Annotated in this window: 51 protein-coding genes and 1 pseudogene (2 of these 52 only partly in view); 24 read left to right on the plus strand and 28 right to left on the minus strand. The window is 74.2% G+C overall.

Annotated elements, in window-relative coordinates:
- A protein-coding gene (locus GA0074704_RS22895) for a Crp/Fnr family transcriptional regulator (protein ID WP_088972405.1) crosses the window boundary here: on the plus strand, positions 1–7 show its 3' end. 686 nt of this gene lie to the left of the window's left edge; only the last 7 of its 693 coding nucleotides appear in the window; its start codon lies beyond the left edge, outside the window; its stop codon occupies positions 5–7.
- A 63-nt stretch (positions 8–70) separates the two neighbouring features.
- Here GA0074704_RS22895 and GA0074704_RS22900 read toward each other — a convergent pair whose 3' ends face one another.
- Positions 71–253: a hypothetical protein gene (locus GA0074704_RS22900; RefSeq protein WP_088972406.1), complete on the minus strand. Its 183-nt coding sequence runs from the start codon at positions 251–253 to the stop codon at positions 71–73.
- A 185-nt stretch (positions 254–438) separates the two neighbouring features.
- Here GA0074704_RS22900 and GA0074704_RS22905 point away from each other — a divergent pair, with 185 nt between their 5' ends.
- On the plus strand, positions 439–4,011 hold the full coding sequence (locus GA0074704_RS22905; RefSeq protein WP_231926947.1) for an ATP-binding protein: 3,573 nt from the start codon (positions 439–441) through the stop codon (positions 4,009–4,011).
- A gap of 22 nt (positions 4,012–4,033) precedes the next feature.
- Here GA0074704_RS22905 and GA0074704_RS22910 read toward each other — a convergent pair whose 3' ends face one another.
- Positions 4,034–4,735 carry a lysophospholipid acyltransferase family protein gene (locus tag GA0074704_RS22910; protein ID WP_088972408.1) on the minus strand — a complete coding sequence of 234 codons (702 nt, stop codon included), beginning with the start codon at positions 4,733–4,735 and terminating at the stop codon, positions 4,034–4,036.
- A 251-nt stretch (positions 4,736–4,986) separates the two neighbouring features.
- On the opposite strand from GA0074704_RS22910, the gene GA0074704_RS22915 reads away from it, so the two are divergent.
- Positions 4,987–5,835 (plus strand): DUF308 domain-containing protein, encoded by an 849-nt coding sequence (locus GA0074704_RS22915; protein ID WP_088972409.1) that lies wholly within the window; start codon positions 4,987–4,989, stop codon positions 5,833–5,835.
- Positions 5,836–5,995: 160 nt separating this feature from the next.
- A complete protein-coding gene (locus tag GA0074704_RS22920) occupies positions 5,996–7,411 on the plus strand; it encodes an alpha,alpha-trehalose-phosphate synthase (UDP-forming) (protein WP_088973901.1) in 1,416 nt (471 codons plus the stop codon).
- Positions 7,412–7,468: 57 nt separating this feature from the next.
- Here the strand turns inward: GA0074704_RS22920 and GA0074704_RS22925 are convergent, their stop codons facing one another.
- The 6 genes from GA0074704_RS22925 to GA0074704_RS22950 form a co-directional block, all read right to left on the minus strand.
- Positions 7,469–8,293: an alpha/beta hydrolase gene (locus tag GA0074704_RS22925; RefSeq protein WP_088972410.1), complete on the minus strand. Its 825-nt coding sequence runs from the start codon at positions 8,291–8,293 to the stop codon at positions 7,469–7,471.
- Positions 8,290–9,696, minus strand: a complete 1,407-nt coding sequence (locus GA0074704_RS22930) for a flavin-containing monooxygenase (protein WP_088972411.1) — start codon at positions 9,694–9,696, stop codon at positions 8,290–8,292. The genes GA0074704_RS22925 and GA0074704_RS22930 overlap by 4 nt, the downstream gene beginning before the upstream one ends.
- 432 nt (positions 9,697–10,128) lie before the next feature.
- Positions 10,129–10,833, minus strand: a complete 705-nt coding sequence (locus GA0074704_RS22935) for an endonuclease/exonuclease/phosphatase family protein (protein WP_088972412.1) — start codon at positions 10,831–10,833, stop codon at positions 10,129–10,131.
- A gap of 10 nt (positions 10,834–10,843) precedes the next feature.
- Positions 10,844–11,791, minus strand: a complete 948-nt coding sequence (locus GA0074704_RS22940; RefSeq protein ID WP_088972413.1) for an ROK family glucokinase — start codon at positions 11,789–11,791, stop codon at positions 10,844–10,846.
- A 73-nt stretch (positions 11,792–11,864) separates the two neighbouring features.
- Positions 11,865–12,626: a hypothetical protein gene (locus tag GA0074704_RS22945; protein ID WP_088973902.1), complete on the minus strand. Its 762-nt coding sequence runs from the start codon at positions 12,624–12,626 to the stop codon at positions 11,865–11,867.
- A gap of 43 nt (positions 12,627–12,669) precedes the next feature.
- Positions 12,670–13,125: an SRPBCC family protein gene (locus GA0074704_RS22950; RefSeq protein WP_088972414.1), complete on the minus strand. Its 456-nt coding sequence runs from the start codon at positions 13,123–13,125 to the stop codon at positions 12,670–12,672.
- A gap of 173 nt (positions 13,126–13,298) precedes the next feature.
- Here GA0074704_RS22950 and GA0074704_RS22955 point away from each other — a divergent pair, with 173 nt between their 5' ends.
- The 5 genes from GA0074704_RS22955 to GA0074704_RS22975 all read left to right on the plus strand — a co-directional run bounded on the left by GA0074704_RS22955 (position 13,299) and on the right by GA0074704_RS22975 (position 20,262).
- Complete coding sequence (locus GA0074704_RS22955) at positions 13,299–15,107, plus strand: AMP-dependent synthetase/ligase (protein WP_088973903.1); 1,809 nt, start codon at positions 13,299–13,301, stop codon at positions 15,105–15,107.
- A gap of 14 nt (positions 15,108–15,121) precedes the next feature.
- Complete coding sequence (locus tag GA0074704_RS22960; RefSeq protein ID WP_088972415.1) at positions 15,122–16,816, plus strand: sensor histidine kinase; 1,695 nt, start codon at positions 15,122–15,124, stop codon at positions 16,814–16,816.
- Positions 16,817–16,823: 7 nt separating this feature from the next.
- Positions 16,824–17,492 carry a response regulator transcription factor gene (locus GA0074704_RS22965; RefSeq protein WP_088972416.1) on the plus strand — a complete coding sequence of 223 codons (669 nt, stop codon included), beginning with the start codon at positions 16,824–16,826 and terminating at the stop codon, positions 17,490–17,492.
- 203 nt (positions 17,493–17,695) lie between these two features.
- Positions 17,696–18,505 carry an SAM-dependent methyltransferase gene (locus GA0074704_RS22970; protein WP_088972417.1) on the plus strand — a complete coding sequence of 270 codons (810 nt, stop codon included), beginning with the start codon at positions 17,696–17,698 and terminating at the stop codon, positions 18,503–18,505.
- Between the two features lie 86 nt (positions 18,506–18,591).
- Complete coding sequence (locus GA0074704_RS22975; protein WP_088973904.1) at positions 18,592–20,262, plus strand: putative bifunctional diguanylate cyclase/phosphodiesterase; 1,671 nt, start codon at positions 18,592–18,594, stop codon at positions 20,260–20,262.
- A gap of 9 nt (positions 20,263–20,271) precedes the next feature.
- On the opposite strand, the pseudogene GA0074704_RS22980 reads toward GA0074704_RS22975, so the two are convergent.
- From GA0074704_RS22980 to GA0074704_RS23000, 5 genes and pseudogenes are all read right to left on the minus strand, one after another.
- A pseudogene (locus GA0074704_RS22980) lies at positions 20,272–20,487 on the minus strand (response regulator transcription factor); the annotation flags it as partial.
- Positions 20,488–20,628: 141 nt separating this feature from the next.
- On the minus strand, positions 20,629–21,753 hold the full coding sequence (locus GA0074704_RS22985; protein ID WP_088972418.1) for a glycosyltransferase family 4 protein: 1,125 nt from the start codon (positions 21,751–21,753) through the stop codon (positions 20,629–20,631).
- Entirely contained in the window at positions 21,750–23,009 is a 1,260-nt protein-coding gene (locus tag GA0074704_RS22990) for a M48 family metallopeptidase (RefSeq protein WP_088972419.1), read from the minus strand. Before GA0074704_RS22990 ends, GA0074704_RS22985 begins: the two co-directional genes overlap by 4 nt.
- 114 nt (positions 23,010–23,123) lie before the next feature.
- A complete protein-coding gene (locus tag GA0074704_RS22995) occupies positions 23,124–23,348 on the minus strand; it encodes a hypothetical protein (protein ID WP_377470679.1) in 225 nt (74 codons plus the stop codon).
- Between the two features lie 191 nt (positions 23,349–23,539).
- Positions 23,540–24,985 carry an NYN domain-containing protein gene (locus GA0074704_RS23000; protein WP_088972420.1) on the minus strand — a complete coding sequence of 482 codons (1,446 nt, stop codon included), beginning with the start codon at positions 24,983–24,985 and terminating at the stop codon, positions 23,540–23,542.
- Positions 24,986–25,112: 127 nt separating this feature from the next.
- Here GA0074704_RS23000 and GA0074704_RS23005 point away from each other — a divergent pair, with 127 nt between their 5' ends.
- The 5 genes from GA0074704_RS23005 to GA0074704_RS23025 all read left to right on the plus strand — a co-directional run bounded on the left by GA0074704_RS23005 (position 25,113) and on the right by GA0074704_RS23025 (position 30,674).
- Positions 25,113–26,867: a DEDD exonuclease domain-containing protein gene (locus GA0074704_RS23005; protein ID WP_088972421.1), complete on the plus strand. Its 1,755-nt coding sequence runs from the start codon at positions 25,113–25,115 to the stop codon at positions 26,865–26,867.
- 129 nt (positions 26,868–26,996) lie between these two features.
- On the plus strand, positions 26,997–28,787 hold the full coding sequence (locus GA0074704_RS23010; RefSeq protein WP_088973907.1) for a RelA/SpoT family protein: 1,791 nt from the start codon (positions 26,997–26,999) through the stop codon (positions 28,785–28,787).
- Positions 28,788–28,840: 53 nt separating this feature from the next.
- The gene (locus GA0074704_RS23015) at positions 28,841–29,380 is read left to right on the plus strand and encodes an NUDIX hydrolase (protein ID WP_088972422.1); all 540 of its coding nucleotides are present in this window, start codon (positions 28,841–28,843) and stop codon (positions 29,378–29,380) included.
- 110 nt (positions 29,381–29,490) lie between these two features.
- Entirely contained in the window at positions 29,491–30,390 is a 900-nt protein-coding gene (locus GA0074704_RS23020) for a sugar phosphate nucleotidyltransferase (protein ID WP_088973908.1), read from the plus strand.
- Positions 30,387–30,674, plus strand: coding sequence for an Lrp/AsnC family transcriptional regulator (locus GA0074704_RS23025; protein ID WP_088972423.1), 288 nt, complete (start codon positions 30,387–30,389; stop codon positions 30,672–30,674). The genes GA0074704_RS23020 and GA0074704_RS23025 overlap by 4 nt, the downstream gene beginning before the upstream one ends.
- A 69-nt stretch (positions 30,675–30,743) precedes the next feature.
- Here the strand turns inward: GA0074704_RS23025 and GA0074704_RS23030 are convergent, their stop codons facing one another.
- The 6 genes from GA0074704_RS23030 to ctaE all read right to left on the minus strand — a co-directional run bounded on the left by GA0074704_RS23030 (position 30,744) and on the right by ctaE (position 36,733).
- Positions 30,744–31,415, minus strand: coding sequence for a DUF4142 domain-containing protein (locus tag GA0074704_RS23030; RefSeq protein ID WP_088972424.1), 672 nt, complete (start codon positions 31,413–31,415; stop codon positions 30,744–30,746).
- A 77-nt stretch (positions 31,416–31,492) separates the two neighbouring features.
- A complete protein-coding gene (locus tag GA0074704_RS23035; protein WP_088972425.1) occupies positions 31,493–32,317 on the minus strand; it encodes a MerR family transcriptional regulator in 825 nt (274 codons plus the stop codon).
- Between the two features lie 131 nt (positions 32,318–32,448).
- The gene (qcrB, locus tag GA0074704_RS23040; RefSeq protein ID WP_088972426.1) at positions 32,449–34,071 is read right to left on the minus strand and encodes a cytochrome bc1 complex cytochrome b subunit; all 1,623 of its coding nucleotides are present in this window, start codon (positions 34,069–34,071) and stop codon (positions 32,449–32,451) included.
- Entirely contained in the window at positions 34,068–35,156 is a 1,089-nt protein-coding gene (gene qcrA, locus GA0074704_RS23045) for a cytochrome bc1 complex Rieske iron-sulfur subunit (protein WP_088972427.1), read from the minus strand. Before qcrA ends, qcrB begins: the two co-directional genes overlap by 4 nt.
- A gap of 67 nt (positions 35,157–35,223) precedes the next feature.
- Positions 35,224–36,060 (minus strand): cytochrome bc1 complex diheme cytochrome c subunit, encoded by an 837-nt coding sequence (gene qcrC, locus GA0074704_RS23050; protein ID WP_088972428.1) that lies wholly within the window; start codon positions 36,058–36,060, stop codon positions 35,224–35,226.
- Between the two features lie 73 nt (positions 36,061–36,133).
- Complete coding sequence (gene ctaE, locus GA0074704_RS23055) at positions 36,134–36,733, minus strand: aa3-type cytochrome oxidase subunit III (protein WP_088972429.1); 600 nt, start codon at positions 36,731–36,733, stop codon at positions 36,134–36,136.
- A gap of 108 nt (positions 36,734–36,841) precedes the next feature.
- Between ctaE and GA0074704_RS23060 the strand changes: the two genes are divergently transcribed.
- The 4 genes from GA0074704_RS23060 (at position 36,842) to GA0074704_RS23075 (ending at position 39,828) form a co-directional block, all read left to right on the plus strand.
- Complete coding sequence (locus tag GA0074704_RS23060; protein ID WP_088972430.1) at positions 36,842–37,804, plus strand: cytochrome c oxidase assembly protein; 963 nt, start codon at positions 36,842–36,844, stop codon at positions 37,802–37,804.
- A gap of 73 nt (positions 37,805–37,877) precedes the next feature.
- Positions 37,878–38,273, plus strand: coding sequence for a response regulator (locus tag GA0074704_RS23065; protein ID WP_088972431.1), 396 nt, complete (start codon positions 37,878–37,880; stop codon positions 38,271–38,273).
- Between the two features lie 103 nt (positions 38,274–38,376).
- Positions 38,377–39,423 (plus strand): anthranilate phosphoribosyltransferase, encoded by a 1,047-nt coding sequence (gene trpD, locus GA0074704_RS23070; protein WP_088972432.1) that lies wholly within the window; start codon positions 38,377–38,379, stop codon positions 39,421–39,423.
- A 192-nt stretch (positions 39,424–39,615) separates the two neighbouring features.
- On the plus strand, positions 39,616–39,828 hold the full coding sequence (locus GA0074704_RS23075; protein ID WP_088972433.1) for a hypothetical protein: 213 nt from the start codon (positions 39,616–39,618) through the stop codon (positions 39,826–39,828).
- Positions 39,829–40,616: 788 nt separating this feature from the next.
- Here the strand turns inward: GA0074704_RS23075 and GA0074704_RS23080 are convergent.
- A complete protein-coding gene (locus GA0074704_RS23080; protein ID WP_088972434.1) occupies positions 40,617–41,042 on the minus strand; it encodes a cytochrome c oxidase subunit 4 in 426 nt (141 codons plus the stop codon).
- Positions 41,043–41,052: 10 nt separating this feature from the next.
- On the minus strand, positions 41,053–42,006 hold the full coding sequence (gene ctaC / locus GA0074704_RS23085; RefSeq protein WP_088972435.1) for an aa3-type cytochrome oxidase subunit II: 954 nt from the start codon (positions 42,004–42,006) through the stop codon (positions 41,053–41,055).
- Between the two features lie 231 nt (positions 42,007–42,237).
- Between ctaC and GA0074704_RS23090 the strand changes: the two genes are divergently transcribed.
- Both GA0074704_RS23090 and GA0074704_RS23095 read left to right on the plus strand, forming a co-directional pair.
- Positions 42,238–43,389 carry a cysteine desulfurase family protein gene (locus GA0074704_RS23090; protein WP_088972436.1) on the plus strand — a complete coding sequence of 384 codons (1,152 nt, stop codon included), beginning with the start codon at positions 42,238–42,240 and terminating at the stop codon, positions 43,387–43,389.
- 173 nt (positions 43,390–43,562) lie between these two features.
- Positions 43,563–43,784: a sulfurtransferase TusA family protein gene (locus GA0074704_RS23095; RefSeq protein ID WP_088972437.1), complete on the plus strand. Its 222-nt coding sequence runs from the start codon at positions 43,563–43,565 to the stop codon at positions 43,782–43,784.
- A gap of 145 nt (positions 43,785–43,929) precedes the next feature.
- Here the strand turns inward: GA0074704_RS23095 and GA0074704_RS23100 are convergent, their stop codons facing one another.
- From GA0074704_RS23100 to GA0074704_RS23115, 4 genes are all read right to left on the minus strand, one after another.
- Positions 43,930–44,469: an AAA family ATPase gene (locus GA0074704_RS23100; RefSeq protein ID WP_088972438.1), complete on the minus strand. Its 540-nt coding sequence runs from the start codon at positions 44,467–44,469 to the stop codon at positions 43,930–43,932.
- Positions 44,466–45,443, minus strand: a complete 978-nt coding sequence (locus GA0074704_RS23105; RefSeq protein ID WP_088972439.1) for a carbohydrate kinase family protein — start codon at positions 45,441–45,443, stop codon at positions 44,466–44,468. Before GA0074704_RS23105 ends, GA0074704_RS23100 begins: the two co-directional genes overlap by 4 nt.
- Positions 45,444–45,665: 222 nt before the next feature.
- Positions 45,666–46,034: an iron-sulfur cluster insertion protein ErpA gene (gene erpA, locus GA0074704_RS23110; RefSeq protein ID WP_088972440.1), complete on the minus strand. Its 369-nt coding sequence runs from the start codon at positions 46,032–46,034 to the stop codon at positions 45,666–45,668.
- A 139-nt stretch (positions 46,035–46,173) separates the two neighbouring features.
- A complete protein-coding gene (locus GA0074704_RS23115; RefSeq protein ID WP_088972441.1) occupies positions 46,174–47,310 on the minus strand; it encodes a glycerate kinase family protein in 1,137 nt (378 codons plus the stop codon).
- A 67-nt stretch (positions 47,311–47,377) separates the two neighbouring features.
- On the opposite strand from GA0074704_RS23115, the gene nadA reads away from it, so the two are divergent.
- From nadA to GA0074704_RS23130, 3 genes are all read left to right on the plus strand, one after another.
- Complete coding sequence (gene nadA, locus GA0074704_RS23120; RefSeq protein WP_088972442.1) at positions 47,378–48,577, plus strand: quinolinate synthase NadA; 1,200 nt, start codon at positions 47,378–47,380, stop codon at positions 48,575–48,577.
- A gap of 213 nt (positions 48,578–48,790) precedes the next feature.
- A complete protein-coding gene (gene murA / locus GA0074704_RS23125; RefSeq protein WP_088972443.1) occupies positions 48,791–50,146 on the plus strand; it encodes a UDP-N-acetylglucosamine 1-carboxyvinyltransferase in 1,356 nt (451 codons plus the stop codon).
- A gap of 33 nt (positions 50,147–50,179) precedes the next feature.
- Entirely contained in the window at positions 50,180–50,815 is a 636-nt protein-coding gene (locus GA0074704_RS23130; protein WP_088972444.1) for a DUF3043 domain-containing protein, read from the plus strand.
- Between the two features lie 60 nt (positions 50,816–50,875).
- On the opposite strand, the gene GA0074704_RS23135 is transcribed toward GA0074704_RS23130, so the two are convergent.
- Genes GA0074704_RS23135 through GA0074704_RS23145 form a run of 3 tightly spaced genes read right to left on the minus strand, consistent with a single transcriptional unit; the run spans position 50,876 to position 53,542 of the window.
- The gene (locus GA0074704_RS23135; RefSeq protein WP_088972445.1) at positions 50,876–51,856 is read right to left on the minus strand and encodes an ABC transporter ATP-binding protein; all 981 of its coding nucleotides are present in this window, start codon (positions 51,854–51,856) and stop codon (positions 50,876–50,878) included.
- Positions 51,853–52,698, minus strand: coding sequence for an ABC transporter permease (locus GA0074704_RS23140; protein ID WP_377470689.1), 846 nt, complete (start codon positions 52,696–52,698; stop codon positions 51,853–51,855). The genes GA0074704_RS23135 and GA0074704_RS23140 overlap by 4 nt, the downstream gene beginning before the upstream one ends.
- Positions 52,691–53,542 (minus strand): ABC transporter permease, encoded by an 852-nt coding sequence (locus GA0074704_RS23145; protein ID WP_088973910.1) that lies wholly within the window; start codon positions 53,540–53,542, stop codon positions 52,691–52,693. The genes GA0074704_RS23140 and GA0074704_RS23145 overlap by 8 nt, the downstream gene beginning before the upstream one ends.
- A gap of 186 nt (positions 53,543–53,728) precedes the next feature.
- Here GA0074704_RS23145 and GA0074704_RS29540 point away from each other — a divergent pair, with 186 nt between their 5' ends.
- Positions 53,729–57,318 carry the 5' portion of a WG repeat-containing protein gene (locus GA0074704_RS29540; protein WP_269458907.1) on the plus strand. It continues 1,768 nt past the right edge of the window, so only the first 3,590 of its 5,358 coding nucleotides appear in the window; it begins with the start codon at positions 53,729–53,731; the stop codon falls past the right edge of the window.

Genomic DNA, 57,318 nt, shown 5'->3' on the forward strand with positions numbered 1-57,318 from the left:
CCGCTGAACGACGGACGCGGCCGGGCGCCCCTGCGCTCCGGCCGCGTCGCGGCGTGTCCCGACCCCCGAGTCAGGGGGTCGTGCTGGTCGGCCCGACCCAGTCGGTGCCGTCCTTGCCGCCGCCGCCCTCGCTGACGAGCCCCTCGGCCTGCAGCTCGGCGAGCGTCGCGGCGTCCACGTCCACCGACTCGCCGGCGGAGTGCGTGACCCCGCTCGAGTCGGTCCAGTCGCCCTCCAGCTTGACGTACACCATGCCAGTCCCCCTCGTGTCCGATGATCGCGTTCCGGCCGACTGAATGTAACGCCCACAGCCGGTCGGGGGACTGTCCACAAGCCAACAGCCCGGTACCTGACAGCAGCGTGGACGGCGATACTCGCGGGGGACGCCGACCAGCGGCGTACCGACCGGAGCCGGACCGACCGGGTGGGAGGGGTGTCATCGCCGCGCAGTGTGACCGGTGTGGACGCGCCGCCGCCGAGGGTGACCGCTTCTGCGGTGGCTGCGGCGCGGAGCTGGGCTCGGTGTGCCCGCACTGCCTGCGACCGCTCGCCACGGACGTCGCGTTCTGCACCTCGTGCGGGGCGGCGCGGGCGGGCGCGCAGCAGGCCACCCCGACGCCGCAGGAGGACCGCCGCCGGGTCAGTGTGCTCTTCGTCGACCTGATCGACTTCACGCCGTACGTCGAGCGGACCGACCCCGAGCAGGTCCGCGGCATGCAGACCGGCTTCTTCGCCGCCGCGCGCCGGGTGGTCGGCCAGTACGGCGGCGTGGTGGAGAAGTACATCGGCGACGCGGTGATGGCGCTCTTCGGCGCCCCGGTGGCCACCGAGACCGACGCGCTGCGCTGCGTACGGGCCGGGTTGGAGCTGCAACGGGTGCTCACCCGGTTCGCCCCCACCGGCGCCGACGAGCTGCGCTTCCGGGTCGGCGTGGCGACCGGTGAGGCGCTGGTCGACGTGGCCGCCGCCCGCGACGGCGGGCAGGCCATCGTGGCCGGCGACGTGGTCAACACCGCCTCCCGGATGCAGTCGGTGGCCCCGCCCGGCGGGGTGCTGGTCTGCGGCGCCACCCACGCGCTGACCAAGGACGCCATCCGGTACGCCGAACAACCACCGGTCACCCTGCGCGGGCGCTCCACGCCCACCGAGGTGTGGCTGGCGCTCTCCCCGGTACGCCGGCAGCCCACCGACCGGGAACCCGACGTCACGCCGCTGATCGACCGCGAGCACGAGCTGGGCATGCTGGTCAACGCCCTGCACCGCTCGCTGCGGGACCGCCGCCCGCAGGTGGTGACCGTGTTCGGGCGGGCCGGCATCGGCAAGAGCCGACTGGTACGCGAGCTGTACCGGCACGCCGGACGGCTGGTCGACGAGCCGCTGACCTGGCGTACCGGGCGCTGCCCGCCGTTCGGTGAGAACGTCACGTTCGCCGCGCTGGCCGACGTGGTGAAGACCGAGGCGGGCATCCTCGACACCGACCCGGCGTCCACCGCGGCGCAGCGGCTCGCCGCGGCGGTCGGTGAGCTGGTCGGCCCCGCCGAGCGGGACCGGGTGGTGGCCGCGCTGCGTCCGCTGGTCGGGCTCCCCGGCACGGCGCTGCCGGCCGAGGAGACCGAGTCCGCGTGGCGGCGGTTCCTGTTGGCGCTGGCCGCCCGCCGCCCCACCGTGCTGGTCTTCGAGGACCTGCACTGGGCCGACGAGGCGATGCTGCGCTTCGTCGAGCTGCTCGGCGCGGCCGCCCGGGACGTGCCGCTGATGCTGCTGTGCACCGCCCGTCCCGAGCTGGTGGACCGGGACCCGAGCTGGGCCGGCACGATCACCGGGTCGGTCACCATCACCCTGCCGCCGCTGCGCGACACCGGCATCGCCTCGCTGTACGCGCACATGTTCGGCCAGGCGGCGTTCTCGGCCGACATGCTCAACCCGCTGATCGAGGTGGCCGGCGGCAACCCGCTCTACGCCCACGAGTACGTCCGGATGCTGATCGAGCAGGGCACGCTGCGCCAGTCCGGCCGGGGCTGGTCGCTGGAGAAGCACCTCGAACTGCCGATGCCGGAGAGCGTGCACGCGGTCATCGCCAACCGGGTGGACCTGCTCGACGCCAAGGACCGGGCGGTGCTGCTGGCCGCCGCCGTGGTCGGCGTGCAGTTCTGGCCGGGCGCGGTGGCCGCCGCCCTCGGGCAGCCGGTCGAGTCGGTGGAGCGGGCGCTGCGCCGGCTGGAGCAACGGGACTTCGTGCACGAGCAGGCGGCCTCCACGATGGCCGGGCAGCCCGAGTACCGGTTCCGGCACGTGCTGGTCCGCGACGTCTGCTACCAGCGCCTGCCGCGTACCGAGCGGGTGGCCCGGCACGAACGCACGGCGGACTGGCTCGACGCGCTGTCGGCCAGCCGGGACACCGACCTGGCCGAGGTCCTCGCGCACCACCGCTGGGCGGCGCACGAGATCGCCCGTACCCTCGGCATGCCCACCGGCCGGTACGCCGCGCCGGCCCGTCGCGCGCTGCACCGGGCGGCCCGCCGGGCGTACGCGCTGCACGGGCTGGACGCCGCTGCCGCGCACGCCGGTCGCGCGCTCGGCCTGGTCGACGACAGCGACCCGGTGGACCGGCTCCAGCTGGAGCTGCTGGCCACGGAGATCTCGTTCTACCGCGACGGCAACGCCTTCCTCTCCGGCGGCGGCCCGGACCAGCTGCACGCGCTGGCCGACCGGCTGCTGGCCCACGGTGACGACGCCTGCGCGGCCCGGGCCTGGACGCTGCTCGGCCAGGCCGCCTGGCTGCGGGCCGACCGGGGCGCGGCGGTGGCCTGCCTGGACCGGGCGGTGGCCCTGTTCGAGCCGTTGCCGGACAGCGCCCAGAAGGCGGACGCCTACGCCGAGCTGGGCCGGCTGCACATGCTCAACTACGAACGGGACGCGGCGGTCGCCGCGGCGGAGACGGCGGCCGAGATCGGTGACCGGCTGGGCCTGATCGAGACCCACGTCAACGCCCGGATCACCGCCGCCACGGCCCGCTACCAGGCGGGCGACCGGGCCGGCCTGGACGAGTTGCACGCGCTGGCGGAGCTGAGCCGGGGCCAGCAGCTGCTGGCGCTGCCCCGGGCGGTGCAGAACCTCGCCTTCGCCGTCTGCGAGGACGGCGACTGGTTGCGGCAGGAGGCGCTGCTGTCGGACTCGTCGGAGGCGGGCGGCGCCGGGCAGACCCTGGCCACCAGCTACTCGTGGGAGGCGGTCCGGGCGTACTTCGACGGTGACTTCGGGCGGCTGCTGAGCGCCGCGGACGCCTTCGTGGACACCCCGACCGGCGGATGGGACATGCAGGTACGCGGCCTGCGGGCGGCGCTGCGGGTGCTGCGCGGGCAGCCCGTCCCGCCCGAGCACCGGCCGGCGGGCCAGGAGCCGCGTACCGACCCGGTGCCGGTCGACGTCGCCCACCGCGACGACGTGGCGGCGGCGCTGGACGCGGCCCGGCGCAGCGGCTTCCACCGGCCGTACTGGACCATGCTGGGAATGGCCGCGTTGTGCCGGTCGTTGCAGGGCCGGCGGGACGAGGCCGCCGCGCTGGTGGACGAGCTGGCCCGGGCCTGGCTGGCCGTGCCGGCGCTGGCCAGCGGCGAGTGGGTCGGTCCGGCGGCGTACGCGGCCGCGCTGGCCGGCCGGGACGCCGCCGTGGTGGTCCGCTCGATGCTGGACCGGCCCGGCCACCGGACGCCGTGGTCGGAGGCGGCGCTGCGGACGGTGACCGGCGCGCTGGCGGCGGCGGACGGCGACCACCGGCGGGCCGGCGAGCTGTACCTGGCCGGCGCGGAGATCTACGCGGGGATCCCGGACGTCACCAGCCGGATGCTGTCGCTGGCGCTGGCGGTGGCCGAGTTGGAGCTGGCCGGTGATCCGGCCGCCCGGGGCCTGCTGGCGGAGGTGCGGGCGTTCGCGGCCCGCAACGAGGCGCCCGGGCTGCTCGCCCTGGCCGGGCGGCCGGCGACCCCGGCCGGCGGGGCGCTGGCCTGCTGACCGGGGCCGGCGCGCGGGGCGGTCAGGCGGCGACGGGCTGCCGGGGCACCGGCGGGGCGCTCTTCACCTTCTGCGCGTAGACGTCGACGTACTCGCGGCCGGAGAGCTCCATCAGCTCGTACATGATCTCGTCGGTGACCGCGCGCTCGACGAACCGGTCGCCGGACAACCCGGCGTAGCGGGAGAAGTCCAGCGGCGCGCCGAACCGGATCCGGATCCGGCCGAGGTTGGGGATGATCTGCCCGGTCGGCTGGATCTCGTCGGAGTTGAGCATGACCATCGGCACCACCGGAGCGCCGCTCTCCAGCGCCAGCCGGGCCACCCCGGTCTTGCCCCGGTAGAGCCGCCCGTCCGGGGAGCGGGTGCCCTCCGGGTAGATCCCGGCGATGCCGCCGGCGCGCAGCACCCGCAGCTGGGTCTCCAGGGCGGCCCGGGCGGCCCGCCCGCCGGAACGGTCCACCGGGATGGTCCCCGAGCCGACGAAGAACATCTTGGTGAGCCAGCCCTTGAGGCCCTTGCCGAGGAAGTATTCCGCTTTGGCGATGAAAGTGACTTTTCGCTTCACGATCAGCGGCGTGAAGATCGAGTCCGAGAACGACAGGTGGTTGCTGGCCAGGATGACCGGGCCGGTGGCCGAGATGTGCTCCAGGCCCTCGACCTGCGGGCGGAAGATCAGCCTCAGCACCGGGCCGAGAATGATGTACTTCAGCAGCCAGTACAGCACCGGGGTCCTTCCAGACGGGGGTGGCGACGGCACCGCTGCCGGGGTCGGCGGTGGGGCCGGCCGGGCACGCCCGGTGACCCGTCCGGGGCGCCGTCGGCGAGCGGAACTGTCCCCGAGAGCCTACGAACCGGGAGCGGCACGCCACAACGCACTCCCGGAACCGGCCTCCGACGTGTCACGATTCAGGGCACGGCGTACGGGCGCCGGGGCGCGAGCGGACGCACCGCCAGGTGCGATGAGGAGGGTGTCCGGTGTCAGCGGGTGGGCCCCGCCGGGGACGGCGGGACAACGGCCTCGACGCGAGCGAGTACGCCGTCGCGGGCGACGTGGATCCGCGCGTCGGTGAGCACCTGCTCGACGTGCTGGCCGCCGGCGGCATCGCCGCGTACCTGCAACCCTCGGCCGACCTGAACCCGGTGACCCGCACCACCACCGTCCCCGCCCGGCCGGTCGACCGGCTCTACGTCGACCGTTCGCACCTGACCACCGCCCGGGACTACCTCACCCAGCTCGCCGACGAGGCGGAGCCGCCGGCCCGCGACGACGAGCCGGACATCGAGGCCGAGTGGGCCCGGATCGTGGCCGGTTTCCACGCCGCGCCGAGCGCCGGCGAGCACCCCTGGCCAGCCGCGGAGGACGTCGACGACGACGACCCCAGCGAGCCGACCGGCCCGACGGCCGGGCCGACCGGGCGCACCACCGGCGACGAGGGCGCCGGCCCGACCGCCACCGACGTGCGCCGGCTGCCGTACGCGGCGGACGTCTCCGGGGTCTCGGTGAGCCGGGGCCGGACCGACGAGCCGTCGCTCCTGGACGGCCTGGACACCTTCGGCGCCGACCTGCCCGGTGACGAGGAGGAGGGATACACCCCTCCCCCACCGCCCCCGCTGCCCCGGGTGTCGAAGTACGCCGTGGCCGGCGTGCTCTGCATCCTGGTCGGGTTCGTGCTCCTCCTCCAGCCGGGGCTGCTCCCGGCCGACCGCTCGGTGGTCACCCTGGTCGGTTTCGCCGGGATCGTCGGCGGCTTCGTCACCCTGGTCTGGCGGTTGCGTCCCGGCGGCGACGACGACCACGACCCGGACGACGGCGCGGTGGTCTGAGCCCGGCCCGCATTCCGGGACGCCCCGCCACCCCGACCGAGGCGTAACAGTGGTGTAACTTACGGTCAGTAGGAATACGGCTGTACGTCACTTCCCCCACTGACTGCCCGGTTGTTCCTCGCTCGCGGTGGTCAGCCCTCAGCTGATCGGAATGCCCGAGATGCGACAGAGTTCCCTCGTGGTGGTGGCCAACCGCCTCCCCATCGACGACAGTGTGGCGCCCGACGGCGCCTGCGAGTGGCGCCGCAGCCCCGGTGGGCTGGTCAGCGCGCTGCACCCGCTGCTGCGGCACACCCCGGCCACCTGGGTCGGCTGGGCCGGCCGGACCGGCCCGGCACCGAGCCTGCCGGACGTGGACGGGGTCCGGATGCAGAGCGTCCCGCTCAGCGCCGAGGACTTCCGGGACCACTACGAGGGCTTCGCCAACGCGACCCTCTGGCCGCTCTACCACGACGCCGTCGAGCAACCGGAATACCATCGCCGCTGGTGGGAGGCGTACCAGCGGGTCAACCAGCGGTTCGCCGAGGTCGCCGCCGAGGTCGCCGAGCCAGGTGGCGTGGTCTGGATCCAGGACTACCACCTCCAGCTGGTGCCCGGCCTGCTCCGCGAGCTCCGCCCCGACCTGCGGATCGGCTTCTTCCTGCACGTGCCGTTCCCGCCGCCGGAGCTGTTCATGCAGCTGCCCCGCCGGGCCGAACTGCTGCGCGGGATGCTCGGCGCCGACCTGATCGGCTTCCAGCGGGCCCAGGCCGCGCACAACTTCGCCCAGCTGGTGGCCAAGGTGCTGGACCTGCCGGCCACCGACCGGCGGATCGGGGTGGACGACCGGGTGGTGCGGGTCGGCGCGTTCCCGGTCTCCATCGACACCGGGGAGATGGCGGCGCTGGCCGCCCGCCCCGAGGTGGCCGAGCGGGCCCGCCGGCTGCGTCAGGACCTCGGCGGACCCGAGCACGTCATCCTCAGCGTCGACCGGATGGACTACACCAAGGGCATCGAGCAGCGGCTCAAGGCGTACAGCGAGCTGATCGCCGGCGGCCACGTCAAGGTCCGGGACACGGTCCTCGTCCAGGTGGCGATGCCCAGCCGGGAGCGGGTCGGCCAGTACCAGATCCTCCGGGAGCGGATCGAGCGCGAGGTCGGCCGGATCAACGGCGAGTTCGGCCGGGTCGGCGAGCCGGCCATCCACTACCTCACCCAGCCCTTCGACCGGGCCGAGCTGGCGGCGCTCTACCGGATGGCCGACGTGATGGCGGTGACCCCGCTGCGCGACGGGATGAACCTGGTCGCGAAGGAGTACGTGGCCGCCCGGGTCGACGACACCGGCGCGCTGCTGCTCAGTGAGTTCGCCGGCGCCGCCGCCGAACTGTCCCAGGCGTACCAGGTCAACCCGCACGACCTGGAAGGGCTCAAGCAGGGGCTGCTGGCCACCCTCCAGGCCGACCCGGCCGACCTGTCCCGGCGGATGCGCGGCATGCGCGAGCACCTGCGGGAGCACGACATCCGCGCCTGGGCGCGCTCGTACCTCAGCGCCCTGGACGAGACCGGCTCGCTGACCACCCGGCTGCGCACCGACTGAGCGGCCGTGGCGGGCGGCGCCGCGCCGTGAGCGACGGCGGACGCCGGCGTTCCCCGGTCAGGCGCCGGGGCGGGTCGCCGGCTCCTTGTCCAGCCAGTCCAGGAGCGCGTCGATCGGCTCCCGCCACCGGGCGTCCAGCATCAGGTCGTGACCCATGCCGGGGAAGAGCAGCGGTGCCGAGCCGTACCGGCGGGCCGCCCGGTTCAGCGCCGCGGCCGGGACCACCTGGTCGTCCGGGCTGCCCAGCACCAGCACCGGCGGTCGGCCGACCGCCGGCTCCGGCTCGTCCGGGTTCAGCAGCGCCCACTGGGCCCGCCGGCCGGCCCGCCCCAGCCGCTCGGCGTACCGCCGGGCGTCGGCGTCCGGCAGCTCCCGGCTGAACAGCTGCCGCGGGGTCAACCGCAGGCCGCCACCGAACACCGCGGGCAGCGTGCCGGCGGGGTTGCGGCGCAGCGCCGCGCCGAAGGTCGACCAGCCGCCCAGCACCGGCGCCACCAGCACGGCCGCCCGGGCCGGGTAGCGCGCCAGCGCGTGCGCCACCACCAGGGCCCCGGCGCCGTGCCCCACCAGCACCGCCTGCCGCGGCAGGCCCGCCGCCACCTGGACCACGTCATGGGCGTACGCCCGCAGCGTCGCGTCCGGCGCCGGCTCGCTGCCGCCGTGGCCGCGCAGGCTCAGCGCGTACGCCGGGAAGCCCCGGCCGGCGGCGTGCTCCAGCCAGTGCTCGGCGAACGCCCACGCGCCGTGCCCGAAGCCCGGCACGAACAGCAGCGGTGGCCGGCCCTGCTCCAGCTCAGGGACGGCGCCGAGCACCTCGCGGCGGGCCGGCCGCTCCGGGCGGGCCCACTCCCGCGCCCGCATCACCCGCGCCCGGTCCGTCATCTGGCTGCCTCCAGCTCGTGCAGGGCGCGCTCCACCGCACGCAGGTAGTCGGCGTGGCCGACCTCGAACCAGTGCCGGCTGCTGTCCTTGACCGTGCCCGAGTAGCGCTCCCCGGCCCGGGCGGCGACCCGCTCGGCGAAGGCGGCGGCCCGCTCGGGCCGGGCGGACCGGGCCCGCAGCAGCCGGGCGAAGAGCACCGTCTGCCAGTGCGACAGGGTGAAGATCCCCGAGTCGGGCTGCACCAGGCCGGCCACGGCGAGGGTCGGGTGGCCGGGCACGAACGCGTTGAGCCACAGCCGGGGCCGCCCCTGGCCGCCCTCGTCGCCGAGCAGCGCCGGGTCGAGGAACTCGAAGCGCGGCAGGTAGCCGGTGGCGAAGACGACCAGCTCCGGGTCGATCGAGCGGCCGTCGGTCAGCTCCACCGTCCGGTCGTGGAACCGGGCGATCTCCGGCACCGGGGTGATCTCGCCGTGGCCGACGTAGTAGACCAGTTGGCTGTTGGCGATCGGGTGGGTCTCGTAGACCCGGTGGTCCGGCTTCGGCAGCCCGAAGCGGGTGAGGTCGCCGACGGTGAGCCGCAGCGTCCAGTGGTAGAGCCACTGGCGGACCCGCAGCGGCACCCGCAGCGCCAGCAGGGTGTCGTTGACCTGGTCGGCCGGGCGGCCCAGGACGTACTTCGGGGCGTACCAGTAGCCGCGCCGGGTGGAGTGCCAGCAGTGCGACGCCTGCTGCGCCGCCTCGACGGCGATGTCGCAGCCGGTGTTGCCGGCCCCGACCACCAGCACCCGCTTGCCGCGCAGCTGCGCCGGGTCCTTGTAGGACGAGGCGTGCATGACCTCGCCTCGGAACCCTTCGAGCCCCTCGTAGCGGGGCAGCTTCGGCGACCAGTTGTGTCCGTTGGCGACCACCACGGCGGCGTACCGGGAGGTGCGTTCCGGGCCGTACCCGCCGGTGCTGCGGGTGGTGACGTCCCAGCGCTCGCCCTCGACCGGCTCGACCCGGACCACCTCGGTGCCGAACCAGATGTGCTGGCGCAGCTCGAAGTGGTCGGCGTACCGCTCGAAGTAGGAGAGCAGCTGGCTGTGGTGCGGGTAGTCCGGCCAGGAGTCCGGCATCGGGAAGTCGGGGAACTGGGTGAACGGCCGGGACGAGATCAGGTGCGTGCTCGCGTACACCGGGCTGCGGTCGTGTCGCCAGTTCCACGCGCCGCCGACACCGGTCTCCCGCTCGTAGCAGTCGACGCCGAAGCCGTGCTCGCGCAGGTTCTTCACCGCGGTCAGGCCGCTGGCGCCGGCGCCGATCACGCAGACGGTGTCGCCGCGGTCGGAGACCGGGCGGCCGTCCCGGGTCGGGGCGACCGTCGGGTCGGGATCGAGGCGGCCGGGGTCGGTGGAGGAGGGCACCGGTGGACATCTCCTTTGTGCGGCACGCGGGCCGGGTCGGTGCGAAATCCTGCCGAGAATGCCCGCCGTTGTCCAGCCTCCCCGGCGCGACGGCGCGGTGCGCGTGCTCTTCTGGTAGCGCTGGGTGACCGGCCAGTCGGTCACTCCCCGTACGCCCACTTCGCCACCGCGACACGGTCCCAGGTGCCGCTTTGCTCTGCTGCCCCCGACGCACCACCGCAATGACCTGCGGTCGGCTAACCGGACGACCGCACGACCCACCGACACCCCGGTGACGCTCCGCTACTGATGCGTCGGTGGCAGCAAAGCAAAGGCTGGCGCGGGCAGGGTCGGCCGGGCACCTCAGGTCACGGCCGGTCACCGCCGCCCGCCGTCACCGCTGGCCGCCGACCAGCCACCGCCCGACCGCTCACCGGCGCGCGACGAGGAGCGTCAGTCGGCGGCGGGCAGCAGCAGGTCGACCAGGATCGGGAAGTGGTCGCTGGCCCGCCGGGTCTGCGGGGTGTCCACCACGTCGTAGTCGACCACGGTGATCCGCGGGTCGACGAAGAGCGCGTCGATCCGGCGGCGCGGGTTCGCGCACGAGTAGGTGTGCCGGTCCGCGCGGTCCATGGCCACCGCGGTGTCGGTCAGCCCCTCGGCCACGCCGCGCCAGGCCGGCCCGTCCGGCCCCTCGTTGAGGTCCGCCCCGGCCACCACCGGCAGGGTGGCGGCGGACAGCTCCCGCTTGAAGGCCGCCGCCTGCCCCGGCCGCTCGGCCGGGTCGGTGGACAGGTGCGACCCGGCCAGCAGGAACCGGGCGCCGCCCACCCGGCACTCGGCGTACGCCGCGCCGCGCAGGTGCCGGCCCGGGGTGAGCGGGAAGCGCTGGCAGCGGGTCGCGGTCACCCGTACCCGCAGGCTGGTCAGGAGCAGGTTGCCCAGGGAGGGCAGCCCACCGGCGGCGACCACCATGCCGAACGACTCGGCCAGCGTGGCGGACTTCTGCCGCCACCGGAACCGGCGCGGCCCCTCCTGCACGATCACCACGTCCGGCTCGGCCGCGCGGACCACGGCCGCCAGCGCGGCGGTGTCGTCGCGCTGGGTGTGGATGTTGTACGACACGACGCGCAGCGGCACGCCCCGGTCAGCCGTCACCCCGCCCGCCTCAGATCCGGCGGGCCAGGTCGGCGGCGCCGATGACACCGGCGCTGTTGCCCAGCTCGGCCGGGCGGATCTCGGCGACCGGCAGCCGGCTGCGCTGGGCCAGCGCGTCCCGGTACGACCGGCGGGTCGGGCCCATCAGCAGGTCACCGGCCTCGACCACGCCGCCGCCGACGACCAGCACCTGCGGGTCGAGGATCTGCGCCATGTCGGCCAGGCTGGTGCCGAGCCAGCGGCCGACCTGGGCGAACGCCTCGGCGGAGACCGGGTCGCCGCCCTGAGCCGCGGCGGTCACCATCGGACCGGTGACCGCGTCGGCCTCGCCGCCGGCGAGTTCGAGCAGGGCGGTGGCGCGGTGCGGCTCCTGCCGGGCGGCGGCCCGGGCGAAGCGGACCAGCGCGCTGCCGCTGGCGTACTGCTCGATGCAGCCGAGCCGGCCGCAGCCGCACTGGTGGCCGTCCGGGACGGTCAGCATGTGGCCCAGCTCGGCGGCGATGCCGTTGGCGCCGCGGACCAGCTCGCCGCCGAGCACGATCCCGCCGCCCACGCCGGTGCCGATGGTGAACATGACCATCGAGTCGTCGGCGTCGCGGGCCGCGCCGTGCCGGAACTCGGCCCAGGCCGCCACGTTGCCGTCGTTCTCGACGATCACCGGCTTGCCGACGGCGGCGCTCACGTAGTCGCGCAGCGGCTCGTCCCGCCAGGCCAGGTTCGGCGCGAACAGCACGGTGGAGCGGCTGGCGTCGATCCAGCCGGCGGCGCCGATGCCGACCGCGTCGACGGTGTGCCCGGCGGCCAGCTCGGTGACGACCTCGATGATGACGTCGCGGGTCTTTCCGACGTCATCCGCGGGGGTGTCCCGCCGGACCTGCACGAGAACCTTGCCGGCGTCGTCAACGACACCGCCGGCCACCTTCGTGCCACCGACGTCGACTCCGATGGTCAGCGTCACCGCTGCCACTCCCCTCTGCTGTGCTGCCCGGCATCGGCCGAACCGGCCGTGCGATGCCCGGGATGTCCGGTGGTCAGGCCCCGTCGCCTGCTGCGTCCCCGCCCACCTCGCCGGACGCCCGCGACGCGGGCACCACGGGACGGCCGGCCGGCGACCGGATCGGTTCCGGCTCGTCCGGCCCGGCACCATCGGCGGGCTGCGACAACTCCGGCTCGGCGGGGCTGACGCCACGCCACGACCCGGAGCCGTCGTCGGCACCCGGATCGGCCGCGCCCTCCCCCCGGGTGGCGGCGGACCACACGTCCTGCTCGGGTGCCGGCTGAGAATCATGCCCGGTCCGGGTGGCCTCGCGCCACACGTGGTCGCCGCCGGGGCCTCCCGCCCGGGGTCCGGGGTCCGACGCCGCCGCCCCGGCGTGGTCACCGGCGGTGGGCGCGGCGGCACGGTTGGTGGCCGACTCGGCGCCGGGCTGGGCGAAGGCGCGCAACAGGCTGGCCACTCCGGCGGCCAGGTCGCCCGCCCCGGTGGCGAGCCGCTCGGCGAATTCCGGATCAGGGTCGCGCAACGCGGCGATACCGCGACAGACGGGGCAGATGCAGCATTCGGGGGCGCCGGTGGCGAAACCGCTCCCAGCCTCGCGACCGGGGCGCGGAGCGCCGCTCCCGGCGGAGAACCGGTCACCGGTGTGACCGAGCACACCCGAGAGGATCCCACCGAGCGGACCAAAAGCGCCGCCGGCCGGACCCGCCGCGGCGGCCAGCCGCGTGGTGGCCAGCAGCGCGGCGACCAGACGTTCCGCCTCTTCCCGGGCCGAACCCGGCTCCGTACCTGCCATCGTCGGCTCCTCTACCGTGGCGACCGGGCCGCCGGTGGTCGGGTCAGTGTGCCGCACCGGGTGTCTCTACCCGGCGCTTGAGCTGCTTCAACGCGGTATCCATGATCATCTTCTCGGCCTTGCGCCGAAACATGCCGAGCATGCCCACCGCCAACTCCACCTCGAGGGTGTAGGTCACCGTGGTGCTGCCGTCCGGGTTGCCCACCAGGTCGTACGACCCGCGCTGCGAGCGCTGCATCTTCGACGGCGCGACCAGGTGCCACTCGATGCGGGACAGGTCCTCGGCGTACTCGTAGGCCAGGACGTACTCGTCGGCCATCACGCCGGCGTCGATCGTGAACCGGACCTGGCTGGCATAGCCGTCCTCGTACTCCTCGACCACCTCGGTGTCGCGGACCGCCTCGGTCCACTCGGGGTAGCTCGGGAAGTCGCAGATGACCGCCGCCACCCGGTCCGGTGACGCGCCGATGACGATCGACTGGGTGGAGGTGTCCGCCATGGGGGGAGGCTACCCGGCGGCGGGCGTACCCGCCCCGCTCCACCCCCGGGCGCGGGTGTGTCCCAGCAGTCGGGCGGGCAACCTGGCTGTCAGCGCCGCCGGAGCGGGCGGGTAGGTTTCGACAGAGCCGACCCAGCGGCCGGCCCGGCCAGTGCGAGCACGAGGGAGTGCAGGTGCGCGAGTTCTCCGTTCCGCCGATCGTCACCGTCGGCGACGCGGCAAACCTGACCGACCCGGTCTGGGACAACGCCGAGGCGGCACCGGACGCGGTGCAGTTCGTCCGACCGGTCCGCACCGGCGAGGCGGGCACGAGCTGGGTGGACGTGACCTGCCGGCAGTTCCGCGACGAGGTCGTCGCGGTGGCCCGCGGGCTGGTCGCCTCGGGCATCGGCCCCGGCGACCGGGTCGCGCTGATGAGCCGTACCCGCTACGAGTGGACCCTGCTCGACTACGCCATCTGGGCGGCCGGCGCGGTGACCGTGCCGATCTACGAGACCTCCAGCGCCGAGCAGGCCGCCTGGATCCTGGCCGACTCCGGCGCCACCGCCGTGGTCGTCGAGACCACCGCCCACGCCGCGCTGGTGGCCGGCGTCCGCGACCGGCTGCCCGAGCTGCGTCACGTCTGGCAGATCGACCTGGGCGCGGTGGACGAGCTGGTCGCCGCCGGCGGATCGATCGACCAGGCCGACATCGAGGTACGCCGCACGAGCGTCCGGGCCGCCGACGTCGCCACGATCATCTACACCAGCGGCACCACCGGCCGGCCCAAGGGCTGCGTGCTGACCCACCGCAACATGTACGCCGACATCGCCAACGCGGTGCCGGTGCTGCCCAACCTGTTCAGCCCCGGCGCGTCGACGCTGCTGTTCCTGCCGCTGGCGCACGCCTTCGCCCGGCTCATCCAGATCGGCGTGGTGCAGGCCCGGGCCACCATGCGGCACTGCGCGGACACCAAGGACCTGGTCGGCGAGCTCCAGGAGTTCAAGCCGACGTTCGTGCTCTCCGTACCCCGGGTCTTCGAGAAGGTCTACAACGGCGCCCGGCAGAAGGCCGAGGCGGACGGCAAGGGCAAGATCTTCGACCGGGCCGAGAAGGTGGCGATCGCGTACAGCGAGGCGCTGGAGACCGCCGACGGTCCGGGCCTGGCCCTGCGCGCCCAGCACGCCCTCTTCGACCGGCTGGTCTACCGCAAGCTGCGCGCCGCCCTCGGCGGCCGCTGCCGCGACGCGATCTCCGGTGGCGCCCCGCTCGGCGCCCGGCTCGGGCACTTCTTCCGCGGCATCGGCGTGACCATCTGCGAGGGCTACGGCCTCACCGAGACCTCCCCGGCCGTCGCCGCCAACCTGCCCACCGGCACCAAGGTCGGCACGGTCGGCCGGCCGCTGCCCGGGGTGACCGTGCGGATCGCCGACGACGGCGAGATCCTGATCTCCGGTGACGTGGTCTTCGAGGGGTACTGGAACAACGAGTCCGCCACCGCCGAGGCGCTGGACGCCGGCTGGTTCCACACCGGCGACCTGGGGCAGCTCGACGACGACGGCTACCTCAGCATCACCGGGCGCAAGAAGGAGATCATCGTGACGGCCGGCGGCAAGAACGTCGCCCCGGCCGTGCTGGAGGACCAGGTGCGGGCGCACCCGCTGGTCAGCCAGTGCCTGGTGGTCGGCGACCGGCAGCCGTTCATCGCCGCGCTGGTCACCGTCGACGAGGAGGCGCTGCCGAAGTGGCTGGCCGCGCACGGCCGGCAGGAGACCACCGCCGTGGCCGAGCTGCGCGACGACGAGGCGCTGCGGGCCGAGATCCAGGGCGCGGTCGACCTGGCCAACCAGTCGGTCTCCAAGGCCGAGGCGATCAAGGTGTTCCGGATCCTCCCGCAGGACTTCACCGAGGCCACCGGCGAGCTGACCCCGTCGCTGAAGGTCAAGCGGCAGGTCGTACACAAGACGTACGCGGCGGAGATCGCCGACATCTACCGCGGCTGACTACGATCCGTCACGTGCCCGCCTCGACACCCAGCCGACCCCTGACCCATCCCCTCGCCGCGATCGCGCGGCTGGTGATGCTCGCCCTGGTCGCCCTGCTGACCTACGTCGCCACCCGCGACCCCGCCCAGCTCTGGTGGATCGCCCTGCTCGCGGTCGCCGGGCTGCCCGCCCTGCTGGCCCCCCAGCACCGGCTGCTCGGCCCGCTCAGCCGGGTCGCCGAGGTGGTGGTCCTCGGCCTGGCCGCCAGCCAGGTCGCGGCCGTCGCCGACATCGGCGGCCCGGTCGAGGGGCTCGGCGCGTCCGCCGTGCTGCCCTACCTGGCCGTGCCGGTGACGGTGACCGCGCTGCGCCGGCACTTCCGGGAGGGTGCCGGCCTGCTCGCGGTCACCGCGCTGACCCTGCTGGTCAGCGGCGCGCTCACCCACGTCGACGGGGGCCGTCAGCTGGCCCAGCCCGGCTACCTGGCGGTCTGCGCGCAGTGGCTGGTCCTGGCCGGCCTCGGCCTCTACGCGGCCAGCAGCCTGCACCAGGTGATGCGGGTCCGCGGCGAGGGCAAGCCCCAGCCGTACGCCGAGGCGACCCGGCTGCTGACCCAGCTGCGTACGGTCGCCCGGCAGCTGCCCGGCGCCACCCTGGACCCGGGCGGCATCTCCGAGCACCTGCTGGAGGAGCTGCGGCTGGCGGCCCCCACCGACCGGGGCGCGGTGCTGTCGGCCAGCGGCGGCGGCCGGCTGGTGGTGCTCGCCCAGATCGGCGCCGACCGGGTCGACTGGGAGACCACGCTGGACGCCGACTCGGCCATCGCCGACGCCTGGGCCAGCCAGCAGCCGCACACCTCGGCCCGCTCGCAGGCTCGCTCGCACCGCGGCGGAGACGTCTCCGCGCTGATCGTGCCGCTGGTGGCCGGGGTGCGGACGGTCGGCCTGGTGGTGCTGGAGTCCGACACCGCGCAGGCGTACCCGGCGCCGGTGATGTCCCGGGTGACCGCGCTGACCGGCCCGGCCGCGCTGCGGCTGGAGGCGGCGCTGCTCTTCGACGAGGTGCGCTCGCTGGCCACCAACGAGGAGCGGCAGCGGCTGGCCCGGGAGATCCACGACGGGGTCGCCCAGGAGCTGGTGATGGTCGGCTACGGCATCGACAACGCGCTGGCGTACGTCGACGAGGACCCGAAGGAGACCGCCGAGGCGCTGCGCCTGCTGCGCCAGGAGGTGACCCGGGTGATCACCGAGCTGCGACTGAGCCTGTTCGAGCTGCGCAGCGAGGTGGACCGGCACGGCGGGCTGGCCGCCGCGATCGCCGAGTACGCCCGGACCGTCGGCGCCTCCGGCGGGCTGCGGGTGCACCTGTCGCTGGACGAGTCGACGGCGCGGCTGCCCGCCGCCACGGAGGCCGAGCTGCTGCGCATCGCGCAGGAGGCGGTGACCAACGCCCGCAAGCACGCCGGCGCGTCGAACCTCTGGGTCACCTGTGAGGTGGACCCCCCGTACGCGCAGATCGAAGTGTCGGATGACGGTCACGGCATCGGTGACCAGCGCCCGGACGGGCACTATGGTCTTGCGATCATGGCGGAGAGGGCGGAACGTATCCGGGGCCGGTTGGAGATCAGGCCGCGGCGACCCAGCGGCACGACGGTGGCCGTGGTGGTCGGCTCCTCGCCCCGGCGCGATAAGGTGCGCGGCAGCGCCGCAGCAGCAGAAGGGGAGTAACCCGAGGATGACCACTAGCCCGACACCGGCGACCCGTACCAAGGTCCTCCTTGTCGACGATCACGACCTCATCCGCAAGGGGCTGCGGCACGCCTTCGAGCGGGACCGGCAGTTCGAGGTCGTCGGCGAGGCGGCCACCGCGGCGGAGGGCGTACGGCAGGCCGGTGCGCTCCAGCCCGACGTGGTGATCATGGACCTGCGCCTGCCCGACGGCAGCGGCCTGGAGGCCACCCGCGCGCTGCGCAAGTCCAGCGCCACCATGGGCATCGTGGTGCTCACCATGTACGCCGGCGACGACCAGCTCTTCGGCGCACTGGAGGCCGGGGCGAGCGCGTTCGTGCCGAAGACCGCGCCGGCCGACGAGGTGGTCGCCGCCGCCCGGCACGCCGCCTCCTCCCCCAGCGCGTTCACCGCGGCCGACCTGGCCGAGGCGATGAAGCGCCGGCTGGCCCCGTCCGGCCCGCAGCTCTCCCCGCGGGAGGGCCAGGTGCTGCGGCTGCTCGCCGACGGCATGAGCGTCGCCGGCATCGCCAAGCAGCTGTTCGTCAGCGAGTCCACCGCCAAGACGCACATCTCGAAGCTCTACGAGAAGCTCGGCGCCGCCAACCGGGCCCAGGCCCTGATGACCGCGCTGCGGCTCGGTCTGCTCGAGGCGCCGGACGCCCCGAAGTTCTGACCCACCGCACCGACCGAGAGGTCCGTGTCCCGCCGGGGTGACCCGGCTGGCACGGGCCTCTCGCGCGTACGGGGATCGATCGGCCCTGGTCACGCGGTGCGGGACGGCCCCGGCTCTTCTCACCCGGGGCCGGGAGGGGCACAATACGCCGGGTGGCCCGCAGGGCCGACCATTCCCGCGTTGTCCACCAAAAGGGGTCAGGCATGCAGCGGCCGGACTGGGCACCCGACACCATCGACATCGAACGCCCCAGCGTGGCCCGCATGTACGACTACTACCTCGGCGGCTCGCACAACTTCGCCCCCGACCGGGCCGCCGCCCGGGCGATGATGGCGGCCGTGCCCGAGGCCCCGCTGATGGCCCAGGCCAACCGGGCGTTCCTGCGCCGGGTGGTGCAGCACCTGGCCGAGTCGGGGGTGCGGCAGTTCCTCGACATCGGCTCGGGCATCCCCACCGTCGGCAACGTGCACGAGATCGCCCAGCGGGTCGCCCCCGACTCCAGGGTGGTGTACGTGGACGTCGACCCGGTGGCGGTGGCGCACAGCCGGGAGATCCTCGCCGGCAACGACCGGGCCACCGTGATCCAGGAGGACCTGCGGCGGCCGGCGGCGATCCTGGCCCACCCGGAGGTCACCCGGCTGCTCGACTTCTCCGAACCGGTCGCCGTGATGATCGTGGCGGTGCTGCACTTCATCGCGCCCGAGGACCGGCCGGCGGAGATCCTGCGTACCCTGCGGGACGCGCTGGCCCCCGGCAGCCACCTGGTGCTCTCCCAGGCCAGCGACGACGGCCGGGACGGCACCGGCGAACGGGCCGAGGCCGAGCGGGTCTACCGGCGCACCGACAGCCAGCTCTGGATCCGCGGCCGACGGGAGATGATCGACCTCTTCGACGGCTTCGACCTGGTCGAGCCCGGGGTGGTGTGGGTGCCGCAGTGGCGGCCGGAGTCGCCGGAGAGCGCCGAGGACGCCGAGCGGGCGGTCTTCATGGGCGGCGTGGGGCGGCTGTCGTGACCGGGGGACCGGAGGCCGACCGGTCCTGCCCGGGGACGTTCGCCCGGGCCTGGGCCAAGGCCGTCTCGGGCACCAGCTACCTGCCGATGACCCAGGCCCAGCTGGAGGCGCTGCTGCACCGGCTCACCGGGCGGCTGGCCGAGGCGCTGCGCTCCGAGCCGTTCGACCAGCGCATCGGGCAGCAGGTCGGCGCGGAGCTGGTCGCCGCGCACATCGCCTCCGCCGAGGGACTGGGCCGTACCGTCGAGGTGATCCAGCTGCGGCTGCTGCGCGACCTGGGGCTGGTCGCCGACGACGGCGAGGACCGGATGGCGCGGCTGCTGGCCACGGTCGCCACCGGGTACGCCCGCGCGCTGCGCGACCGGACCCTCGACGAGCAGGAGTCCATCCGGCGGGCCGCCATGGTGGCCCGGGCGCAGGCCGAGCGGGCGCTGCGGGACAGCGAGGCCCGGTTCCGGCACCAGGCCAACCACGACCCGCTCACCGGCCTGCCCAACCGCACCCTGTTCACCGAGCGGCTCACGGCGGCCATCGAGGGCCGGGGGGCGGACCGGGTCGGCGTCTGCTTCCTGGACCTGGACCGGTTCAAGGTGATCAACGATTCGCTCGGCCACCAGATCGGCGACCTGCTGCTGGTGGCGGTCGGTGAGCGGCTGCGCCAGGCCGTCGGCGAGCACCTGGTGGCGCGGCTCGGCGGCGACGAGTTCGTCATCCTGGTCGAACGCACCGGCGGCACCGACGACGCGGTCCGGGTCGCCGAGACGGCGCTGGCCGCCGTCCGCCGACCGACGGTCGTCGCCGGGCACGAGCTCACCGTCTCGGCCAGCATCGGCATCGTGGAGCAGCCGGTCGACGGCACCACCCCCGGTGAGCTGATGCGGGCCGCCGGCAGCACCCTGCACTGGGCCAAGGCCGCCGGTGGGGCCCGCTGGTCGGTCTTCGACGCCGACCGCAACGAACGCGAGCTGGCCCGGTACGCGCTCTCCGCCGCCATCCCGACGGCGCTGGAGCGCGGCGAGTTCCTGCTGGACTACCAGCCGCTGACCTCGCTGCGCGACGGCACCGTCCTGGGGATGGAAGCGCTGGTGCGGTGGCGGCATCCCCAACGCGGGCTGCTGCGCCCGGACGCCTTCATCGGGCTGGCCGAGGAGACCGGGCTGATCGTGCCGCTCGGCGGCTGGGTGCTGGCCGAGGCCTGCCGGGAGGCGGCCGGCTGGGGCGACGGGTCGGGGCCCGCGCCGTTCGTCAGCGTGAACCTGGCGGTGCAGCAGGTCCGCCGGCCGGGGCTGGTGGACGAGGTGCGGCGGCTGCTGCGCCGCACCGGCCTGCCGCCGCGACGGCTCCAGCTGGAGCTGACCGAGAGCACCATGATGAGCACCGCCGAGGAGCCGGTCCGTGCCCTGCGGGTCCTGGCCGACCTGGGCGTCCGGATCGCCATCGACGACTTCGGCACCGGCTACTGCAACCTGGCGTACCTGCGGGGGCTGCCGGTGACCGAGCTCAAGGTGGCGGGCGAGTTCGTCACCGGCCTGCGCGCCCCGGAACCGGCGAGCCGCACCGACGAGCGGATCCTCGCCTCGCTGGTGTCGCTGGCCCACGCCCTGGACCTCACGGTGACCGCGGAGGGGGTGGAGACCGCGGAGCAGGCCGACCGGCTGCGGGCGATCGGCTGCGACGCCGCACAGGGCTGGCACTTCGGCCGCCCCGGGCCGGCCGGGCAGCACCTGGCCCGCTCCCCCGCCCTGTCCGGCACCTGACCGCCGCGCTCAGGCCCGGGCCGGGACCGGCCGGCCGTCGTCGCCGTTCAGGTACGCCAGCACCGCCAGCACCCGCCGGTTGTCGTCGGTCGACGGCGGCATCCGCAGCTTGCCGAAGACGTTGTCGATGTGCTTGCTGACCGCCTTCTCGGTGACGAAGAGCCGGGCGGCGATCGCCGCGTTCGACCGGCCCTCCGCCATCAGGCCCGGCACCTCCCGCTCCCGGGTCTGGCCTGGCTCAGCGCGCGCCCGCCCAGCGGGGCAGGCCCGGCTCAGCGGGTGAACCACCGGGCTGGCGACACCTCCGCGCTGACCCGCTGCCCGGCCTCGTCCGCGGTGGAGAACCGGCGACAAGTCGACGGCGGCTCAGCCGGCGAGCAGGCTGGCCATCCGCTGCGCCTGGGTCTCCCAGCGCCACTCCCGCTCCACCCAGGCCCGCCCGGCCGCGCCCATCTGGCGGGCCAGGTCACGGTCGGCGAGCAGGGTGGCCACCCGGTCGGCGAGCTGGGCCACGTCCCGACCCCGCACCACGTACCCGGTCTCCCCCTCGCGGACCGCGTCCGGCGCGCCGCCGGAGTCACCGGCCACCACGGGCAGCCCGGTCGCGGACGCCTCCAGGTAGACGATGCCGAGCCCCTCGACGTCCAGGCCCCGGTTGCGGGTGCGGCACGGCATCGCGTAGACGTCACCGGCCGCGTAGTGCGCCGGCAGCTCCGCCGTGGGCACCGAGCCGGTGAACACCACGTCCCGCTCCACGCCCACCTGCCGGGCCAGCTTCGCAAGCGTCGCCCGGTACGGCCCGCCGCCGACCACCAGCAGCGCCGCGTCGGGCACCCGGCGCCGGATCTCCGGCATGGCCCGGATCAGCATGTCCTGGCCCTTGCGGGGCACCAGCCGGGACACGCACACCACCACCGGGCGGTCGGCCAGCCCCAGCCGCACCCGGACCGGCTCGCCGTCCACCGACGGGTGGTAGGTGTCGGTGTCCACGCCCGGCGCCAACCGCTGCAGGTCCGTCACCCCGTGCAGGGCCCGGGCCAGCCGCACCCGGGTGTACTCGCCGAGGAAGGTCACCACGTCGGTGCTGCGGCCGATCCGGCGCAGCAGCCCCCGGGCGCCCGGCAGCGCCGCCCAGCCCACCTCGTGCCCGTGGGTCAACGCCACCACGCGCCGGATCTTGGCCCGCCGGCGCAGCCCGCCCCCGAGCAGCCCCAGCGGCGCCGCGGCCCCGAACCACACCGTGTCGCAGTCGTACGACCGGGCCAGCTCCGCCGCCCGCCGGGCGACCAGCGGGGTGGGCAGCAGCACCCGGGTGCGTTCCCGGACCACCTCGAACGGCTGGTCGGCGTCGAACTTCTCGGCCCCGCGCCAGCTCGACGCGTAGACCACCACCGAGCCGGACGGCTGCCGCACCGCGAGGTTGTGCACGAAGGACTGGATGCCGCCGGGTCGCGGCGGGAAGTCGTTGGTGATCAGCAGCGTCCGGGTCATCGACCGGTCTCCCTGGCGTAGGCGCGGGCAGCGGCCATCCGCTCCACGGTGGACGGGTGGGACGCCGACCAGAGCCGCTCCCAGCGGGGCGGGTCGGGGTCGGCCAGGTTGACCCCGGCCAGCCGGCGCTGCATCGCCTCGAAGGTCACCGGGTCGCCGGTCAGGGCGAGCGCGTGCGCGTCGGCCCGGGCCTCGACCCGGCGGGACACCAGCGCCTGCACCGGCCCGGCGACCAGCCCGACCACGGTGACCAGGGCGAGCAGCAGCGGGAACGCGCGCGGCTCGGCGACCGAGTCGACCCCGGCCAGCCGCAGCAGCGCCGACCAGGAGCCGAGCAGGTAGAGCCCGACCACGGCCGTCGCCGCACCCAACGCGCCGAGCAGGGTGCCGGTCCAGACGTCGCGGTCCTTCGCGTGCCCGAGCTCGTGCGCCACCACGCTGGTCACCTCGGCCGGGGTGGCCTCGCGCAGCAGGGTGTCGTAGACCACCACCCGGCGGGTCGGCCCGAGCCCCGAGACGTACGCGTTGACCGCCCGGGTACGCCGCGACGCGTCGGCCACCAGCACGTCGCGCACCGGCACCCCGTCCCGGGCCGCCATGCTGGTCAGCTCGGTGCGCAGCGGGCCGGACTCCATCGGGGTGAACCGGTTGAACACCGGCTCGACCAGCACCGGCAGCACGAAGGAGAGGAGCACCACCAGGCCGGCCGCACCGGCCGCGCCGAACGCCCACCACCAGCGTGGGGCGAGCCGGGTCACCGAGTAGAAGCCGAGTAGCGCGATCGCGGCGATCACCGCGCTGACCGCGTACGACTTCAGCAGGTCGCCCGCCCAGCCACCCCAGCCGTGGGTGCTCAGGCCGTAGCGGCTGAGCACGCTCTGCCGCCAGGCGGCGAACGGCAGGGTGAGCAGATCGGCGAGGAGGGAGACGGCCAGCCCGCCGAGCACCGCCTGGGCCACCCAGTGGTCGCCGAACGGCCGGCCGACGGCCTCGACCAGGCGGGAGCCCAGCGGGGTCAGCCCGAGCGCCAGCGCCACCAGCAGGCCCACGACCAGCGCGCCGTAGCCGCCGGGGCGCAGCGCGGCGTGGAACGCCCGCCCCCGGGCGACCTGGTCGGCCGGCAGCTCCCGCAGCGCGGCGAGCTGGTCGGCCCGGGGCGCCGGCGGGCGGGCCCACGGAATCAGCAGGGCGGCGGCCAACAGCAGCGCGACGACCAGACCGGCGAAGGCGAGCACCGCCCACCCGCGCGGGCTCATGCCCTGACTCTCATGCCGCCGCTCCTCCCGCCGTGAGCGCCCATCCTATGGTCCGCGCCGCGCGGACCCGGTCTCGGTGCTCGACCCGGAGGTCGGCGGCTCGGCGGGGGCCGGTCAGGCGACCCGGCGGTCGCGGTCGGCGCGCCGACGACCCGCGGGCCGGGTCTCCGTCTCCAGCACTTCCACCTCGAAGCCGGCGAGCGCGAACATCTCGACGGCCCGCCGCTCGGCCGAGCCGAGCCGGGCCGCCGGCGAGTCCACGTCGAGCAGGGCGGTCACCAGGCAGTCCGAGCAACCCCGGCCGCGGATCCCGCACCCGTCGCAGTCGATGAGCATCATGCCTCCTGACGCTGTGCGGCGGCGGGCGGGACGAACCTCGTCACCACCCGGCCACCGTCGGTCAGGTCGGACACTAGCCGCGGGGTACGACACAACCGGACAACCAGTGATCAACAGCAACATGCGGCAACCTGTGCCATGGGCACGCGACAGCCGTGCCGCATCCCGCCGACCCGGGTCCCGGCCCGGGGTCAGGAGCGGGACAGGCGCCGCAGCAGCGAGTCGGCCCCGAGCGGGTACGCGCCGTGCCGGCGTACCCCGTCGGCGACCTCGCGGTCGGAGGAGACCACGACGACCGGCCGCCCGGCCGGCTCGGCCCGGACCAGGCGCCGGATCAGCTCGTCGGCGGTCTCACCCTTGCGGGAGAAGAGCACCCGCACGCCGCGCGGCGCGGGTGGCAGGCCGTGCATCCGCTCGGCGCCGTCGAAGACCACGGTCACCTCGTCGCTGGTCTGCGCGGCGATCCCGCCGAGCCCGGCGATGAGGCGTTTGCGCTGCTGCTCGAGGGACATCTCACCGAAGCCGCGCTTGGTGACGTTGTAGCCGTCCACCACCAGGTGGGCGCGGGGCAGCGCGAGGAGCTGATCGAGGCGGGCCGGGTCGTCGGTGTCCCGGGCCCGGGCGGCCGGGCCGGTCGCGCCGGCCGGGTTGTCGGCGAACGCGTCGGCCACGAAGTCGGCCGGCAGCCGCTCCACCGGGTCCAGGGCCAGCTCGCGACGCAGGCCGACCGCCGCCTGGCCGATGGTCTCCAGGAGCAGCCAGAGCCGGGCGTCGTCCACCGAGCGGGCCTCCTTGGCGCTGGCCCGGGCGACCCCGGCCGCGGCCTCCGCCTCGGCCAGGCGGGCCCGGGCCCGGCGCAGCTCCGCCTCGGTGTCGGCAGTGGCGCGGGCCGCCCGCCCCCGCTCGGTGGCGAGCAGCTCGGCCGCCTTGCGCTCGCGGGCCTGGGTCTCCCGCAGGGTCCGGTTGAGCTGCCGGGCCTCCTCCCGCAACTGGCCGAGCTCCTCGCGGACCCGGGCCAGCTCGTCGCGGAGCTTCTCCGCCTCGACGCGGGCCACCGCCCGGTCGTGCTCGGCACGGGTGGCCCGCTGCTCGGCCTCGCGGACCAGCTCCGCCACCACCGCGCTGTCCGCCTCGGCGCGGACCGCCGCGCCACTGGCCTCGATCAGCTCCCGCCAGCCCCGCGGCCGGGCGAGGTAGGCCAGCGCGGCCACCTCGACCGGGTCGGCGGCGGCGGGCGCGGTGCCCTCCACCACGGCGGCGCCGAGGTCGCCGGCGTCGGTGACCACCCGGGCGGTGACCCGCTGCCGGAACAGCGGATCGGCAGTGAGCTGGGCGGCGATCATCGGGGCGCCGAGCCGGGCGCGCCGGTTGGGCGCGAACTTGGCCACCCGGCGCAGCGGCACCGGCACCTCGTCGAGGGGCAGGCCGGGCAGCACGGCGGCGGTGAGGGCCACGATCCGCTGCCGGACCGGCTCGGGCAGGGTCGGCTCCGGCTCGGGCGGCACCGCGCCCTCGGCGGGACCGGGCCGCCCGGGATGGCCGTCGAGCGCCTCGGCGGAGCCCTCACCGGCGCCCTGCGCGGCGGCGACCGGCTCCTGCGGCGGGAGCTGACCGTCGGACGGGTCGGTGAGGGGCATGTGGCAAGTCTCCCACCGCGACCGGGCCCACCGCCTGGTGAGTGAGCCGATCTCTCATCCTAGACCGGTGGTGACGCCTGAGGCCGTTGGGACGGGAGTGTCGGACCGGGGCGTTACGGTGCCGCGCGTGGCGGAACGAGGGTTCGTCCAGGAGGCGCTGGCCGGTCTGGACCCGACGGTGGGCGGGGTGGATCCCGCACTGCCGCTGCACGCGACCACCTTCGTGGTGGTCGACCTGGAAACCACCGGCGGGGCGCCGGACGGCGGCGGGATCACCGAGATCGGCGCGGTCAAGGTGCGGGGCGGCGAGGAGCTGGGGGTGCTCGCCACCCTGGTCAACCCGGGGGTGCCGATCCCGCCGTTCATCACCGTGCTGACCGGCATCACCCAGGCCATGCTGCTGCCCGCCCCGCCGATCGAGCAGGTGCTGCCGAGCTTCCTGGAGTTCCTCTCGGACGCAGTGCTGGTCGCCCACAACGCCCCCTACGACGTGGGCTTCCTCAAGGCGGCCTGCGCCAGGCACGGTTACCGCTGGCCCAACCCGCGGGTGCTGGACACCGCCGCGCTGGCCCGCCGCGCGCTGACCCGCGACGAGGTGCCCAACCGCAAGCTCGGCACCCTGGCGGCCTACTTCCGCACCACCGTGCAGCCGACCCACCGGGCGCTGGACGATGCCAAGGCCACCGTCGACGTGCTGCACGGACTGATCGGCCGGCTCGGCGGTCACCGGGTGCACACCATCGGCGAGGCGATCGAGTTCGCCCGGGCGGTCACCCCCACCCAGCGCCGCAAGCGGCACCTCGCCGAGGGGCTGCCCAAGGTGCCCGGGGTCTACATCTTCCGGGCCGCCGACGACCGGCCGCTCTACGTCGGCACGTCCGTCGACATCGCCACCCGGGTGCGCAGCTACTTCACCGCCGCCGAGAAGCGGGCCCGGATCTCGGAGATGCTCGCCGCGGCCGAGCGGGTGGACGCGGTGGAGTGCGCCCACTCGCTGGAGGCGGAGGTCCGCGAGCTGCGGTTGATCGCCGCGCACGCCCCGCCGTACAACCGGCGGTCCAAGTTTCCCGAGCGGATGGTCTGGCTGAAGCTGACCGACGAGGCGTACCCGCGGCTGTCGGTGGTGCGCAACCTCTCCCCCACCGACACCGCCTACCTGGGGCCGTTCCGCTCCAAGCAGGCCGCGGAGCTGGCCGCCGCCGGGTTCCACGACGCGGTCCCGCTGCGCCAGTGCACCCACAAGCTCTCCCGGCGCACCACCATCGCGGCCTGCGCGCTGGCCGAGCTGGGTCGCTGCCCGGCGCCCTGCGAGCACCGGATCAGCCCCGAGGAGTACGACGAGACAGCCGCCGCCCCGTTCCGCGCCGCCACCGTCACCGACCCGCAGCCGGTGGTGGACGCCCTGCTGGCCCGGATCGGCGCGCTCTCGGCCGACCAGCGCTACGAGGAGGCGGCGGTGGTCCGCGCCCGGCTGGCCGCGGTGCTGCGGGCCACGGTGCGGATGCAGCGGCTGGCGGCGCTGACCGGCATCGCCGAGCTGGCGGCGGCCCGGCCCGCCGCGCGCGGCGGCTGGGAGCTGGCCCTGGTCCGCCACGGCCGGCTGGCCGGCGCCGGGGTCTCCCCGCCGGGCGTGCATCCCCGGCCGACGATCCAGGTGATCCGGGCCACCGCCGAGACGGTGCCGCCCGGGCACGGGCCGGTGCCCCGGGCCTCCGCCGAGGAGTCCGAGCGCATCCTGTCCTGGTTGGAGCGACCGGAGACCCGGCTGGTGGAGATGTCGTCCGGATGGTCCTCCCCGGTCGGCGGGGCGGGGCGCTTCCACGACCTGCTGCGTAAGGCCGAGAACGGCTCGTCCGCCCAACTCTCGACCGAACGCTCATGAGCAAGTGACCATTCGGACCACCTCGACTCACTTAGTCTGTTAGAGAAGTGCAGTCCTGCCCGTTTCATGGGCCTGCTTCCGGTTGCCGGGTCCGGCGACCGTGGAGCCGGGGGTGAGGAGGTGTCCCAGGTGGACGTCGACGCCGGACGCGGCGCCGCCCTGGGGGGCGCCCTCCCGACCCAGCCAGGCGAGCTGCCCCTGACCCGCCGGCTGCGCTCCCTGTTGAGCTGGCCGACCACCGACAACGACCCGGTGGGGCCGCTGGTCCGCAGCCACCGGGGCATCCACACCAGCGCCGACGCGTCGGTGCTGCGCCGGGCGTACACGATCGCCGACAACATGCACCGCGGCCAGTTCCGTAAGAGCGGCGAGCCGTACATCACGCACCCGCTCGCCGTCGCGGAGATCTGCGCCGACCTGGGCATGGACACCATGACCCTGGTGGCGGCGCTGCTGCACGACACGGTGGAGGACACCCGCTACACCCTGCAGGCCCTCCAGGAGGACTTCGGCCGGGAGGTCGCCCACCTGGTCGACGGGGTGACCAAGTTCGACAAGGCGTTCTACGGCAAGAACGCCGAGGCCGAGACGATCCGCAAGATGATCGTGGCCGCCGGCAAGGACGTCCGGGTGCTGATCATCAAGCTGGCGGACCGGCTGCACAACATGCGTACGCTCGGGGTCCGGTCGGCGGCCTCCCGGGAGCGGATCGCCCGCAAGACCCAGGAGGTGCTGGTCCCGCTCTGCGACCGGCTCGGCATCCAGACCCTCAAGCGGGAGCTGGACGACGTCGTGCTGCTGCACCTGGAGCCCGACGAGCACGCCCGGCTCGCCCGGCACGTGCACGACCGCCCGGGCTGGGACGCGTACCTCGACTCCGTGGTGGCGAAGACCCGGGTGGCGTTGCGGCGCAGCCGGGTCGACGCCGAGGTCGCCCCGCGCCCCCGGCACCTCTACTCGATCTGGAAGGACACCGTCACCGGCGGCCACACCGCCCCGTACGACCTGCCCCGGATCGTGATCGTGGTCGACGGCCCGGCCACCGACTGCTATGCCGCGCTGGGCGCGGTGCACGGGGTGTGGCGGCCGATCCCCGGCCGGTTCAAGGACTTCATCGCCTCCCCCAAGAACAACCTCTACCGGTCGTTGCACACCAGTGTCTGCGGCCCGCAGGACCGCACCGTCGAGGTGCTGATCCGCACCGAGGAGATGCACCGCGACGCCGAGTACGGCGTCGCCGCCCAGTACCGCTTCCCCCGGGCGACCGGGCGGGACGCCGACCGGACCGACGAGCTGACCTGGCTGCGCCGGGTGCTGGACTGGGAGCAGGACACCGTCGACCCGACCCAGTTCATGGAGTCGCTCCGCTGCGACCTGGCCGAGGCACAGATCCAGGTGGTCGCCGACGGCCGGCAGGTGGTGCTGCCGGCCGGCGCCACCCCGGTCGACCTGGCGTACGAGCTGGGCACCGAGCGGGGCGACCACTGCCTGGCCGCCCGGATCAACGGCCGGCTGGCGCCGCTCGCCTCCGAACTGGAGGAGGGCGACGTGGTGGAGATCTACACCGAGACCGACGCGGAGAGCGGCTTCGAGGCCGACGTGGCTCCGCGCGGCCCCCGCCGGGAGTGGTTGGGCTTCGTCAAGTCGCCGCACGCGCAGATGCAGATCAACCGCTGGTTCGCCGAGCACACCGAGCCCGGCATCTCGATCGCCGACAAGGTCCGCCTCGGCCGCGCCACCATCGGTCTGGCGCTGCGCAAGCACGACCGGGGGCTGGCGAACGACCTGCCGCTGCTGCGGCTGTCGGAAGAGCTGGGCTACCCCGACCTGGAGACCCTGCTGGTGGCGGTCTTCGACCGGACGGCCGAGCCGGACACCGTCGTACGCCAGCTCATCGACCTGGTGGACAACCGCCGGTGACCGGTGCTCGGGGCGGACGCCTGCGGGCCGGCCCCGGCCACTAGCCTGGTGTCATGATCCCCCGCTCCCGCGCCACCGGTCGGGCCGTCGCGTACCAGCTCTTCTACCGGCTGCCGGTGCCGGTCCGCCGCCGCCTGGTGCGGCTGGCCGTGCCGAAGTACGTGGTCGGGGCGGTGACCCTGGTCCGTGACTCCGAGGCCACCGGGGCCGGTCGACTGTTGCTGCTGCGCCAGCCGCCCGGCCACAGCTGGACGCTCCCCGCCGGGCTGCTCCAGCGGGGTGAGGAACCGGTGGTGGGCGCCGCCCGGGAGCTGTTCGAGGAGAGCGGCATCCGACTCTCCCCGGACCGGCTGCGTCCGGCCACCCCGAACGCGGTGGTACACGCGAAGGGCTGGGTGGACGTGGTCTTCGAGGCGGAGGTGCCGGCGGCGACGACCGAGCTGGTGATCGACGGCGCGGAGGTGTTCGAGGCGGCCTGGCATCCGCTGGACGACCTGCCCCGGCTCAGCCGTGCCACCGCCCGGCTGCTCGGCATGTACGGCATCGGCCCGCAGGCCGGCCAGCTGCCGCCCCCCGGCGGCCCGGCCGCGTGAACACCTCCGGGCCCGACGTGACGGCCGACGGGGCATCGTCGGGCCGACGGGCCGACGTTCCGGTCGACGAGGCGTCGTCGGGCCGACGGCCCGACGGGTCGGCCGGAGTCCTGGCCGGCCCCGGCTGGCGGGCCGCCGTGCCGGTGTGCGCGGTGGTACTGGCCGCGGGTGAGGGCACCCGGCTGCGCCCGCTGACCGAGCGGCTACCCAAGGCGCTCTGCCCGGTCGGGAACGTGCCGCTGCTCGACCGGGCCCTGCACCGGCTGGCCGGGCTGGGCCTCACCGGGCCGGCCCAGGTCGCGGTGAACGCCTGCTACCTGGGCGGGCAGGTGGTCGACCACGTCGGGTCCCGTGCCCACCTGTCGGTGGAGCCGGGCGACCCGCTGGGCACCGCCGGTGGTCTGGGCAACCTGCGGGAGTGGATCGCCGGCCGCGGCGTGCTGGTCGGTAACGCCGACGCCTACCTGGCCGATCCGCAGGCGCCGCCGGGCCCGGACGTCGCGGCGCTGCTGGACGGCTGGGACGGGCGCAGCGTACGCCTGCTGGGCCGGCCCGCGACGGACCCGGCGGCCCCGGGGACCTTCGCCGGGCACGAGTTCGTCGGTTTCTCGCTGCTGCCCTGGCACCGGATACGCGAGCTGCCCGCCACCTTCGCCGACCTGGTCCGCACGGTGTGGCGCCCGGCGGAGGCGGCCGGCGAGCTGACCGTGGAGCCCTACCGCGGCACGTTCTACGACACCGGCACCCCGGCCGACTACCTGGCGGCCAACCTGCACGCCGCGGGCGCCGGAAGCCTGGTCGACCCGAGCGCCACCGTGACCGGCCGGGTGGAGCACTCCGTGGTGGGCGCCGGCGCGGTGGTGCACGGCGGGGTCGTCCGCAGCGTGCTCTGGCCCGGTGCCCGGGTCGCCGCGCACGAAGAGCTGACCGACACGATCCGCACCGCCGCCGTCGACCTGGCGACAACTAGCATGAGCGGCGACGCCGACGAACGGAGAAATGTCCAGTGATCACCGCGATCGTGCTGATCGACTGCGCCACCGACTCGATCCCCGAGGTGGCCGAGAACCTGGCCAACCTGCCCGGGGTCAGCGAGGTCTACTCGGTGGCCGGTCACGTCGACCTCATCGCCATGGTCCGCGTCCGGGAGTTCGAGCAGATCGCCGAGATCATCGCCGGCAGCATCTCCAAGGTCCCCGGCGTGCTCAACACCGAGTCCCACATCGCGTTCCGCGCCTACTCCCAGCACGACCTGGAGGAGGCCTTCGCCATCGGGCTGGCCAGCGCGGACTGAGGCGGACGACACGGCGGTGGCCGGCCCACCCCCGCGGGGCGGACCGGCCACCTTCTCGGCCGTACGACGTCAGCTGTTGCTCGGAGCCGGCGTCTCGGTGGTGGTGCCACCCGGGGCCGGCGACTCGCTGGCGCCGCCCGGGGCCGGGGACTCGGTGCCGCCCGGCGTCGCGGTGCCGCCCGGGCTGGGCGAGCCGCTGGCGCTGGTCTGCGGAACCGGGATGCCCAGCTGCTGGGCCAGGGCCACCAGCGCGTCGTAGTGCGCCTGCAGGACCGGCAGCGCGTCCTGGGCCAGCTGGACCACCGACTGCTCGGAGCCCTGCGAGATCTCGGTCTGGGTGGCCTGGATGGCCTGCACGTGACCGGCCAGCTCAGCGGTCACCCACGCCTTGTCGAACTCGGCGCCGCTGAGGTTCTTGAGCTTGTTCAACACCTTCTGCTGGTCGGCGGTGGGACTGTCCGGCAGCTTGACGTTCAACTGCTGCGCGGTGCTCTGCACCGTCTGGTCCAGCTGGGTGTGGTCGGTCACGAACTGGGCAGCCAGATCCTTGACCTGCTGGTTCTGGGCCTTCTGCTGAGCCAGGTTGCCGCTGGCGATCTCCGCCAGGTTCACCTGGTGCACCGCCTGCAGGTACTGGGTGTCCTGCGTGGACGGCTGTGCCGCGGCCTGCGCCGCGGCTGCGGGCGCCAGCCCGACCACCACCAGGGCGGCCAGCAGACCGAGGCGTTTGATACCCAACATCTTTCCCCCCCTTTTTCGTTGGACCGCACGGATACCCGGCTGACCGGGGTTATTCCTGCGATCTCACCCGTCCGGGGTCAGGACCGGGGTCGGATGGGCAGAGCGACCTCCGCCGCGTACTCGTCGGGTTCGGCCCGGTGCCAGTTCTCGAAGTAGACCTCGCGGGGCGGAGACGCGAGTTCCATCCCGTTGTCGGTCAGCCAGCCCCGCACCACGTCGTGTGCCCGCAGGATCGCCGGATAGCCCGCCCGTCCCCTGGTGACCTGGGTGTACGCCTCGCGATGGGCGGAATCGAGCCGCACCCCCACCTGACCGGCCGGCGGCACGACCCGCTCGACGGGCGCGCAGAGTTCCACGGGACCTCGGGTCTCCTCGTCGAGCTGACCGGCGTAGACCACGAAGAGCGGACCGGTCAACGGCACGCCGACGGACCGCAGGTGGGCGAAGAGCGTTCCCGTCATCCGGTCAAGCAGTCCGGGCAGTTCCGACGCGGTCGCCTGACCGCTGACGTGGGCGACGACCCGCTCCGCCACCTCGCGGACCAGCACCGGGTAGTCGGGGGCCGAGCCACCGTCGAAGAGCCGCTTGACGTAGCCGGTCAGGGAACGCCTCACCTCATGCTCGGCGGCGGTGCGCCGCCCGAACCGGCCCACCGCCTCGGCCGCCGCCGCACCGTCCAGCGCCAGCACCTCGGCGATCTCGGTCAACGGCATGCCGACGGCACGCAGCAGCACGATGCGGCGGGCACGGTCGAGCTGAGCCGGGTGGTAGCCCCGGACGCCGGTGCGTGGGTCGACCCGGGCCGGCACGAGCAGACCGCGGGTCTCGTAGAGGCGCAGCGCCTTGAGGCTGAGCGTGGACTGGGCGGCGAACTCGCCGGTCGTGAGGTGGAGCGGAGCCATGCCGCGACTCTCCCGCCTGCCCCAGGGGCAGATGCAACTCGTGGGTGGGAACCGGGAGCCGGACGTACGAAACGGACGTGGCGCCCGCCGGTATCCGGCGGGCGCCACGTCCGCGGCGTTTCGGGGGTACGTCAGCGGCGCTCGCCGCTGGCGATCTCCTCGCGCTCCGGTCGGGGCTCGACCGGCGGGTGACCCGGCGAGACCGGCGCCTCGGCGGGCCGCTCGATCGGGTAGAAGAAGCCCCGGATGGCGGGCCCGAGGGCACCGAGCCGGTTCATCTTCTTCGGCACCACCCAGCCGACGTAGTCCAGCTCACCGTGACCGTCGTGGTCCGCCGCGGCCAGCGGCTGGTGGACCTCGACGAACCGGCCGTCCGGCAGCCGCTTGATGATGCCGGTCTCCACGCCGTGGGCCAGCACCTCCCGGTCGTGCTGCTGGAGGCCGAGGCAGAGCCGGTACGCGACGTAGTACGCCAGCGGCGGGACCACCAGCAGGCCGATCCGGCCCGCCCAGGTCATCGCGTTCAGGCTGATGTGGAACTTGTCGGCGATCACGTCGTTGCCGCCCGAGAGGGTCAGCACGATGTAGAAGGCCACCGCCATGGCGCCCACCGCGGTCCGGGCCGGAACGTCCCGGGGCCGCTGGAGCAGGTTGTGGTGCTTGTAGTCCTTGAGCTGACGGGCCTCGAGGAACGGGTACATCGTCGACAGGCCCACCAGGATGCCGGGCAGCACGACCGTCGGCCAGAACAGCGGCGGGATGACGTACCCGTCGCCGATCGGGATGTTGATCTGCCAGGCCGGCATGAGTCGGGTCGAGCCGTCGAGGAACATGACGTACCAGTCGGGCTGGCTGGCCGCGGAGACCACCCACGCCTCGTACGGGCCGAAGTACCAGATCGGGTTGATCTGGAACAGGCCACCCATCAGGGCGATCACGCCGAAGACGACCATGAAGAAGCCGCCCTGCTTGAGCGCGTAGCGCGGGAACATCCGCTCGCCGACCACGTTCTCGTTGGTCCGGCCGGGGCCGGGCCACTGGGTGTGCTTCTGCTTGAAGACCAGGCCCAGGTGGGCGCTGATCAGGGCGACCAGCAGACCCGGGATGAGCAGCACGTGGGCGATGAAGAACCGGCTGATGATGATCTCACCCGGGAACTCGCCACCGAAGATCGACGAGGTCAGCCAGGAGCCGATCACCGGGATCGAGAGCATGATGCCGGAGGCGATCCGCAGACCGGTGCCGGACAGGCCGTCGTCCGGCAGCGAGTAGCCGGTGAAGCCGGCGAGGAAGCCGACCCAGAACAGCAGCGAGCCGATGATCCAGTTCGTCTCACGCGGCTTGCGGAACGCGCCGGTGAAGAAGACCCGCATCATGTGCACCACGATCGCGGCCATGAACAGCAGCGCCGCCCAGTGGTGCATCTGCCGCATGATCAGGCCACCCCGGACGTCGAACGACAGGTCCAGGCTGGAGGCGTACGCGGCCGACATCGGCGTGCCCCGCAGCGGGGCGTAGCTGCCGTTGTAGACGACCTCGGTCATCGCGGGCTCGTAGAAGAAGGTCAGGAAGACACCGGTCATCAGCAGCACGACGAACGAGAAGAGCGCGATCTCGCCGAGCAGGAACGACCAGTGGTCGGGGAAGACCTTGTTGAGCAGCTTGCGCAGCGGGGTGGCTACCTGGAAGCGGTCGTCCACCGCCCCGGCGGTCTTGGCCGGCAGCGCGGCCGCATCGAACTTTCGGCGCTTCATGGCCGCTCCCAGAAGTCGGGACCGATGGTTTCGGTGTAGTCGGACTTCGCCACGAAGAAGCCCTCCTCGTCCACCTCGATCGGCAGCTGGGGCAGCCGCCGGCTCGCCGGGCCGAAGATCGGCCGGGCGTTGTCGGTGATGAGGAACTGCGACTGGTGGCACGGGCAGAGCAGCCGGTTGGTCTGCTGCTCGTAGAGGCTGGCCGGGCAACCGGCGTGCGTGCAGATCTTGGAGAACGCCGCGTAGTTGCCCCACATGTAGTCGCCGTGGCCGACGCGGGCGTTCGCCTCCCGGGACTTCTGCGCGTCGTCCTCGCGGAGGTGGATGAGCAGGGTCGGCGAGTCGGCGTGCTTGTTGCTCACCCCGTGCGGGATGCCGGGGAACACGGTGAGCTGGCCACCGGCGCTGACGTCGGCCGGGCGGATCGGCCGGCCGTCCTCACGGATGAGCCGGATCCGCCCGCCACCCTCGGCCGGCGCGAAGCCGGTGGTGAACATCTGGTTGTTCTTGTGCGGGTTGGAGATCAGGCCACCGACCAGCGGGGCCGCGGCGACCGCGCCCACCGGCAGCAGGCCGGCGACCAGCGAGACGCCGAGCAGCGGCCGGCGCTTCACACCCAGCTCGTCGGCCAGGTAGAGCATGGTCTCGCCGGTGATCTTCCGGTCCTCCGCGGGGCCCGGCTGGTCGTGCCGGTCCTGGATCGAGACCTCCTTGGGCAGCAGCTTCTTGCCCCAGGTGAGGATGCCGAAGCCGACACCGAGCAGGGCCAGGCCCAGGGTGAGGCCGAGCAGCGGGGTGTAGAGCTTGTCACCACCCCGGCCGGCCTCCCACTTCCACGGCCACCAGATGTAGATCACCAGGAAGGCCGTCGCGGCCGCGCCGGTGAGCAGGAACATCAGGGCGACCGTACGGGTCAGGCGGCGCTCCGCCTTGCTGCCCGGGACGACCTGCTCCTCGTAGTGGACGATCTCGATGTCGTCCCGGCGCGCGCCCTCCTGGACGATGTCGAACCGGGACGCGCGGGGGTCGTTGACGTCGAGCGGCTCCCGACCCTGCGGGGTCTGGTGCTCGGTGTGGATGCTCATGCCGCCACCTCGTTACGGGCGGTGCCGGTGCACGGCACCACGGCAATGGTACGCAGGATCTGCTCGGTCACGACTTGCCCGCAATCCACAGGCTCGCGAAGACCAGCGCGACGATGCCGATCAGGAAGATCGCCAGGCCCTCGGTGGAGGGGCCGTACCGGCCCAGGTTGAACCCGCCCTGGTCCTGGTCGTGCTTCAGGGTCTCCTGGATGTAGGCGATGATGTCCGCCTTCTGCTCCGGAGTGATCTGGTTGTCACCGAAGACCGGCATGTTCTGCGGGCCGCTCAGCATGGCGGCGTAGATCTGCCGGTCGCTGGCCGGCTTGAGGCTCGGGGCGTACTTGCCGGAGGAGAGCGCGCCACCGCCACCGCCGAAGGCGTGGCACTGCGAGCAGTTGATCCGGAACAGCTCGCCACCGGCGGCCATGTCGGCGTTGCGGTGCAGGTCGTTGCCGGCCGGCACCTGCGGGCCGCCGCCGAGTTCCTGGATGTACTGGCCGAGCTGGCGGACCTGCTCGTCGGTGAAGACCGGCGGCTTGCGCATCGCCTGGGCCTCCTGGCGGGCCATCGGCATCCGCCCCGAGCCCACCTGGAACTCCACCGAGGCGGAGCCGACCCCGACCAGGCTGGGGCCACGACCCTCGACGCCCTGCGCGTTACGACCGTGGCAGGTCACGCAGCTCACGTCGAACAGCGCCTTGCCCTCGGCCGCGGCGCCGGTCAGCGGCGGATTCTCCTGCGCCTGCACTCCGGGGGCGAAGACGGTGTAGGCGCCGCCGGCCAGCGTCAGCGCGGCGATCAGCCGGACCGCGGCGCCCAGCCGGCGGCGGCCCCTGCTGCGCGCCGCGGGCCGCCCGCGCAGCCGCGCGAGCAGACCGCCTCGGCGGTCGTTGTCAGAAGTCATGACCTGTGTCCTTAACCGGGTTGGACCTTGTCTCAGGGGACGGAGCAGCGGCGCGGTTCGTGACGCGCCAAGATCACTGAAGCCAGTAGATCATGGCGTAGAGCCCGATCCACACGACGTCGACGAAGTGCCAGTAGTACGACACCACGATCGCCGAGGTCGCCTGGGCCGGCGTGAACCGGCCCATGGTCGTGCGGACCATGAAGATGATGAAGGCGATGAGACCGCCGGTCACGTGCAGGCCGTGGAAGCCGGTGGTCAGGTAGAACATCGACCCGTAACCGTCTCCGTTGATCTTCACGCCCTCGTGCACCAGCGTCCGGTACTCGTTCGCCTGGCCGAGCACGAAGATCAGGCCCATCACGAAGGTGATCGTGAACCACCGCCGCAGGGCGTGGACGTCACCCTTCTCGGCCGCGAAGACACCGAGCTGGCAGGTCACCGAGGACAACACCAGGATCACCGTGAAGGTGGTCGCGTACGGGATGTTGAGGACCTCGGTGTGCTTCTCCCACTGCTCCGGCGCCGCCGCGCGGATCGAGAAGTACATCGCGAACAGCGCCGCGAAGAACATGAGTTCGCTGGAGAGCCACACGATCGTCCCGACGCTGACCATGTTGGGACGCGTCAGGGAGTGGATCCGGCTCTTGTCAATGGCTGGGGCCGCAGTCACGCCGTCATTATTGCCCTTGACCGGCGCGAGCGATCAGCGGGGTGGCAAACCCGCGCCATACCCGGCCCGATCGTGGCGGTCCGGTTCGCCTGGCCTAGCCTGAAAAGCGTGCTGCACGTCGATTCGATCTTCGCCGCCACCTCGGCCGGGACCTCCGCGTTCGCCGCCGGGGGCGCCGGCACGCCGCCGCCGTTCACCGTGGCCCGGGTCTTCACCGAGTGGGAGCTGGACAGCTGGCTCGCCCTGGGCCTGGTGGTGGCCGCCGGGCTCTACCTCTACGGGGTGCACCGGTTGCGGCTGCGCGGCGACCGCTGGCCGGTCTCCCGGACGGTGTTCTTCCTCGGCCCGGGACTCGGCGGGATCGCCGCCGTCACCCTCTCCGGCCTGGGCGCGTACGACACCACGCTGCTGTCGGTGCACATGGTGCAGCACATGGTGCTCTCCATGATCGCGCCGATCTTCCTCGCCATCGGCGCCCCGGTCACCCTGGCGCTGCGCACCCTGCCGGTCCGGCCGCGCAAGCGGCTGCTGGCGGTCGTGCACAGCCGGCTGGCCCGGATCTACACGTTCCCGCTGGTGGCGTTCGCCATCTTCGTGGCCAACCCGTTCGTGCTCTACTTCACCGACCTCTACCGGTACACCCTCGAGCACGCCTGGGCGCACGAACTGGTGCACGCCCACTTCATCGCGACCGGCTGCGTCTTCTTCTGGCCGCTGCTCGGCCTCGACCCGCTGCCGGGCCGCTGGCCGTACCCGGGCCGGGCCCTGCTGATGCTGCTCTCGGTGCCGTTCCACACGGTGCTCGGGCTCACGATCATGCAGAGCACCACGCTCTTCGGCGGCGACTGGTACCCGTCGCTCGGGCTGACCTGGTCCGACCCCTGGGACGACCAGGTGGTGGCCGGCGGAGTCCTCTGGGCCGGCGGCGAGTTCGTCAGCGTGACCATGCTCGCCGTGCTGGTGGTCCAGTGGATCAAGCAGTCCGAGCGGGAGGCCCGCCGGCTCGACCGCGAGCTGGACCGGCAGGAGGCCCGCGAGCGCGCCGCGGCGGCCGCCGCCGAGCCGGCCTGACGGGCGGGCGTCGTCCTCGTCACACCGGACCGCTACGATCAGCGGGCAGCTACGAGGTGGGAGCCAGCCAGCGATGAGCGATCGTCTTTGCACCGTCCTGCTCTACAGCGACGACCCGCAGGTCCGTGACCGGATGCGGCTGGCCGTCGGCACCCGGCCCGCGCCCGGGCTCCAGATCGAGTTCGTCGAGGCCTCCGACTACGCCGAGTGCGTCCGGCTGGTCGACGACTACGAGATCGACCTGCTGCTGCTCGACGGCGAGGCCAGCCCGGGCGGCGGCATCGGGATCGCCCGCCAGATCAAGGACGACCGGGACGACGCCCCGCCCACCTGCGTCGTGATCGCCCGGGCCGCCGACCGATGGCTCGCCGCGTACGCGCAGGTCGAGGCCACCCTGGTCCACCCGCTCGACCCGGTGACCACCGGCACCACCGTCGCGGGCCTGCTGCGCGCGCACGCGCCGGCCTGATCCGCTCCGGCGGGCGTCCGCCGCCCGCTCCCCCGCGCCACCGGCACCGTCGCCGGTGGCGTCGGTGTCCCACCCGCATCCACGCCCGCTCGGGAGGCCCGCCATGGGCGAACGAACCTGGCCGCACCTGCTCAACGCGCTGCTGCGCGGCGAGGAGCTCTCCACCGCGGACACCGCCTGGGCGATGGACGAGATCATGACCGGCGCCGCCACCCCGGCCCAGGTCTCCGCCTTCGCCGTCGCGCTGCGCGCCAAGGGCGAGACGCCGGCCGAGCTGGCCGGCCTGGTCGAGGCGATGCTCGGTCGCGCCGTCGAGGTGCGCCTCCCCGAGGAGCTGCGCCGGACCGCGTTGGACGTGGTGGGCACCGGCGGTGACCTCGCCCACACCGTCAACATCTCCACCATGACCGCGCTGGTGGTGGCCGGCGCCGGCGTACGCGTGGTCAAGCACGGCAACCGGGCGGCCTCCTCGCTCTGCGGCACGGCCGACCTGCTGGAGTTCCTCGGCGTCCCGCTGGACCTCGGCCCGGAGCAGGTGGCCCGGTGCGTGGCGGAGGCGGGGATCGGCTTCTGCTTCGCCGCCCGCTTCCACCCCGGCATGCGGCACGCCGGCCCGGTACGCCGCGAGATCGGCGTGCCCACCGCCTTCAACTTCCTCGGCCCGCTGACCAACCCGGCCCGCCCCCGGGCCGGCGCGGTCGGCTGTTTCGACCTGCGGATGGCGCCCGTGATGGCGGCGGTCTTCGCCGCCCGCGGCGACTCCGTGGTGGTGATGCGCGGCGAGGACGGCCTCGACGAGTTCAGCACCGCCGCGCCGACCCGGCTCTGGGTGGCCCAGCAGGGGGTCGTGAGAGAGGCGCTGCTGGACGCCACCGAGCTGGGGGTGCCCCGGGCCACCCTCGCCGACCTGCGGGGCGGAGACGCCGCGTACAACGCCGACGTGGCCCGCCGGCTGCTCGCCGGGGAGACCGGTCCGGTACGCGACGCCGTGCTGGTCAACGCGGCCGTGGCGCTGGCCACCCAGGGCCCGCTGGACGGCGACCTGACCGACGCGCTGCGGGCCGGGATGCGGCGGGCGGCGGAGTCCGTCGACTCGGGGGCGGCGGCAGCCGCCCTGGACCGCTGGATCGAGGTCGCCCGGTCGCTCTGACCCGGTTGCCTGGCTCCCGAGGCTCCTGAGCTGCGCGGACGCCGGGCAGACCGGCGGCGTCGGGAGTCGTGTCGGACCCGCGTGCCAAACTACATGCGAGTAGTTCCCGCCGGCCGCGAACGCGGTGGCGCCCCGCCGATCCCCGATCGGCCGGACGGCTCCGGGCGGGACCGCCAGCGAGAGGAGACGCCCGTGTCGGACCGCGAACTGCACTGCGACAACTGCGAGGGCGTTCAGACGTTCGAGACGCCGCCCTGCGTCGACGGCCACGGTGCCGACTGTCCCGAGCTGGTCTGCACCGGCTGCGGCACCGCTGTGCTGATCGCCACGTTCGCCTTCCCGGCGCCGCGCCTCGCCGACCGCCGCCCGGCACGACGGGCCGCCCCGCACCGCCGGGCCGCCTGAGCCCTGCGCCGCACCACCCGCACCGCCGCGCTGCCTGAGGGCCGCCGAGCCCTGCGCCGCACCACCCGCACCGCCGCGCTGCCTGAGGGCCGCCGAGCCCTGCGCCGCACCACCCGCACCGCCGCGCTGCCTGAGGGCCGCCGAGCCCTGCGCCGCACCACCCGCACCGCCGGGCCGCCTGAGGCCGCCGAGCCCTGCGCCGCACCACCCGCACCGCCGGGCCGCCTGAGGCCGCCGAGCCCTGCGCCGCACCACCCGCACCGGTCGGTGCGTCCAGTCGCGCCACGGCAGCGCCTGGGCCGCCCACGGCACCTCGCCGGGGAACAGAGGTCCACCGGGACTGAGGCCCACCGGGGACAGCGGTCTATCGGTGGCTACCGACCTGAGAGCACGGATGACTCACCGAAGGCTCCAGCGGCCGCACGACGCACAGCCGTCGGCACTGCGGTGCTCTGCCGGCTCCTCCGGACCGCAAGGTCGTGCTCGATCCTGGTTGTAGTGGCCTCCTCGGGCCCACGAGACCACTACAACCAGGATCGAGTGCCATCAGGGTGTCGCCCTGGCGACGAGTGACCTGTGGACCGAGACCACCACCCGTGGGCACCCCGACATGCCGCAGAACGCGGCCACCGCCCCCTCGAAGACCCCGATATGCCGCACTCGGCGGCCCAGCTGGAGCCGGGACCCAGGGGTGGCCGGCGACAGGGCGGCCACGGGCCGTCCCGCTCGGTACGGCGAAAGGCCCGCCTCCCGAGGGAGGCGGGCCTTTCACGGGGAACGGGTCGGAGTCAGTGCTCCGCGGTGCGGCGGGTGCCGGTGTAGTACTCGAAGAGCAGGCCGCAGGCGGCGAACACGACCGCCACCAGGCCGAGGCCGAGCAGCCAGAACTGCCAGAACACCAGGCCGAGACCGGCGACCGCGGCGGCCAGCGCCAGCCCGAAGGGCCAGTAGCTGCCCGGGCTGAAGAAGCCGATCTCGCCCGCGCCGTCGGCGATCTCGCCGTCGGCCCGGTCCTCGGGCCGCAGGTCGATGCGGCGGGAGACGAACCAGAAGAAGCCGCCGCACATCGAGCAGAGCAGGAACGACAGCAGGAGCGCGACCGTGCCGACCCACTCGACCCGGCCGGTCTCACCGGCGGTCCAGGCGCCGTACAGGACGGTCGCGAAGAGCAGGAATCCCGCGATCACCAGGAAGATACGCCACTCGGTCTTCATGCCCGCCTCCTCACTTGCTCGCGCCGGCCGAGGCCGAGTCGGGGTTGAAGTTGGCCGTGTTGCGCCGGGTGTCGAACGGCTTGGTGGTCTGGGCGTACGGCTTCTCGCCGATCGACTCGAGGGCCTCCTGCGTCGACTTGCCCGACTTCTTGGCGGCGAGGAACTGGTCGTACTTCTCCGGGGAGACGACGCGCAGCTCGAAGTTCATGAAGGCGTGGTAGCTGCCGCACAGCTCGGCGCAGCGGCCGACGTACGCGCCCTCCTGGTCGAGCTTGGAGACCTCGAAGACGTTGCGGACGTTGCCCGGCATGACGTCCCGCTTGAACAGCAGCTCCGGCACCCAGAACGAGTGGATGACGTCGCGGCTGGTCTCCTCGAACCGGATCGACCGGTCGGTCGGCAGGACCAGGATCGGGATGACCTCGCTGGTGCCGAGGGTCGAGGCGACGGTGTTGGCCTCGCGGCCCTGCCCGTCGCGGTAGTTGAACTGCCAGTTCCACTTGAACGCGACGACCTCGACGGTGACGTCCGGGTTCTTCGTGGTCTTGTCCACGTCCGTCTGCACGATGGCGGTGTAGTAGAAGAGCACCGACACGATCAGGATCGGGGCGATCGTGTAGAGGAACTCCATCGGCATGTTGTACCGGGTCTGCACCGGCAGCTCGTTGCCGCGCTTGCGGTAGCGCACCACGCACCAGAAGATCAGGCCCCACACGAACACGCCGACGGCGAGCGCCGCGATGCAGGAGGCGATCCACAGGTCGTACATGCGGTGCGACTCGGGCGAGATGCCGCCCTGCGGCCAGCCGAAGCCCCCGAACGTCTTGCCGACGTCACAGCCGGTCAGCAGGACCAGCAGCGCCGCACCCCCGAGACCGAGCCCGGCGAGTCGACCGGCACCCCGTCCCCGGCGCGCGCTGTGCCGTACGGCCGACGGCCGTACCTCCGAACTCCTTGCGACCACCTGGTCCTGCCTCCCTAGCGCGCCGTGATGGTGGCTTTCCCTCGACACCACGGCAAAGGCGTCACCGACGGTCGCAGATTACTCGACCATGACGGGCTCAACCGCCTTGGGGTCACTGTCCGCCCCCATCGGGGGGATCTTGCGCATACCGACGGGCTAGCGTGAGGACCTGTGAGCGCGAGGAGTGAGCCGGTCCTGCGAGCCCCGCAGTCGGGAACGAAAGATGACTCTGTGAGCCCTTCCCCGGTCTACCTCGACGCGGCCACCGCCGCGCCGACGCATCCGGTGGCCCGGCAGGCGCTGCTGGCCGCCCTCGACGACGGCTGGGCGGACCCGGCCCGCCTCTACGGCCAGGCCCGCCGGGCCCGCCAGCTCCTGGACGCCGCGCGCGAGGCCGCCGCGCAGGCCATCGGCGTACGCGCGGACGAGCTCTCCTTCACCCCCAGCGGTACGGCGGCGGCGCACTCGGCCGTGCTCGGCGGGTTGGCCGGCCGGCGGCGGGTCGGCGGCACGCTGGTGCACTCGGCGATCGAGCACTCGGCCGTGCTGCACGCGGCGCAGTGGCACGAGGCGCGCGGCGGCACGGCGGTGTCGGTGCCGGTGGACCGGCTGGGCCGGCTCGACCTGGACGCCTGGGCGGCGGCGGTGGGCGCCCCCGGGGTGGCGTTCGCCACGCTGATCGGCGCCAGTCACGAGGTGGGCACCGTCCAGCCGGTGCCGGCGGCGGCAGCCGCCTGCGCCGACTCGGGCGTGCCGCTGCACGTGGACGCCGCGCAACTGGTCGGCCGGGTGCCGCTGCCGGCCGGCTGGTCGGTGCTGACGGCCAGCGCGCACAAGTGGGGCGGGCCACCCGGCGTGGGGCTGCTGGTGGTCCGCAAGGGCACCCGGTGGGAGTCGCCGTGGCCGGCCGACGAGCGGGAGTCGGGGCGTACCCCCGGGGTGGTGAACCTGCCCGCGGCGGTGGCGGCGGCGGCGAGCCTGCGCGCGGCGGTGGCCGACGCGGCGGCGGAGGCGGACCGGCTGGCGCCCCTGGTGGACCGGATCCGGACCCGGGTGGCGGCCGACGTGCCGGACGTGGAGGTGGTCGGCGACCCGGTGGACCGGCTGCCGCACCTGGTCACCTTCTCCTGCCTGTACGTCGACGGGGAGGCGCTGCTGCACGCGCTGGACCGGCGCGGCTTCGCGGTCTCCTCCGGCTCGTCCTGCACCTCGTCGACGCTGCGGCCGTCGCACGTGCTGGAGGCGATGGGCGTCCTCTCGCACGGCAACGTGCGGGTGTCCCTGCACCGGGAGACCACCGAGGCGGACGTGGAGCGGTTCCTGGCCGAGCTGCCGGGGATCGTCGCCGACCTGCGCGCCGAGGCCGGGGTGACGGGCCTGTGAGCGCGAGGAGTGAGCCGGTCCTGCAAGCCCCGCAGTCGCGAACGGAGAAGGGCCTGTGAGCGCGAGGAGTGAGCCGGTCCTGCGAGCCCCGCAGTCGCGAACGGAGGCACGCCTGTGAGCGCGAGGAGTGAGCCGGTCCTGCGAGCCCCGCAGTCGCGAACGGAGAAGGGCCTGTGAGCGTGCCGGACGAGGTGCTCGACTGCCGGGGCCAGCGCTGCCCGCTGCCGGTGATCAACCTGGCCCGGCGACTGCCGGAGCTGCCGGTCGGCGCGGTGGTGCGGGTGCTCGCCGACGACCCGGCCGCCGCGGTGGACATCCCGGCCTGGTGCCGGATGCGCGGCCAGGAGTTCGTCACGGCGCACCCGAACGCCTACGACGTCCGCCGCGCCAGCTGACCCCTCGCCCGCCCGCACACGATCCCACCCCGCACGCTCAAGATCCGCGCAAGATGGGGGAAAGTGTCGCCATCCGAAGCGGTGAGGCAGCACTTTCCTCGAAAATGCCTCCTCCGCCGCCCACAGAACGACGCGGCCGGCGGGGTCAGCGGAGGTAGGCGAGGATGCCGGGGAGCGGGTCGGTGTCGACGGCCGTGTCCACGACCAGGCGCGGGCCGACGTAGGGCTCGTACTCGGCCCGGCGGACCAGGGTCTGCTCCCAGGTGGGGAAGTGCTCGTCCGGCTGTCGGGCCTCGACCCGGCGGCGGTGCTCCGCCTCGTCGCCGCAGTGCACCTCGACCACCCGCAGCGGCACCCCGGCCCGCTCGGCCAGGTCGTGCCAGAGCCCGCGGGCGCTGGCCACCGGGTTGACCGCGTCCACCACGACGCTGAGCCCGAGCCTCAACTGCACCTCGGCCAGCCCGGCGACGGCGTCGTACGCGGCCATTCCCGGCACGTCGCCGACCAGGCCGAAGCGGGCCATCGCCCGCTCGACCGGGTCCACGGGCAGCACCGGCGCGGACAGCGCCGCGCCGACCCGGGCGGCGAGGGTGCTCTTGCCCACACCGGGCAGGCCGGCGAAGGCCACCAGCAGGCGTCCGCCTCCGGTGGGGGCGGTGCTCACGTCGGCCGACAGCTCGGTCACGGCAGCAGGTGCGGCCGCACGTCCTCGGCGGCGGCGTCACCGTACGACTCGGCAAGGCGCTTGACGAACAGGTCGCGGCGCACCTCGTACTCCTGGCCGCCGAAGTTCTCCAGCACCAGGGTGGCGAGCAGGCAGCCGACCTGTGCGGCCCGCTCCAGGCCGACGCCCCAGTTCAGCGCGGCGAAGAAGCCGGCCCGGAAGCCGTCGCCGACACCGGTCGGGTCGACCGCCTGGATCTCCCGGGCGATCGGGACATGGATGGTGCCGATCTCCCGCCCGACGATCTCCACACCCTGCTTGCCCAGCGTGGTGACCCGCACCTTCACCCGGTCGAGCAGCTGCTCGTCGGTGAGGCCGGCCTTGCTCAGCAGCAGCGACTTCTCGTACTCGTTGGTCATCAGGTATTCCGCGCCGTCGACCAGGCCGAGCACGTCGGCGCCGTCCATCCGGGCGAGTTGCTGCGACGGGTCGGCGACGAACGGGTAGCCCCGCACCCGGCACTCGGCCGAGTGCCGGACCATCGCGGCCGGGTCGTTGGCGCTGACCAGCACCAGGTCCAGGCCGCCGAGCCGCTGGGCGACCGGGGCCAGCTCGATGTTGCGGGCCTCGCTCATCGCGCCGGCGTAGAACGAGGCGATCTGGCACATGTCGGTGTCGGTGGTGCAGACGAAGCGGGCGGTGTGCGCCACCTCGCTGACATGCACCGAGTCGCAGTCGACGCCGTGCCGCTCCAGCCAGGAGCGGTAGTCGGCGAAGTCCGCGCCGACCGCGCCCAGCAGCACCGGGCGCAGCCCCAGCTGGGCCATGCCGAAGGCGATGTTGGCGGCGGTGCCGCCGCGCCGGAGGACCAGTTCGTCGACCAGGAAGGAGAGCGAGACCTTGTCCAGCTGGTCGGCGATGAGCTGGTCGGCGAAGCGACCCGGGAAGCTCATCAGGTGGTCGGTCGCGATCGAGCCGGTCACGGCGATCTTCATGTCAACCCTCGTGGTCGGGAGCACGGCGCGGTCAGCCTACCGGTCGGACTGGTACGCCGGTCACCGGTCGGTGGAGAACCGGTCGCCGAGCGCACATCCGGACGTCGCCGTCCGGACACCCGAGCGGGTACGACAAACGGCGGACCGCCCCGGATGGGGGCGATCCGCCGTCGGGTCAGCTCGGCGCGCCGGACCGCTCGGTCCGGGCCCGGCCGGCGGGACTCAGCTGAACGAGTCGCCGCAGGCGCAGGAGTTGCCGGCGTTCGGGTTGTCGATGGTGAAGCCCTGGGCGTCGATCCGGTCGGCGAAGTCGATCGTCGCACCGGCCAGGTAGGGCGCGCTCATCCGGTCGACGACCACCTCGACGCCGCCGAAGTCGCTGACGACGTCACCGTCGAGCGAACGCTCGTCGAAGAAGAGCTGGTACCGCAGGCCGGAGCAGCCGCCCGGCTGCACCGCGACCCGGAGCCGCAGGTCGTCGCGGCCCTCCTGCTCGATCAGGGCCTTGACCTTCTCCGCCGCGACGTCGGTGAGGACGATGGACGTAGGGGCCTGGGCCTCGGTCGACTCGGTCTGCGCTGGCGTGGTCACGTGGAAATCTCCCTGCGCGGTATGGGTCCGGACGTCACGGCCAACGTAGCGCGTCGGCCGGTGATTCCCGGTGTGGTCCAGATCCGATCGTACGCCGCGCCGACCGAGGTCACCTCCGGTGGCGTGCCGGTCGCGGTGCTCAGCGGCTCCACTGCCGGGCCAGTCGGGCGCCGAGCGCGCGCAGCCCTTCGGCGGGGCGACCCATCGCCGCCTCCAGCCCGCCGTGCTCCTCCCCGCCGAAGTGCTCCACCAGGCTGTACGCGTCGGTCACCCCGGCGGCGGCGGCCTCCCGGCGGCCGGTGCCGACCCGTCCGGCGAGCACCACGCAGGGCACCCCGCGGTCCCGGGCCGCCCCGGCCACCCCGGCGACCACCTTGCCGCGCAGCGACTGGTGGTCGAAGGATCCCTCGCCGGTGACCACCAGGTCGCAGGAGTCCAGCGCGGCCTCCAGCCCGATCGCCCGGGTGACGAGGTCGATCCCCGACTCGCAGCGGCCGCCGAGGGCCAGGATCGCCGCGCCGAGGCCGCCGGCGGCGCCACCGCCGGGCAGCGCGCCCAGCCCGGGCGGGCAGCCCGGCAGGTCGCGTTCCAGCACGGCCGCCCAGCGCTCCAGCGCGGCGTCGAGCAGCAGGACGTCGGCCCGGTCGGCGCCCTTCTGCGGGCCGTAGACGTTGCTGGCGCCGTGCAGGCCGAGCAGCGGGTTGTCGACGTCGGTGGCGGCGACCAGGACGGCGTCGCGCAGCCGGGGCGCGCCGTCCAGCGCGGCCACCGCGCCCAGCGCCGCCCCGCCGTACGGCAGGGCCGTGCCGGCGGCGTCGAGCGGGGTGGCCCCCAGCGCGGTGAGCAGTCCGGCGCCGCCGTCGTTGGTGGCGGAGCCGCCCAGCCCGACCACCACCGTCCGGGCGCCGGCCTCCACCGCCGCGGTGACCAGGGCGCCCAGCCCGTACGACGTGGTGGCCTTCGGGTCGCGTTCGGCGGCGGTGAGCAGGTGCAGGCCGCAGGCCTGGGCGCTCTCCAGGTAGGCGGTGCCGTCGTCGGTGACCAGGATCTCACCGGCTACCGGCCGGCCGAGCGGGTCGACGGTGGGCACCGGCAGCCGGCGCCCGCCGAGGGCGTCGGCGAGCACGGCGACGAAGCCCGGTCCCCCGTCGGCCAGCGGCCGGACGACCAGGTCGTCGGCGGGGGCCACCTCCCGCCATCCCTGGGCCACGGCGGCGGCCACCGCCGGGGCGTCCAGGGTGCCGGCGAACTTGTCCGGGCAGAGCAGCACGCGCATGCCGAGCAGTGTGGCAGCACACACCGGCGACGGCTGCGCGGCGGCGGCGCTGTGGGACCATGGGGGCGTGACTTCGACCTGGGTTGAGCCCTCCAACACCGCCACTGCGCTGCTGCTCCTCGGCCGCGGCAGCGATCCCGCCACCGAGCGTGGCGTGGAGTGTCCGGGTGACCTGCCGGCGCCGAGCGACCCGGACCTGGTGGCCCGCGCGGCGGCGGCCAAGGCCGCGCTCGGCACGAAGGTTTTCGTGCTGGGCCACCACTACCAGCGCGACGAGGTGATCCAGTTCGCCGACGTGACCGGCGACTCGTTCAAGCTGGCCCGGGAGGCGGCGGCCCGGCCCGACGCGGAGTACATCGTCTTCTGCGGCGTGCACTTCATGGCGGAGAGCGCCGACATCCTCACCTCCGACGCGCAGAAGGTGATCCTGCCGGACCTGGCGGCCGGCTGCTCGATGGCCGACATGGCCGTGCTGTCCCAGGTCGAGACCGCCTGGGACGTGCTGACCGAGCTGGGCGTCGCCGCCGACACCGTCCCGGTGACGTACATGAACTCCTCGGCGGACATCAAGGGCTTCGTCGGCCGGCACGGCGGGGTGGTCTGCACCTCGTCGAACGCCAAGCGCGCCCTGGACTGGGCGTTCGAGCAGGGCCAGAAGGTGCTCTTCCTCCCCGACCAACACCTGGGCCGCAACACGGCGGTGCTGGAGATGGGCTTCTCGCTGGACGACTGTGTGCTCTACGACCCGCACAAGCCGAACGGCGGGCTCACCGCGGAGCAGCTGCGCGACGCCAGGATGATCCTGTGGCGCGGGCACTGCTCGGTGCACGGCCGGTTCACCCTGGACAGCGTCAACGACGTCCGGGAGCGGGTGCCGGGGGTCAACGTGCTGGTCCACCCGGAGTGCCGGCACGAGGTGGTCACCGCCGCCGACTTCGTCGGCTCCACCGAATACATCATCAAGACCATCGAGGCGGCCCCGGCCGGCTCGGCCTGGGCGGTCGGCACCGAGCTGAACCTGGTCCGTCGGCTGGCCCTGGCCCACCCGGACAAGCAGATCATGTTCCTCGACAAGGCCGTCTGCTACTGCTCGACGATGAACCGGATCGACCTGCCGCACCTGGTCTGGGCGCTGGAGGAGCTGGTCGCCGGACGGGTGGTCAACCAGATCACCGTGGATCCGGACACCGCGCACCACGCCCGGGTCGCCCTGGACCAGATGCTCGCCCTGCCGGGCGCGGACACCCCGCCGCCCACCGCACGCTGATCACCCTCGGTGACGACCTGACACGGAAACGTACCGGACACCCCAATTAACGTCGTCCGGGTGATGTGACCGGGTCCATTCTCGTCACCGAGGGCTATGCTGCCTCAGGCGACGACACGTGCGGGCCGTTTTCACCTGGCCGCATTCCGGGTAGCGATACAGATCGCGGGCCCCACCCCTCACACGGCACCACCCGACGCGCTGGAGGTTGCGTTGACCGACGACGTACTTGTCGTACACGGAGGTACCCCGCTCGAAGGGCGGATCCGGGTTCGCGGCGCGAAGAACCTGGTCTCCAAGGCGATGGTCGCGGCCCTGCTGGGCGACAGCCCAAGCCGGCTGTTCGACGTGCCGCGCATCCGCGACGTCGAGGTGGTCCGGGGCCTGCTCGGCCTGCACGGGGTCAAGGTCACCGACGGCGACGAGGACGGCGAGCTGGTCTTCGACCCGGCCAACGTCGAGAGCGCCAGCACCGACCAGATCAACGTGCACGCGGGTTCCAGCCGGATCCCGATCCTGTTCTGCGGCCCGCTGCTGCACCGCCTCGGGCACGCGTTCATCCCGGACCTGGGCGGCTGCCACATCGGCCCCCGGCCGATCGACTTCCACATGCAGGCGCTGCGCGAGTTCGGCGCGGTCGTCGAGAAGACGCCCGAGGGCCTGCACCTGACCGCGCCGAACGGGCTGCACGGCACCAAGTTCTCGCTGCCGTACCCGAGCGTAGGCGCCACCGAGCAGGTGCTGCTCACCGCGGTGATGGCCAAGGGCGTCACCGAGCTGCGCAACGCCGCCGTCGAGCCGGAGATCATCGACCTGATCTGCATCCTGCAGAAGATGGGCGCGATCATCACCGTGCACACCGACCGGGTCATCGAGATCCAGGGCGTGCCCCGGCTCAGCGGCTACACCCACCGGCCGATCCCGGACCGGATCGAGGCGGCGAGCTGGGCGGCGGCCGCGCTGGCCACCCGTGGTCACGTCGAGGTGCTGAACGCGCAGCAGGCCGACATGATGACCTTCCTGAACATCTTCCGCTCGGTCGGTGGCGAGTACGAGGTGACCGACCTGCGTCCGCCGCGCGACGGCCGTCCCGGCCAGGAGGGCGGCATCCGGTTCTGGCACCCGGGCGGCGAGCTCAACGCGGTCGCGCTGGAGACCGACGTGCACCCCGGTTTCATGACCGACTGGCAGCAGCCCCTGGTGGTGGCCCTGACCCAGGCCCGCGGCCTGTCCATCGTCCACGAGACGGTGTACGAGCAGCGGCTGGGCTACACCGAGGCGCTGAACACGATGGGCGCCAACATCCAGGTCTACCGGGACTGCCTCGGCGGCACCCCGTGCCGGTTCGGCCGCCGCGACTTCAAGCACTCCGCGGTGATCGCCGGCCCGAGCAAGCTGCACGCGGCCGACCTGGTCATCCCCGACCTGCGGGCCGGTTTCAGCCACCTGATCGCCGCGCTGGCCGCCGAGGGCACCTCCCGGGTGTACGGCGTCGACCTGATCAACCGGGGCTACGAGGACTTCGAGAAGAAGCTCGCCGACCTCGGCGCGCACGTCGAGCGTCCGTAAGCTCACACCGTCCCTGCGCCCGGTGCACCCGCGATGTGCACCGGGCGCGGCTGGTTGGCTACCCTTGCCGGCGTGCCGTCGCTGTTTCGCCGCAAGTCAGCCGACCTCGTCGAGGAACCCGTCACCCCGGTGACCACCGACGAGGCGTCCGCCGCCCGTACCCGGGGCTACACGCCCGCCAAGGGCCGGGAGACGCCGAAGCGCCCCGGCGCCGGGCGGCGTCCGACCGCGCCCGCACGGCCGCTGACCAAGGAGGAGGCCCGGGAGCAGCGCCGCAAGGCCCGCGCCGAGGCCGCCGCCGAGTTCCGGCGGGAGGGCGGCCCGCGTGACCGGGGCCCCGAGCGCCGGCTGGCCCGGGACGTCGTCGACTCCCGGCGTACGGTCGGCACCTGGTTCTTCGGCGGCGCGCTGATCGTGCTGATCGGTTCCAACCAGGCGATGCCGGCGGTCGTCCGGCTGGTCTCCAACATCGTGTGGGGCGCGCTGGCGCTCGGCCTGGTGGTCGACTCGATCCTGATCTGCCGCAAGATCGGCAAGCTGGTCCGGGAGCGGTTCCCGCGCAGCGGTGAGCGGATGGGTTCGCTCTACCTGTACGCGATCATGCGGTCGATCACCTTCCGCCGGATGCGCGCGCCCGCCCCGCAGGTCGCCATCGGCGACAAGATCTGACCCGTTCGGCTCCGCCGGCCCCTGCCCGTACCGCGGGCGGGGGCCGCGTTCGTTGGCGACTCAGCCGCCGGTCCGGGCCTCGGGGACCGGGGCCCGGTAGAGCCGGGTGACCACGTCGTCGATCCGCGGTTCCTCGATCGAGATGTCCCGCAGGGCGGCCAGCCCGGCCAGCGCCGTCACCACCTCCGCCACCCCGGCGGACTCCAGCGCGTACACCAGGCGGCGGCCGTCGGCCTCCACGCCGACCAGCGGCGCGCCGGGCGGCGCCGGCGCCTCGGCCAGGGCGGCGTCCAGCTCGGCGACGACCAGCCGGCGGGAGCCGTACCGGCGGTGCAGCTCGGCGATCGAGCCGTCGTGCACCACCCGCCCGTGGTCGATCACCACCAGCCGGTGGCAGAGCCGCTCGATGTCGGCCAGGTCGTGGGTGGTGAGCACCAGGGTGGTGTCACCGGCGCGGCCCAGCTCGGCGAGGAAGTCCCGGACGGCCTGCCTGCTGACCACGTCCAACCCGATGGTCGGCTCGTCCAGGAAGAGCACCTCGGGGCCGTGCAGCAGGGCGGCGGTCAGCTCGCCGCGCATCCGCTGGCCGAGCGACAGCTGCCGGACCGGGACGTCCAGGAAGCCGTCGAGGTCGAGCAGGTCGCGGCAGCGGCGCAGCCGGGCGGCGTGCTCGGCGGCCGGCACCCGGTAGACGTGCCGGAGCAGGTCGAACGAGTCCCGCAACGGCAGGTCCCACCAGAGCTGCGAGCGCTGCCCGAAGACCACCCCGATCCGCAGCGCCAGCCGGGTCCGGTCCGGCACCGGGCGCAGCCCGCAGACGCGTACCTCCCCCGCCGACGGGGTCAGCACCCCGGTCAGCATCTTCAGGGTGGTGGACTTGCCCGCGCCGTTGGGGCCGATGTAGCCGAGCATCTCGCCCCGCTCGACCCGCAGGTCGATGCCGTCCACGGCGGTGACGGTCCGCTTCGTGCGGCGCAGCCGGCCCGCCTTCACCCGGACCGTGAACTCCTTGCGCAGTCCGGCCATCTCGATCACGTTCATGACCCCGTACTCCGGTAGTGGCGGATCCCGGCGCGCCAGGCCGCGGCCGCGCCGGCGGCGGCGACCAGCGCCACGCCGGGCGCAGCCCAGCCGGCCCAGGCCGGCAGGCCGAGCGGGTCGGCCCGGCCGAGCAGCGCCAGCGCCGGGTGGTAACTGACGAAGGCGAACCCCATCCCGTACGCGAAGAGCGCCCGGAACCAGCCGCCGTAGACGGTGACCGGATAGGTGGTGAAGTCCTTGCCACCGTAGGTGAGGGAGTTGGCCAGCTCGCCGGAGTCGATCCAGTGGAACGAGACCGTCGCCGTGGCGACGAAGATCGAGCCGAAGAACACGACCCCGGCCAGCGGGGCGACGACCACCAACGCCAGCCGGGCGGGCGTCCAGTCGATCCCGGCCGAGCCGACGGCGACGACCAGCACCGCCAGCCCGAACAGCACCCGGGACACCTTGCGCACCGGCAGGTCCATCAGCAGCAGCTGCGGCAGCGCGCCCAGCGGTCGGACCAGCACCGCGTCGAACAGGCCGGTACGCACGTACCGGGGCAGCCGCTCGACGTTGCCGACCAGCAGGTCGGCGGCGGCGAAGGCGAAGGCCGACAGGCCGACCATCACCAGCGCCTCGCGCAGGGTGAACCCACCCACATCCCGGGCCACCCCGAAGATCACCAGCACCGTGACCAGGTCGAACAGGGTCGCCCCGACGTTGCCCACCAGGTCCACCACGAACGAGATCCGGTATGTGGCCTGCGACCGGGCCTGCGCGCCCAGCAGCGCGCGGTACGCGGCGAGCCGTCCCAGTCGCGGTTCGGGGCGTGGGACGGTCCCGAGCACCGGCTCAGCCACCCTGCACCACCATCCGCCGTTCGGCCCGGCGCTGCACCACCCGGCACAGCGCCAGGACCGCCACCGCCCAGCCGGCCTGCACCGCGACCAGGCCGAGTTGCGTCGGGAGTGGATCCCGCTCGACCAGCACGTCCAGCGGCGTCTGGAACAGGCTCGGGAACGGGGTGGCGACCCACAGCGGACGCAGCACCGCGTCCGGGAGGAAGCGCAACGGGAAGTAGAGCCCGGAGAGCACCCCCGAGGCGAACGTCCAGAGGATCATCGGGCCGCGCACGTCGTGCAGCCAGTACGCGGTGGTGTTGACCAGGTACCGGCAGCCGAAGCAGAGCACCACGGCGATCACCACCGAGCAGCCGAACAGAGGCACGGTGGCCGCCCGTCCGGGCAGGTGGACGCTGAAGACCAGTGATCCGACCAGGACCGGCGGCACCGCGCGGGAAACCGCGGCCCAGCCGGCCCGGCCCAGGTCGGTGGCGAGGTAACTGGTCACCGGGTTGATCGGGCGGAGCAGATCGGCGGCGATCTCCCCGGTGCGGATCCGGTCCGCCACATCCGACCAGAAACCGAGCAGGATCATCGCGAACAGGCCCTGACCGGCCCAGACGAAGGTGGCCAGCTGTTCCCGGGTGTACCCGGCGGCGGTCCCGCCGGGTCCGGCCACCGCGAGGAAGACGTAGCAGTGGAGGAAGCCGAAGACGGTGTTGGTGACCACTCCCGCCACCGCCGCCTGCCGGTAGGTGGCGTAGCGGCGAAAGCCGGACCCGGCTATTGCGCAGAATGTCCGAATCCATAGGATAACGTTTGTGCCCGTGGGTCGCGCCACAGTGGCGGTGAAGGAACCCACGCCGTTACCCTCCATCCGCAGCCAGACCCGGCCGGAACGAGCGACTCTACCGCCGGTCCCGGTGCCGGGGCGCGACAATTTCCAACGAGGTGACACCGCCGTGAGCGAGCGACGCGAGCCGGCTACAGGTTCGGTCGTGAGCCGGCGACCAGGACCGAGCGCCGCCACAGCCGGCGAGGTTTCCCGATGAGCGGCTACGACCGCTGGCGCGACCTGGGCGGCCCTTCCTGGGCGGAGGAGCCGACCCACGAGTGGCAGCCGCAGTTCCCCGGGCAGCGCTATCCGGGCGACATCGGCGCCCGTCCCGCACCTCCGGCAGCCGCCCGGGCCCGCGCCGTCGTCGGTCGGGCCGAGGTGCAGCCGGTGAGCCCCGCCGCCGGTGACGCGTACCCCGGCGGCCCGGTGACCGACGAGCGCCGCGCCGCTCCCGACGGGCGGCGCAGCTGGGACGAACGCCGCTCGGCGCGTTCCGCCGAGGCGCCGCACCCGACGGCGGAGCGCCGCGGCACAGGGGACGGCCGGCCGACCCTCGACCGGCGACGGGACCGGACCGACCAGCACGCCGAGCCGGACGGGCGACGCGGCTGGACGGACCGGCGTGCCGCCGACCCCGGGCAACCGCAGCCGGGAGACCAGTTCACCGGCCGACGCGCGGACCACGCCCGGCCCGAGCAGCACGGACCGGAGTGGACGGTGGACCGGGACCGGGCCGCCGGCTGGCACGGCGGCCGGGAGTCCGACCCGCGCCGGGACCGTCCCGCGGCCGGGCACTGGGCCCGTCCCGAGACCGCCGGACACCCGGCCGCGCCCGGGCCGCTCCGGGGCGAGCCGGGCTGGCTGCCCGAGCCGGAGGAGGCCGCCCGGCACCCGCGCAACCACGACCGACCGGCCCGCCCGGAGTACGCCCCGGACGGCACCGCCGGCCGGGCCGACGGGTGGGACCGACAGCAGCCCCGCCCGGCCGACGGCCGTCCGGCCCCCGAGCGGGACGGTGGGCTGCGCTGGCCGGAGCCGGGCCCGATCCGCCCCGGACGTCCGTACGACAACGGCGGGCGGCCCGGCCCGGGGCAGCCCGGGACCGGGGACCGTGGCGCGCCGGGACCGCGCCGGCCCGGCGAGTGGCCGGCCCCCGGCTGGGAGCGGGGCCGCACCGGATCCGCGGCCCCGCCGGACGACAGCCGCCACCCGACCGACGAGCGGCGGGTCGACGACCGTCGCGGTCCCGAGCCGCGCCCCACCGACGGGCGCCCACCGCTCACGCCGGGTGGCCGCCCACCGATGGACCGCCCCGGGTACGCCCCGGACACCCGGCCGGTGGAACAGCCCGCCGACGATCGCGGCCGGTACCGGCCCGACCAGGCCGGAGCCCGACCGCGCCCCGAGCCGGAGTACCCCCGGTCCCGGCCCGGACCAGCGCCCGGCTACCCGCCGGCGGCGCAGCATCCGGGCGCCGGGGCGGGCCGTCCCCACCCGGACCAGCGGCGTCCCGACGAGCGCTGGGCCGAGGAGCGTCGACCCGAACAGCAGCGGCCCGACCAGCGCTGGGCCGAGGAGCGTCGGTCCGAGCAGCGGCGTCCCGAGGAGGCCCGGCCGGAGACGCACCGGCCGGCCCGACCGGTGGAGCACGCCGCCGGGCCCGGGTCCGACGGTCGGCCTCGCCCCGACCAGCGAACCGGGGTCGGTCCACGTGGGCCCGTCCACCCGGATCAGCAACCGCCGGTGCCCGGCCCGTACGGCGCCAGCGGCCGCTCCCGGGCCGAGCAGTTCGCCGACGTCCCGCCGGTACGCCCCACCTCCGCGCCCCCGTTCCCGGTCTCGGGCGCTCCGGTGTCGGGTGTCCCGACGTCCGGCGCACCCGTATCCGGCGCACCCGTAGCCGGCGTTCCTGTGTCCGGCGCACCCGTGTCCGGCGCACCCGTGTCCGCGGCACCCGTGTCCGGCGTTCCTGTGTCCGGCGCACCCGTATCCGGCGCACCCGTGTCCGGCGCACCCGTGTCCGCGGCACCCGTGCCCGGCGTTCCTGTGTCCGGCGCACCCGTGTCCGGGGCGCCGGTCTCCAGGGCGCCGGTCTCCGGGGCGCCGGTCTCCGGCGGGCCCGGCTCGGCGGCGGTCGCTCCGCAGCGGCCGTCCGACCGGGTGGGTGAGCCCTCCGCCCAGCCGCCGCGAGGTGGGACCCCACCGGAGGACCAGGGACCGCCCGCGGCCCGGCTGCGGGTCGAGTTCCTGCCCGCGCCCGAGCCCGGTCCAGGCGCGGACGACCGGCCCGGCCCGGACGCCGCCCCGACCGGGCCCACGGTGGAAGCGACCACGCCGACACCGGCCGACCTCCCGGCACCGGCCGACCTCCCGGCACGGGCCGACTCCGACGCGGCGGTCACCTCCGCCTGGGCCCATGCCCCGGCGCCGGCCACCTCCGGCCCGACGTCCACCTCCGGCCCGACGTCCACTTCCGACTCGACGCCCGCCCCCGACTCGACGATCTCGCCCACACCGGCCGACGCCCAGCCGCCGGTCGAGGCCGAGGCGGCGTCCGCTGGCCGGGGACCGTCCGAAACCGACGACCCGCGGCCTGCAGCGCCGGTTCCGCCGGCCGGTCCGACCGCCGCGCCGACGCCGGTGCCCAGCGTCACGCCGGTCGTACCGGTCTCCGGGCCACCGGCCTACCCCGACCCGTCACCGCAGGCCGGGCCACCGGCCACGACGGACGCCGGGCCCTACCCGGGGCCGGCACCGTACGCGGGAGCATCGCCGTACGCGGGCGTGTCGCCACGCCTCGACCCGTCGCTGCGACCGCCGTCGCCGGCCACCCCGCCCGCCCGTCCCGACCAGGTGACCGGTTCGCCCGTCGAGGCGTCGGCGGATCCACAGCCGGCGACCGGGCCGTCCACGCCTGACCAGCCGGAGGCCGGGTCGGAGCCGGTGGGCGTACCGACCACCTCGGCGGGACAGGACGCTCCCGCCGTCGCCCGACAGGCCGACAGAGGCGGCACCACGGCCCCCGTGGAGCCGGCGAACGGTCCCACCGACACGGCGCCGCCCACCACGACCGCGCCGGACGACGTCCCGCCGACGTCCCCCGACCACCGGGGAGGTCACCCCGACGGGCCGGTGCCCACCGATGCCACGCCGCCCCCGGCGAGCAGGCCGCTCCCGTCGACCGCTCCGGCGGAGCCGTCCCGGCCGAGCGAGCCGGACAGCCGCCGCACCGACCCGGCGGGCGAGCGGACCGACTCCCCCGCCGCACCCGGCGCCGTCCCGGCACCCTCCGACACCGTCACGACCGCCACCGGACCCGTGACGGAGAACTCCGCCACCACCACCCCCGAACCCGAGACGGCGACCCCCACCACCACACCCGAACCCGACCCGACGCCCTCCGGCGCCGTCACCACCCCAGGGGCCGCCCCGGCCGCCCCCGGCACCGTCACGACCATGCCGCAGCAGGTGGTGTCGGACTCTCCGGCGGCCTGGCCCGCCCCGCCCGCGGAGGACGACGACGCCGGCGCCTGGTTCCGACCGCGCCGCCCGACGCCCGCCGCCCCGACACCGGCCCCGCCCGTCGCCGACTCCGCCCCGCCGGCGGGCCCCGCCTCCACCGTCGCCGGCGCGTCCGGACCCGAGCCGGCCCGCACCACCGGCCCGTACCCGGGCGGCCCCGACGACACGGCCGACGCAACGGCCGGCGGGGCGACCGTCGGCGGGCAGCCGGCCGACCTGCCGCCGGGCACCGGCGAAGAGCCGGCCGGACCGGACCAGCCCGGCGACGACACCGCCCA

The sequence above is a fragment of the Micromonospora siamensis genome (genome assembly GCF_900090305.1).
Lineage (GTDB): Bacteria > Actinomycetota > Actinomycetes > Mycobacteriales > Micromonosporaceae > Micromonospora > Micromonospora siamensis.

Bases quoted from the DNA above. Each gene is read 5' to 3' on its own strand.
- GA0074704_RS22975 (WP_088973904.1), top strand. From the start codon at position 18,592: ATGACCCAGGCCCAGCTGGAGGCGCTGCTGCACCGGCTCACCGGGCGG.
- GA0074704_RS23105 (WP_088972439.1), bottom strand. From the start codon at position 45,443: ATGAAGATCGCCGTGACCGGCTCGATCGCGACCGACCACCTGATGAGC.
- GA0074704_RS22965 (WP_088972416.1), top strand. From the start codon at position 16,824: ATGACCACTAGCCCGACACCGGCGACCCGTACCAAGGTCCTCCTTGTC.
- GA0074704_RS22925 (WP_088972410.1), bottom strand. From the start codon at position 8,293: ATGACGGACCGGGCGCGGGTGATGCGGGCGCGGGAGTGGGCCCGCCCG.
- GA0074704_RS22920 (WP_088973901.1), top strand. From the start codon at position 5,996: ATGCGACAGAGTTCCCTCGTGGTGGTGGCCAACCGCCTCCCCATCGAC.
- GA0074704_RS23135 (WP_088972445.1), bottom strand. From the start codon at position 51,856: ATGAACGTGATCGAGATGGCCGGACTGCGCAAGGAGTTCACGGTCCGG.
- trpD (WP_088972432.1), top strand. From the start codon at position 38,377: ATGGGCGAACGAACCTGGCCGCACCTGCTCAACGCGCTGCTGCGCGGC.
- GA0074704_RS22990 (WP_088972419.1), bottom strand. From the start codon at position 23,009: ATGAGCCCGCGCGGGTGGGCGGTGCTCGCCTTCGCCGGTCTGGTCGTC.
- qcrB (WP_088972426.1), bottom strand. From the start codon at position 34,071: ATGAAGCGCCGAAAGTTCGATGCGGCCGCGCTGCCGGCCAAGACCGCC.
- GA0074704_RS23030 (WP_088972424.1), bottom strand. From the start codon at position 31,415: ATGTTGGGTATCAAACGCCTCGGTCTGCTGGCCGCCCTGGTGGTGGTC.
- GA0074704_RS22950 (WP_088972414.1), bottom strand. From the start codon at position 13,125: ATGGCGGACACCTCCACCCAGTCGATCGTCATCGGCGCGTCACCGGAC.
- GA0074704_RS23130 (WP_088972444.1), top strand. From the start codon at position 50,180: ATGTGCACCGGGCGCGGCTGGTTGGCTACCCTTGCCGGCGTGCCGTCG.
- qcrA (WP_088972427.1), bottom strand. From the start codon at position 35,156: ATGAGCATCCACACCGAGCACCAGACCCCGCAGGGTCGGGAGCCGCTC.
- GA0074704_RS23035 (WP_088972425.1), bottom strand. From the start codon at position 32,317: ATGGCTCCGCTCCACCTCACGACCGGCGAGTTCGCCGCCCAGTCCACG.
- GA0074704_RS22970 (WP_088972417.1), top strand. From the start codon at position 17,696: ATGCAGCGGCCGGACTGGGCACCCGACACCATCGACATCGAACGCCCC.
- GA0074704_RS23115 (WP_088972441.1), bottom strand. From the start codon at position 47,310: ATGCGCGTGCTGCTCTGCCCGGACAAGTTCGCCGGCACCCTGGACGCC.
- GA0074704_RS22985 (WP_088972418.1), bottom strand. From the start codon at position 21,753: ATGACCCGGACGCTGCTGATCACCAACGACTTCCCGCCGCGACCCGGC.
- GA0074704_RS23080 (WP_088972434.1), bottom strand. From the start codon at position 41,042: ATGAAGACCGAGTGGCGTATCTTCCTGGTGATCGCGGGATTCCTGCTC.
- GA0074704_RS23065 (WP_088972431.1), top strand. From the start codon at position 37,878: ATGAGCGATCGTCTTTGCACCGTCCTGCTCTACAGCGACGACCCGCAG.
- GA0074704_RS22900 (WP_088972406.1), bottom strand. From the start codon at position 253: ATGGTGTACGTCAAGCTGGAGGGCGACTGGACCGACTCGAGCGGGGTC.
- GA0074704_RS22945 (WP_088973902.1), bottom strand. From the start codon at position 12,626: ATGGCAGGTACGGAGCCGGGTTCGGCCCGGGAAGAGGCGGAACGTCTG.
- GA0074704_RS22995 (WP_377470679.1), bottom strand. From the start codon at position 23,348: ATGATGCTCATCGACTGCGACGGGTGCGGGATCCGCGGCCGGGGTTGC.
- GA0074704_RS23000 (WP_088972420.1), bottom strand. From the start codon at position 24,985: ATGCCCCTCACCGACCCGTCCGACGGTCAGCTCCCGCCGCAGGAGCCG.
- GA0074704_RS23015 (WP_088972422.1), top strand. From the start codon at position 28,841: ATGATCCCCCGCTCCCGCGCCACCGGTCGGGCCGTCGCGTACCAGCTC.
- qcrC (WP_088972428.1), bottom strand. From the start codon at position 36,060: ATGACTTCTGACAACGACCGCCGAGGCGGTCTGCTCGCGCGGCTGCGC.